The sequence below is a fragment of the Neorhizobium sp. JUb45 genome, assembly GCF_004343585.1.
Classification (GTDB): domain Bacteria; phylum Pseudomonadota; class Alphaproteobacteria; order Rhizobiales; family Rhizobiaceae; genus Neorhizobium.
Genome location: NZ_SLYW01000010.1, coordinates 115,344 through 170,507, shown reverse-complemented (window position 1 = coordinate 170,507; position 55,164 = coordinate 115,344). Strand labels below are relative to the sequence as shown.

The following is a 55,164-nucleotide window of genomic DNA, read 5'->3' as shown; positions in this document are numbered from 1 at the left end:
TGATGTTCAGCATCCCAGGTGTAGATGCCGGTAAGGTTGATATGTTCCCAGCTGAGCGGCGAGATGTGCTTCGACAGAGTATCAGGAATATCTCGACCCGCTCGCTTCAGCTGTGTGATCGCACGGTCGAGATAGACTGTATTCCAGTGGACGATCGCACTGACGACAAGGTTAAGACCAGAGGCGCGGAACGCCTGGCTCTCGAACGACCGATCGCGGATTTCGCCCCGCTCATGGAAGAACACTGCACGTTTCAGCTTATGGGCGGCTTCGCCCTTGTTGAGACCGGCTTGGCATCTCCGCCGCAGTGCCGGACTTGAGTACCATTCGATCATGAAGAGCTACCTTTCGATACGGCCGAGTTCGCGAAGCGCCCTTGCGAGATGGCTTTGCTTCGTAGACGCGGACAGCTTCTTGAGGATCGTCGATGGCACCACGGACCTTGTCGTGATAGACGCCGCGAGATGGAGCAGGTCGTCCCAATGATCGAGGATCAGATTGGCGTTGATCGGGGCCCCGATGTGGTTTGACAGAGCCGGATATGCACCACTCTTCTCGAACGTGTGGAATTTCCGGTCTTTGAGATTGCGCAGTCGCGGTGAGAAACGCTTTCCGATTAAGGCGAATAGCCCAAAGATATGATCACTGGCTCCGCCTGTGTCGGTAAAGTGTTCATGGATGTCGAGGATCGTGTCCTGATCAAAGAGCCCATCGAGCACATAGGCCGCCTCGCTCTCGGTCGGACTGATGGGCAAAATACTGAAGTAGCCGTACTGATCTGACAGATGGCTATAGAATTTCGATCCTGGCACGCTGCCGTAATGCAAGTTGATGTCACCGCGCTTTGCAGCACGATCGCTCGCACGGAAGAATTGTCCATCGGACGATGACGTTGTGCCATTGCCCCAAAGGCGGGAATGCGGATGCTGGGTGTGGGCATCGGCGATGCACGCTTGCGCCGCGCGGTAAGTCTCCGATCGAGCATGGAATGTGCGCATCCAACCAATCTGATGAGCGCTGATCCCCTTGGATGCGCCCGCCATTCGCTTTGGGCCGAGGTTCGTGGCATCCGCCAGGACGCCCGCCAGCATGGCAGAGATATTTTTCGGGACGTCGCCGGTGCGAACATGCGTGAATGAATCTGCAAAGCCGGTCCATTCATGCACCTCCCTCAGCAAGTCGGGAACCTCCACCAACGGATACATGTCGCTGACCTCGGCATTCAGTGCCTCGGCGGCCGGGGGGACTTCGCTGGCGGTTGGCGTGAGAATCAAGGTTCCTGCCTCGAGACGAACTCCCTCGAGCTTTCCGGATCGTGCTCTGTGCGCCAAACGCGTCAGGTTGAAGTCGAGCATCTGACGCGCTTCGGCAAGCCACTGCGCGCCGTCGCTCTGGACCCCTAAACCGAGACGATCTTCGTCCTTCATCGTGATGAATGTCGACCGCGGCATCAGATGCTCATCGATGGGCCGGAAAGAACGGCTGCCATCGACCCAGATCTCCGCAGATCTAAGCCGGTCTCGTAAAGCAGCGAGCGTCGCGATTTCGTACAGACGGCGATCGGGTTTCCCTTGTTCGAAGATAAGCCGTCGATCAGTTTGGCTGAGGTGGGTGAGCGGCACGCGATCCGGGAGTGTCCGCCGCATCTCGGCATAAAGCCGTTTCAGCAGCGCAATTGCCGCCAGAAGCGGATCGTGGCGACGCGCTGAGCGGAACGTGAATGCCTGAAGGAATGCACCAATGTATTTGTGGACGGTCGCATATTGCTCGGCCGCTACGATCAGCGATGGCGCCTCGCTGTCGTCGACCATCGCCTCGAGCTCAGGCTTCATCCGAAGCAACCGGTCCCAGCCGACCCTTTGGTCGAGAACATCTAATGCATTCCGACCATGGTCGTTGGCAGACTGCAGGGCGGTTATCGTATCCAGAAACATGCGCAGCGCTTTGGCGGTGTTCGCTCTGCAGTCCATCTGCCGCTGCTTCTTCCGATTGTTGGCTTGCGAGAACAACTTGCCCATCAGCTTGATGAACATCGTCACAGCATCGTCCGTGAGCTTCTGGCAAAGCTTGATGACTTGAGCCACGATCAGAGCGTGGCGACGGCTGGCGTTGAAGTCGTTGGCAAGCCAGGCCGGCGTTGCGTTGCCCTCCCGAATCATCTGGTCCCACCGTCCGGTTGATACGCGCGTCTGCAGTTCCGGATCGATCTCCAGCCGCCGCAGAAAAGCTATCCGCTCGGTCAGCCCGACGAGGTTCGACGCAGCCGGCGCTTCTGGCGCCGAGCGCAGCCAATGAAAGCGCGTCTGGCCGATCGACGGGTCAACGTCTAACAGCCTATCCAGTGATTGAAGCCTATCGAGCGGGATGTTCTCAATCAGAGTTTTTTCTGCCCGGCGCCGAGCTATGGCACGGCCGGCAAGGCCGATGCGTTCGATCGTGTCGATCGCCGGCAGAAGAGCTCCGCGTTCGCGAAACGCTGCGACAGTCGAACTGGCTATCGACGCACCGTCGTCGGACATGGTCGCCGCTTGAACTGCCGCCAATAGCGCGGCGCGACGATCTTGCAGAGTCGCGCTTCTCGTATTCAGGTAGGCCATTAGCCGCGCCATATGATCCCGACGGGTTTCTTCACGACGTGCATAGAGGGAAAATTCGCCCGGAGCGGCGCCGATCTGATCAGCAACATACTTCAGCATATCGCGAGGCGGAGTTTCTTCTGCTCCAAGCACTCGACCCGGGTATCGCATCAAACATAGCTGGATGGCAAAGCCGAGCCGGTTGTGATTGCGTCTCCGCAGTTCAATCTCCAGGCGATCCGCCAATGACAACGAATAGTGGCGGATGAAGCTGTCCTCGTCGATTGGGACATCCAAGAGCTTCCGTCGATCTTGATCTTTGAGAAGCTTGCGCTTTGCCATCGCCCGACTCCATTAACGACCAACCTGCGTGAAGCGTTGTCGAGTCGGGTCAGACAGAGAAATCAAAACAGGCGCATGTCGACGGCAATCCACAGAGATCGGATGCTGCACATCCGATCTACAGCATCGTTCCGGTTTCGTTCGGCCTTAGCGTACGATTTCGGACTGCTCTTGTTCCGACCCCTTTTTCCTTGTACGGCCACCAGAGGCGCGGCATCTGGCGGATTATCTCCGCAGGTTCGACCTATCTCGCCCATGCGGTCGGCGCCGGCAAGACCATGACATTTGCCGCGGCCATTATGGAGCAGAAGCGGCTCGGCCTGATCGCCAAGGCGATGCTGGTCGTTCCCGGCCATTGCCTGGCGCAGGCGGCACGCGAGTTTCTCGCCCTTTATCCCGCCGCCAACATTCTCGTTGCCGACGAAACGAACTTCACCAAAGACAAACGCGCCCGGTTCCTCAGCCGAGCAGCGACGGCGGTCTGGGATGCGATCATCATTACGCATTCGGCGTTCAGGTTCATAGGCGTGCCCTCGGCCTTCGAACAACAAATGATCCAGGACGAATTGCAGCTTTATGAGGATCTGCTGACCAAGGTCGAAAGTGACGATCGCGTCTCGCGCAAGCGGCTGGAGCGCCTGAAGGAGGGATTGCAGGAACGGCTGGAAGCGCTTTCTACCCGCAAGGACAACCTGCTGACAATCTCGGAAATCGGCGTCGACCAGATCGTCGTCGACGAGGCGCAGGAGTTTCGTAAGCTGTCCTTCGCCACCAACATGAGCACTTTGAAGGGCATCGATCCCAACGGTTCGCAGAAGGCATGGGATCTTTATGTGAAGTCCCGCTATGTCGAGACGAAGAACCCCGGCCGCGCGCTTGTTCTGGCCTCGGGCACGCCGATCACCAACACGCTGGGCGAGATGTTCTCGATCCAGCGGCTGCTGGGGCACGAGGCCTTGCGCGAGCGCGGGCTGCACGAGTTCGACGCCTGGGCGTCGAACTTCGGTGACGAGAAGACGGAACTGGAGCTTCAGCCGTCAGGCAAATACAAGCCGGTCAGCCGTTTCTCGTCCTTCGTCAATGTGCCGGAACTGATTGCCATGTTCCGTGCCTTTGCCGACGTGGTGATGCCGGAGGATTTGAGGCAATACGTCAGGGTGCCTGAGATCGCGACGGGCAAGCGACAGATCCTTACCGCCGCACCGACGCCGGCGTTCAGGACCTACCAGAGGATCCTCGAAACCCGCATCAAGGCGATAGAGGAGCGTGACCGGCCACCTGAACCGGGAGACGACATTCTGCTGTCGGTCATCACCGACGGCCGCCATGCGGCGATCGACTTGCGTCTGGTGATGCCCGGCATGGATGACGAGCCGGACAACAAGCTCAATCTTCTCGTACGCAACGCCTACCGGATCTGGAAAGACACGTCGCAAAACGAGTATATTCGTTCGGATGGCAAGACCTATGAGTTGCCGGGTGCCGCGCAGATGATCTTCTCCGATCTCGGCACGATCAATGTCGAGAAGAGCAGGGGCTTCTCCGCCTATCGCTGGATCCGCGACGAACTGATCCGCATAGGCGTGCCGGCGTCAGAAATCGCCTTCATGCAGGACTTCAAAAAGACCGAGGCCAAGCAGCGGCTGTTCGGCGACGTGCGGGCCGGAAAGGTCCGCTTTCTGATCGGATCGTCGGAAACGATGGGCACCGGCGTCAATGCGCAGGCGCGTCTGAAAGCGCTCCACCATCTCGACGTGCCGTGGCTGCCGTCGCAGATCGAGCAACGGGAGGGGCGCATCGTCCGTCAGGGCAACCAGCACGACGAGGTCGAGATCTACGCCTATGCCACGCAAGGCTCACTCGACGCCACAATGTGGCAAAACAACGAACGCAAGGCGCGGTTTATCGCAGCAGCCTTGTCCGGCGACACGTCGATCCGTCGGCTGGAGGATCTGAACGAGGGGCAGGCAAACCAGTTCGCCATGGCCAAGGCGATTGCGTCCGGTGACGAGCGGCTGATGCAGAAGGCGGGGCTGGAGGCTGACATTGCCCGGCTGGAACGGCTGAGGGCGGCCCATGACGATGATCTCTTCGCCGTGCGCCGACAGATCCGCGACGCCGAGCGCGAGATCGAAACCGCCACACGGCGCATCGGTGAGATTGGCCAGGATATCGAGCGGCTGGTGCCGACCGCAGGCGACGGCTTTGCGATCGACGTCACCGGCGAGACCTATACGGAGCGCAAGGAGGCGGGGAGGGCGCTGATGAAGGAAATTCTCACCCTCGTCCAGCTTCAGAGCCAGGGGGAAGCCGTCATCGCCTCGATCGGCGGCTTCGATCTCGTTTATGATGGCGAAACATTCGGGCGTGGTGACAATTACCACTACCAGACGCTGCTTCAGCGCACCGGCGCCGACTACGAGATCGAGTTGCCAGTTACTGTCACGCCGCTTGGCGCTATCTCGCGGCTCGAGCACGCGCTCGATGGGTTCGAGGAGGAGCGGGAGCGCTATCGCCAGCGGCTGGAGGAATATCGCCGCAGGTTGGCCTCATACCAGTCACGGCAGGGAGGCACTTTTGCATTCGCGGATGAACTGGCAGAAAAACGCCAAGCGTTGTGGGAGGTAGAGGACGCGCTTGCAAAATCGGCCGGCGATGATGGTGACGCGGACGAGTTGGCCGCATAGCGGATCTTCTCCGTGAGGAGATTGCAGCCCCCGCTGCGGACGTGCGGCACATGGTTCACGTCGAGATGACTCCAGAAGCTTCCCAAATGCCGCGTTTCCGCTAAAAAGCGTGTCATGATTAAATCCGAGCTTGTTGATTTCGTTGCCGCGCAAAACCCATACCTCCACCGTCGTGATGCGGAGAATGCCGTCGACGCCGTCCTCGATGAAATCACCGGCGCTCTCGAAAGGGGAGAGCGCGTCGAGATCCGGGGTTTCGGCACCTTTGTCGTGCGTCATCGTCCGTCACGCTCGGGTCGAAATCCCCTCAACGGCAAGGCCGTGTTCTCGAGGAAAAATGGGTGCCGTTCTTTCGCGCCGGCAAGGAGATCAAGGATCGTCTGAACATGGCTGAAAAGCCGGATGACAAGGAGTGACCTTTGATCGAATATTCGGAACACGTGTTCTGTGAAGCCCTTCCCGAGGACGTTCGTGAGACGGTCGAGATGATGGCGCTGGAATTTCTGCCCGAAACCTGGCCCGTCCGGTTTGTCGCGCTCCTGTCGATGCTGGAGGACATCACGAGCAAGGTCGAAGGGATCCACCGGCCTTATGTGGTCAACAATTGGGTGGCTATCGTCAGCGGCCTGCTCGAACATCTGCCGCGTGATCTGGCGTCGCCGGAATGCCTCGCCCTGATGCGTCACAGTGTGCTTGACCGTTTCCGGCAAATCGCCATTCAACAGTCGCCGGACGTGGAGCAGCAGAACGAGATGTTGCGGCGCGAATATCCGCAATGGTCGATCGCCGAAGATCTGCTCCGCGATTATGAAATGTGGGCAGCAAAGCAATCGCAGATAAAGCCCAACTAGCAGGGAGAAAGATATGCCGACAGGCAAGCTCAAGTGGTTCAATGCCACCAAACGGTTTGGCTTCATTACGCCCGATGATGGAGGTCCGGACATCTTTTTCCATCTCAGCAGCATCACCGACCCGGCGTGTCCCACGCTTCAGCCCGGTCTGCGGCTTCACTATGTTGTCGAGGACAAGGGCGGCAAGGTCACGGCGAAAGACGTGCGCCCCGCTCCGGTTGAAAAGATTTTGCACAACGCTCCTGTGACACCGCCTCAAGGCGAGGAAGCATTCAGCGATGCATTTGAGCGGGAATGGGGTCTGCGGCGGGGATAACCAGAGTTAGCAACGTACTCTACCAATCGCAGGTGATTCAAAGAAATTCTGCTTTGCAAGGGTGCGTGAGTGACTGGCATAGAACGGGTTCAGTTGGGAATTCTGCAGGGTATGGAGGTAGAGTGCGTGGGCGTCGAAATGGCAATCAGAGACGCGACGCCGGGTGACCGGGAGGCGATAACCTCGCTTCATGTCCGCGTTAGCCAACGGGCATATGCTGGCATGCTCCCGGCAGATTATCTGGCGGATATAATGCCTGATGAAAAAGCTCGCCTCTGGGAGGAGCGCCTTTCGGGGGGCGTAGACCCTGAGAGATTGCGTGTGACCCTGGCACATATTGACACGGAACTGGCGGGCTTTTCGTGCTTCCTGTTTGATCAGGAAACGCAGTTCGGAACGTATCTCCATAATCTGTATGTCGATCCCGATTATCAGGGAAAAGGTATCGCTCGCAGCCTGTTGTCGGCCAGTGTTCAACGGCTTTCAGCGCAACAGAGAAACCAGCCCGTTCATCTGCTGACTCTGGCCGACAATCATCCGGCGCGCCGGTTCTATGAGAAATTAAATGGCCAGATCATAGAGGAAAAACGCAACGTTATGGCCAGCAATCCGGAGTTGCTTTTCGTCCGATACCAGTGGCGGAGTGCAGACGATCTGCACGACAACAACTTCAATCTTGAACGTAAAAACCTGAACTTCTGGCGATGCAAAAGTCGATCATAAAATTTGCGTACGTTCGGGAATTTTACAGCAAAGGACTACCTCGTTCATACCCTTTCTGCTGCCGACCTCGCCACCATCGCTACGGCGGGCAGTTCCCGGGCACGCATCGCGTATTATGGGCGACGGTTGCCGGACTGGACTTCCGCCGCTCAAAGTGTGGTGACCTATTTCGACGGTCAGCCACGCCACGGCGGGGTAACATATTGAGCAAAACTCGCGAGTTTTGCGATGGGGGATCGGCGGCTTCCTTCCAAGATGGAGTCTCGTCCAACTTGAGATTGACAAGTAAAAGGCTTCTGCGCACAATTGGTGCTCGGTAGATACAGCCTGCTGCTTGCGCCCCGTCGGGGTATGGTGAATGTATCGAGCCACTTATGGCTCCCTTTGCCCGGACGAACGGGTCAGCAACGCAAGCCCCTGACGCTCTCCGTTCGTTTATGCAAAGGATCATCTCATGCGCGATTTCCGCGATGCCAAAGCTATGGCGAAAACACTACGTGAAACGCTTCACGCTAAATCTATCACCTTCACCAACAGTGAGAGCCAGGAGCTCGTTGCTCGAATTCTTGGCTATCGAGAATGGAACGTATTGGCCGCAAGGATCAAAGCGACCCAGTCGTCCGCGACCTCGGCCCAGGCTAGCACGCCTTTTCCAGGCGGGACCGATATTCCCATCGTTCCTATGCGGGACATGGTCCTGTTTCCGCACATGATCACGCGGATTTTCGTGGCGCGCGACAAAACTCGGCAAGCCGTGGAACACGCTCTTATCGGTGATAGGCGCGTTGTCATTGTCGCCCAGAGGAACGGTGCCGACGATCGTCCCATCACTCTTGATGCCCTTCATCCGGTGGGCGTCGTAGCGAACGTGGTAGATCGTCAGACACAGGCGGACGGGGCTCTCAAGGTCACCGTCTGTGGGCTTCAGCGAACAGGCATCGTCCGCCTTACCGACGGTGAGTTCCTGGCAGCGGAGGTTACGCCGATTAAAGAGCAGGGCGGCCAGTCGACTGAAGCAGCCGCTCTTTCGAATGCGGTTCTCAATGCCTATCAGACTTACGCCGATCTCGATTTTTCCGCGCTTCCGCCAGGATCAAAAGCCCGTTTCGGCCTGCCTTCGATCGGCGATCCGAGCCTGTTGGCCGACACGGTCGCCCCGTTGCTATCGGCCAGTATCGAGCAGAAGCAGCAACTCCTGGAAACCCGTGACGTGGTGATCCGACTCAAAAGGCTAATCGAGTTGATGAGCGCTGGTCGCCCTAAAGCTGTCGCATAATTACTGAGAGGGAGCATCCAGCCGTTGCGCTGGATGCTCCATCCCGCTGCCACAGCAACGGGCCAGGCTCCCTTCATCTATGCCTTAATGGGACCAGAGCCTTTGCAGCGAAATTCCTAAACCTTTGCCTCGCAGTTTTGCAGACTTTTGCATTCCACTGGAGCATGCCATTTAATGACAGTCGATATAAAAACGGGACTGCATCCATGCACGATGAAATTACCGCTTGGCGTCGTGATCTGCATGCCAACCCGGAGCTGGGTTACGAGCTTCCGCGCACCGCATCCTTCGTAGCCGAAAAGCTGCGCGTCTTTGGCTGCGACCAGATTACAGATGGGGTTGGGAGGAGCGGCGTTGTTGGCGTTCTCCACGGTCGGAATCATTCTTCCGGCAGGGTGGTCGGTCTACGCGCCGACATGGACGCGCTGCCTATTCACGAAACGACAGGACTTTCCTACGCGTCCACGACGGAAGGCCGGATGCATGCTTGCGGGCACGACGGGCACACGGCGATGCTGCTGGGTGCTGCAAAGGCGCTGGCAGAAACACGCAACTTCGATGGCACCGCCGTTCTGATCTTCCAGCCAGCGGAGGAAGGACAGGCCGGCGCGAAGGCAATGTGCGACGACGGCTTGATGACGCGCTGGGGGATCGAGAGGGTATTCGCCCTTCACAACGAACCGGGCCTGGACGTTGGTCGTTTTGCCACCCGCACCGGCCCGTTTGGGGCTGCCGTGGCGAGCTTCAAGATAGCGGTCGATGGCAAGAGCGCCCATTCTGCCAGTCCTCAGGCTGGCGTTGACGCGCTGCTTCCCGCCGCCAACATCCTTATCGCCCTGCAAACCGTCATTGCGCGCAACGTCCACCCGCTCAAAAGCGGCGTGATCTCCTTCGGATCGTTTCAAGGCGGAAAGCCCGGAGGAACGTTTGTTGGAGCGAGCGAGCTGCGTGGCTTGGCCCGCTGGTTTGAGCCGGAGGTGCGAGACACCATGCATCGACGTATCGTCGATATTTCGGAGGGAATTGCGGCGTCCTACGGGGCGACTGCGACAGTGACATTCAGAAACCTGTATCCCGCAGTCGTCAATCATCCAGCAGAAACAGCGTTGGCTGTGGAGGTTGCCCGTACCGTCATGGGAGAAGTTTCCGTCGATCCCGACCACTCGCAGCTCATGGGCTCTGAGGACTTCGCTTTCATGCTCGAACAGCGGCCCGGAAATATTGCGCTCCTTGGCAATGGCAGCACGGCGGGGCTGCACGACTCTGCGTACGACTTCAACGACGCGGCGATCCCCTATGGGGTCGCCTACTGGACGAGATTGATCGAAGCATCCATGCCGTTGCAGAACTCCTGATTTGGCAGCGATGTAGAAGTCGGTCTGTTATTTCGTTCAGAAAGCGGAATACTGGCGGCACGTTAACGAGGTGGACATGAAGCAAATTTTCTTGCTCTTATTGGCGACCGCCGCTGGCCTTTGTGTGTGTGTGGCGCTCAGAATCTTGGGGCACCGCAGTGGGGTGCTGCAATCTCTGGTGCCGTAGGGGCCTTTTTGGGCGTGTGGTTTGGACAAAAGCTGATCGGCTATTGATTGGCGAAAGTACCGCAGGTCCCCTAAAACCCGCAATATTGCAGGTTTCGGGATTCTTGCGACAAGGAGATGGTTTGAATTGCAACTTTGCGTTTTGGTGTCTCTGATCATGGCAATTATTTTGGGTGGCTCGGACATTGCCGCAGCATGGACACAGCGCGAATTAGTCTCGGGTCAGCTTCACGGCACGTTGACCTTACCGGAAGGCGAAGGGCAGGTTCCCGCAGCTCTCATCCTTCCCGGTTCTGGTCCCGTTGATCGAGACGGCAATCTCCCCAACGGGAAGAATGAGAGCCTAAAGCTCATCGCACACGCGTTAGCCGCGCGCCATATCGCAACATTACGCATCGATAAGCGCGGTATTGGAGAAAGCCGTGAGGCCGCTCCCCGAGAGGATGACCTGCGTTTTGGCACATACGTTGATGATGCGATCAACTGGATCAAACTGTTGCAGGATGAGAGCAGAGTTGAAGCGATCTATTTGATCGGCCACAGCGAAGGGGCTTTGGTTGCAACTCTCGTGGCCCAAGAGGTGGAGGTTGCGGGTGTGGTCCTGCTAGCCGGAGCCGGCGAACCGGCTGGAAAGCTCATAGGGCGTCAGCTTGCAGCAAGTGGGCTGGCCAGTACTTTGAAAAATAGGTCCGACGAAATTCTGGCGTCACTGGAAGATGGTCAGCATGTAGCGGACATTCCGCCCGAACTCGCAGCGCTCTATCGCCGAAGCGTTCAGAACTATCTAACCTCATGGCTTCCGCTCGATCCTGTCAGAGAACTGGCCAAGCTCTCGTGCCCCATTCTCATCGTGCAGGGGACATCCGATCTTCAGATTTCCATGGATGATGCAAAGCTGCTTGCGGCTGCGTCACCGACGGCAAGGCTTGTCGCCGTGGAAGGTATGAATCACGTACTAAAGTCCTCTCCGCCGGGCCGGAGAGAAAACCTTCTCTCGTATAATAACCCCGATCTGCCGCTTGCAGACCATCTGGTGCCAGCGATCGCCGATTTTATCGGTGCACCTTAAGTGCCTTGTCGCGGAAATCCTACAGAGCGTGTCAAAAGTCCGCCGATAGGTGAGTATCGCGAACGGATAGCGTCGGTGGCGGCGATTTCGGCGTTTCTGCGCTCATCTTCTGTACATAGGCCAGCCCTGACGTTCTTTTGCGCTTCTTGGGAGACACAATGTTGCATGTCGGCCTATCGAAGGTCCTCTCACAGCCTGACGGCTGCGATCAGGCCCGGAACGCCCACGAGGGTGATGGCTCTTCGAATGTTGTAGGCGAGCGCCGTCAGACTGAACTCGCCACGGACATTTTCCAACCTGCGCATCAGGAAAGCGCCCTGGTACATCCATTGTTTGATCGTGCCGAACGGATGCTCAACGCTTTCGCGGCGCTGGTCGAGCACTTCAGGCCTGGCTGCAAGGCGCGCGGCCATCCGATCAAGAACCGCCTCGTTCTCGACACGGCCGACCCGTCGATACCCATGGGTGCAATGCGCCTTCAGATCGCACGACCGGCAAGCATCCCGGTTGCAGTATTCGACAAGCTTCAGGTCTCGCGTCTTCTTCTCATACCGCGGCGAGAGATGCTTTCCGGCCGGGCAGATGTAGACATCCTTCTCGGCGTCATAGCGGAACTCGTCCTTGGAAAAGAAGCCCTCGCGGACGGTGGCTCCTCGTAACGGCTTGGGGACATAGGCGGTGATGCCTGCCTTCTCGCACGCCTCGATGTCCTCGACCTTGAAGTAGCCGCGATCGGCGACCACCTCGATCTGCTCGATGCCGAGATTATCCATCGCCGCCTGCGTCGTCTGTGTCAGCAGTCCCATGTCGACGACCTGGCTGCTGACCTCCTGTTCGGCGATCAGCTTGTGCTTCACGTCGACGGCAAGCTGGATGTTGTAGCCGACGCCGACTTTGGTCATGCGCGCCATTGCGCGGCTGTCGGGATCGGTCAGCGATATCTGGTCTTCACCTGTGCGATCCAGTTCATCGAGCAGCGCCTTGTGCCGGTCACGCTTTCCCTTGATCGCGGCGATCTTCTCGGCAAGATTTTTGGCTCGCGGTCCGCCGCCGCCGGTATTCTCTTCCTGTTTATCACCGTGGTCGAGCCGCTTCATATATTCGGTCAGCCTATCGTCAGCTTCGCGGATGAACTTTGTCAGCGCCGGCCGCGTGAAGTTACGATCCTTGTTGTTGAAGGCCTTGATGCGCGTGCCGTCCACCGCCAGCAGCTCCCGGCCGAACAGATCGAGTTGTCGGCACAGGACGACAAACTCCCGGAACACTTGCCGGAAAGAGGCATGGTTGATCCGGCGGAAGTTGGCGATGGTTTTGTGGTCCGGCTTCAGGTGCCGCAGCAGCCAGATCACTTCGATGTTGCGATGAGTCTCGACTTCAAGCCGACGGCTCGATCTCACACGGTTCAAATACCCATACAGGTAGAGCTTCAGCAGATCGGCCGGATTATAACCCGGACGACCCGTTCCTTTTGGCTCCACGCGAATAAATCCAGACGCCTGCAAATCCAGCCCATCGATGAAGGCCTCGATGAACCGAGCCGGGTTGTCCGGGCCAACATAATCGTCCACCACTTCAGGCAGAAGCAGCATTTGAGAGCGGTCGGTTCCTGATAAATGTGCCATGGCAAATCATATCATCGCATTTTACAATCGTGAATCAGTGCCTGATGGAAGAAACAACATTCGGCAAGCAATTAAAGGGCCTCGCGTTGATCGAGACAGCACGACTTATTCTAAGGAAACCGAAGCTATCAGATGTGCCCCGTCTGTTTGAATTTTTGGGCGACCCAGTGGCAATGCAATTTACGCATGTTGATGCGTCGTTAAAGGAGTGCCGCCAAAGAATCGCAATGCACGAGTGGCAACGCAGGATAGACGGATATGCTCCGTGGACAATTATTTCAAAAGACAACAATCAGATAATCGGCTGGGGTGGTTTGTACGACGACCCTTTCGACCCTGGCTGGGGCGTGGAACTGGGTTACTATTTCCATCCCGATGCCTGGGGCCAGGGATATGGAAGCGAGCTGGCATCCGCTGTACTGGAGGAAGCTGATCAAAAACTGAAGCTTCCTAAAGTCGGTGCTTTTGCACGCCCTGAAAATAAGGCATCACGGCGTGTTTTAGAGAAGGCGGGATTTAAAGTTACTCGATTCGTGCCCGAGATGGAGCGCTTCTTCTTTGAGCGTTCGATCTCCATCTCTTAGCAAATAGAAAACTGTCCCCATGCCGAAGATCGAATTGTTGGGTCGGAGCTTTTGACACGGTCTGCCCTATTCTGCGACGGCACAGATATCAGGCGCAAAATCGCGGAAAAACTCGGGATTTTCGCGAAAGGGACGGCGGAAAGCCAAGTCCAAGGGACAATGTTTTGAATATCGCTTCACCTGTTCGCACTCTGCGCCCACTGCCCGATCTCGATTACTATGATACTCGATCGATCCTGCTCCCCGCTGCTATCACCCCGTTGGAAGCGTGGAGCCTTATGACGGGGGAGCCGGGATTGCCCATGCGGCTGGCTTTCCGAACGAGGGACGCGATTTCCTCGTTATTTGGCGTCAAGCGGATCGGAGGGTTCTCCGGCGAAAAACGGGAGACAGTAAGGCCGGGCGAGCGGCTAGATTTTTTTCTAGTGGAACATAGCGCCCCTGACGCGCTGGTGTTAACGGAACGGGACCGGCACCTAGACGTGATGCTCTGCCTTTCGATCGTAGATCGGGTGCTCACGATCACATCATCTGTCGTCACGCACAATACCTTTGGCCGCATTTACATGTTGCCGGTCGGACCTGTTCATAAGCTGATTGTCGGCCGTGATCTCAAGCGCCTGAAACAAAATGTCACTTTTCAAAGTTGCTGTCACCGATACTCTGGCAACGGCTTGTCTGACTGCCCCGAATTTGTCAGAGTGAATGTCGCTGACGATCAAAGTGAATGTCATTTTCTCGCAAACCTCTCGAAGAGCAGGTCAGCAGATGGCAGTACGCAAGACGAGCACGTCCGACCTCAGTCTTATCCCGGAACCTGATTGGCAGGTCGCCGAACGGCGCGCTGCTGTGATTCGACCCTTGGCTGCCCGCACCTTCTGTTCAAAGGAGGATGCGATGGCCGCTGCATTGGAACTGGGAATTTCAGCGCGTCATGTCTACCGGCTGATCCGGCAATGCCGTGAAGGCGGCGGCGATCTGACCTCGTTGATTGTCGCTGTTTCAAGCGGTGGGCGTGGCCAGTCGCGGCTGCCGCATCGGCAGGATGAGGTGGTCCAAAGCGTGGTCGAAGAACTGTATCTAACGCCGCAACGCCTGTCGGCTGAATGGATCGTTCAGGAGGTACGCCGGCGCGCTTACAAACTCGGGCTGCCGCCACCTTCTGCCAGCACGATACGCAGGCGCCTCGCGGCCTTGCCGCTTGCCGAGCGCAGCCGGCGGGGCGATGTCGTCGTTCCTGATGCGGTTGGGGGATCGACGCCACCGGCGCGATTTCCGCTCGATCGAGTCCAGATGGATCACACGCCCGTCGATGTCATTCTGGTGGACCCATTCGAGCGCCGGCCGATCGGTCGGCCATGGATCACAGTCGCCGTGGATATCTATAGTCGCTGCATCGCTGGGTTTCATGTGAGCCTGGAGGCTCCGTCCTCGACGAGCGTCGGGCTTTGCCTGACCCATATGGCTGCCGACAAACATGCCTGGCTACAGGGGATTGGCGTTGAGGCGGACTGGCCGATCGCCGGCAAACCGCTGTTGATCAGTGTCGACAACGCAAAGGAGTTCCATTCCGATGCTTTCGAGCGCGGTTGCGCCCAGCATGATATCGCCATCGACTGGCGTCCGGTAGGGCAGCCGAAGTTCGGCGGTGTCGTGGAACGATTGATCGGCACGCTGATGGAACTGGTCCACAGCCTTCCAGGCACGACGTTTTCCAATGTCATGCAGCGCGGTAAGTACGATAGCGATAAGGCCGCCTGTCTGACACTTGGCGAACTGGAACGGTGGCTGACGGTCGCGATCGCCAAATTCTACCATGTCCGGCCGCATGGCGGCCTCGATGACGATATTCCACTGCGCCGCTATAGCGCCGGTGTCACGGCATTGGCCACATCAGGAAAGACGATCCCGACGCCACGCAACCCCCGTACCTATCTGATTGACTTCCTGCCGGTGGTCTGGCGGACCCTGAGGCGCGAAGGCGTCGTCATCGACCACATCCATTATTTCTGCGACGCGTTGAAGCCGTGGATCGAACGCAGCGCGATGCCTGAGCGCTTGCTGATCCGCCGCGATCCTCGCGACCTCAGCCGCATTTACATCCTCGACGATCGGGATGGCGGTTATCTCGAAGTGCCTTACCGCGAGCTGTCGCGCCCACCGGTCTCGTTGTGGGAACACCGCCTCGCCCGCGCCCGATTGCGCCAGCGCCGGCAGACCGAATGGGACGAACGCGTTTTGTTTGCCGCCATCGAGGAGATGCGGGAAATCGAAAGTCAGGCTGCCCGGACCACCCGCAGCATGCGGAGAAACCAGGCGAGGCGGTTATCGTTGCGTGTCGTCGAAGGAACGGGAAGGCCATCCCAGTCCGCATCGCCACCATGGCAAGCTAAGATAGTTGAGGATGGCGATCCGCTCGAACCTTTCGATATCGAGGAATGGTAGATGAGCGGGGATGCAGCTCACCTGTCTCCTGCGGCCCGCGCAATCGCCGAATTGCCGCCCTTGGAAAGACTACCTCATCTGCGCGAGCAATGGTGGATCAACCACCCACGAGCCCAAGCCGCTCTCGATAAGCTGGAAGCAGCCCTGACTTTTGGACCCGGCCGTATTCGACCGCCCAATCTCCTGATCGTCGGTCCCACGAACAATGGAAAGACGATGGTGGCGGAGAAATTTCGGCGGCTGCATCCGCCTGAAGCAAGCCACCTCGGCGATCACGAGATTATTCCAGTCCTCGTCATGCAGATGCCTACCGAGCCAAGTGTGCGGCGCTTCTATGCTTCGGCTCTCGATGCCCTGAACGCACCGATTTCCCGCAACAATTCCACGGACCGTCTCGAACGGCAGACATTGGAATTGTTGCGCATCGTTGAGACGCGGATGGTGATCATCGACGAGCTGCACAATTTGCTGTCCGGACCTCATAGTCGCCGTGCCGAATTTCTCAACATGCTTCGGTTTCTCGGAAACGAACTGCGCATTCCGATTGTCGGTCTCGGGACCAAGCATGCCCAGATTGCCGTCCGAAGCGACGATCAGCTTGAGAACCGCTTCGAGCCAGTACCTTTGCCGATGTGGGAGGACAATCTCGAATTCGCCCGGCTCCTGTCGAGCTTCGAACGAGCTCTGCCGCTCAGGGAGCAATCGGCCCTTGCCGCCTCTGGCGAGCTGCGCAGTCTGATCTTGCGGCGTTCCGGCGGACTGATCGGGGAAGTTTGCGCCATGCTGACATCGGCAGCAGCCCTGGCGCTCATGCAAGGCCATGAACATATCGATAGGATGATCCTTGATCGTTGTGACTATCGCGGTCCCGAGGAACGTCGAGCCATCTTTGAGGCGTCGTTTCCCCATGTTCGCTGAGATCGAGGTTATGGCCCCGCTTTCACCTCGGCGATGGCCGCTCCACCCAACGCCCTATCCGTTTGAACGGGTCGATAGCTACATTCGCCGGTTGGCGGAATGTTATCAAACTTCGGTTCAGACCTTTTGCCGGAGCGCGCTTGGCGGCGACATCGATCTCGACGCCTTTGTTATCAATCCGGATCGAGCCGTGCTCAAGCGGTTGTCGGCGGGAACCGGGGTACCTCTCTTTCAACTTAGAAACATGAGCCGATCCCGGTCCGAGCGCCGCTTCGCAATCGCACTGCGTAATTTTTGCCACGACTACCCAGAAACAGTCCAGAAATGGTCTTCCTGAGTTTCGGGACGCATGCTATTTATGGACATATTTTAGAGACGGATGGGTACAGCAGTTGATGCCGTCTTCTGATCAGTCCATAAACCGAGCGTTTTAGAGACGAAAGAATCAACGACCATGCCTGACGTTCTCGGCTATGCCCGTGTCTCTACCAAGGATCAGGATCTCGAAGTGCAGCGACGCCGTCTGAGAGAAGAGGCCGGCGCGATCCAGGTGTTTGAAGACGTGATCTCTGGCAAAACCTTCGAGCGACCAGGATTGTCGGAGCTTCTCAAGTTTTCCCGCAAGGGCGACATCATCTGTGTCGTCCGTCTCGATCGCCTTGGGCGGTCGCTGAAGGAACTGCTTGAAACGGTCGACGATCTCAAGGCACGTGGGCTGGCGTTCCGCTCTCTGGAAGAGCGGCTCGATACGTCGTCGGCCGCCGGCGAGCTGGTGTTCCATGTCTTCGGCGCCATCGCCCATTTCGAGCGCCGGCTGATCGTCGAGCGAACCCGCGACGGCATTGCGGCGGCTAGAGCACGCGGCAAGAAACTCGGTCGGCCAACGCTTGATGAGGACAAACTGGCCTCTGCCCTGAAGCTGATTGACGCTGGCGTTCGCCCCGCCCAGGCCGCCGAGCAGCTCGGGCTCGGCCGGTCCACCATGTACCGTGAGCTCGCGTTGCTTCGAATTGCAGCACAGAATACGCCAGCCCTGGAATTCGAATGAACTTCGACAGCCTCAAACACCTTTACGAGACGGAACGTCTCACGCTACGGCCATTCATTGCCGACGATGAGATGCCGTTCGGAGCATATCATTCTCGGCCGGAGGTCTATCGGTATTTATACGCCGCTCCCTCCGATGGCTCTGCGTTAAAGCAGAAGTTTGCGAGAGCTCTGGCGACCACGTTCCAGAATGATGGTGATGTCTATCGACTGGCTGTTGTCCGAAAAACTGACGCAGCGCTCATCGGCGAGGTTCTTCTCAAGCTGGAGAGCAAGCAGGCTCGCCAAGGCGAAGTTGGATACATTTTCAACCCGGATTTTGGTGGCAACGGCTATGCGACCGAAGCTGTGAAAGCCATTATTGGTGTCGGCTTCAATGACATTGGTTTTCATCGGATATTCGCTCGCCTCGACTCGGAGAATTTGAGGTCTGTCCGCATTGTTGAGCGCATAGGCTTTCGGCGTGAAGCTCACCTCGTTGAGAACGACTGCTTCGATGGCAGATGGGGCAGCGAATATATCTATGCGATGCTGAAATCGGAGTGGGCACACTCATGATCGGCAAAGGTCTGAGCCGACTAGTCCGCGAAAGCGCCATTTACGGCCATTGGCGCATATGTTCTTTTCACAAAAACAAGAAATTCAAATGGTGGGGCGAGCGCGGATGGAAAATTTTCGTCGGACACTCATCTTTGGCAACGGTGGGACCGGCACGACTTGGATGGCCCGCGAGCTAGGTGCTATCCTAAACCGCCAAGTAATCCACCTTGATGACGTTCGTTGGATGCCCGGTCATTATGGTGTCGCCCGGGATAATCAGCTTGTTTTCAATGAAGTCGCTGAAGCTGGACAGGCTGACACATGGGTTATGGAAGGCGTGTATGGGTGGCTTGCCAAAGCCGTCCTTCCTCGAATCACGAGCCTGATATGGATCGATTTGCCTGTGGATGAGTGCATTGCAAACGTCAGAGCTAGGGGCATCCAAGGAGGAGGTAGTGAGGCAAGTTTCCAAGAGTTGATCAACTGGATACGGGAATATCGCGGACGTGAGAACTCGTCCACGAGTTACGAAAGCCATTATAAGCTATTTGATGCGCATGCCGGAACGAAGGTCTTGTTGAAAAGCCGTTCTGAGGTGATTTCCTATGTCGAGGCTGTCCGAGCCGCAGCGGCTTAGCGCCAGCAAGCGGTTTCGAAGGCTGCAAGTCTAAGGCTCCTCCGATGTCCTGATGACGGGTCTGCGCTGAAGGCCCTCATCAGCATCGCTCCGAAAGCGATCGTGGTTCGCAAGCAAGCCAGGGAATGACGCGGCTTTGAAAGATCGGTGACGCCGACTTTGAAAACTGACAGGAATCTTACCGCGTGCAATCCGTCGCGGAAATCCCTATTCTGCGACGGCACAAATATCAGGCGCGAAACCGAAACAAAACTTGGGATTTTCGCGACAATCTCAACCCCTGCACGATCGCGACACCTACCAGCGTGATCGCGAAGCCTGCGAGTTGAATGGGCAAAAGCTGTTCCCCGAACAGGAGCCACGCTTGCAAGGCCGTTGCTGGGGGAACCAGAAGAGCCAATGCGGTCACACGGGTGACTTCGCCGCGCCTCACCATCCAAATGTAGAGGGACGTCCCGGCAAGCGAGAGCGCGACGACAGACCAGGCCAAAGCGAGCCACAAAGACGGGTCGCCATCCCACCGCCCCGTTCCAACCGTGATCGAAGCCACGCCGGCGACAACCGCCGCGCCGAGATGCTGAACGGCTCCCATGGCTCTAAGATCGGCCGCCGCCAGGGATGATTTCTGGACCATGGTTCCAAGCGCCAGGGCGACGATGCTCAACAGGCCAAGGACAACGGACAGCGCCGGCAATCCCGCCACATCGACACTCGTCAATCGCGGCGACAGGACCAGGGTCACGCCGGTAAATCCGAGCACCAGGCCCATCCAGGCGCGAGGACTGATCGGAGTGCGCAGAACGGTGACGGTCACGAGGGCCAGGAACAGCGGCTGTAGCGCTCCCAAGAGCGTCATGACGCCGGCAGCGAGGCCATTTGCTACCGCCCAGAAGCTCGCGACAAGATAGACGCCATTGATCACCATGCCTGCCAGAAGGTGGCCAACGAACTGCCAGCCCTTCGGCCATTCCACCTTGCGCGCCAAAACCGCGAAGGCCACGACGACGATCAGGAAGCGGATGAACAGAAAGAGAATAGGATCGGCATGCGGCGCAATTGCCCGCGCCGCGATGAAGCTGGTGGATGACAGGAAGACAAACAGAGCGGGAGCGCCAATGGCGGCGATTGCCGCTCCTCTGGCGTTCACGCGACCGATGCGGAGACGCAGGCGCGTTCCGGCACACCGATGGCGGAGAACAATTCAGCGTCTTCTCCAATGCCGGCATTGGGCGTGGTGAGCAACGTATCGCCGTAGAAGACCGAATTCGCTCCGGCCACGAGACACAGGATTTGCGCTTCACGATTGAGGCTGGATCGCCCGGCCGAGAGCCGAACGGTCGAGCCCGGCATGACGAGGCGGGTCGTCGCCACCATCCGCACCAGTTCCAGCGGGTCGATGCGCGGACGGTTTGCCAGCGGCGTGCCTTCGACCGGAACGAGCGCGTTGATTGGCACGCTTTCAGGATGCGGGTCCATTCCCGCAAGAACATGCAGCATAGAGGCACGATCACGAACCGTCTCGCCCATGCCGATAATGCCACCACAGCACAGGTCGATCCCGAAGGACCGCACCGTCGCCAGGGTGTCCAGCCTGTCGGCATAGGTGCGGGTGGTGATGATCCGGCCATAGAACTCGGGACTGGTATCAAGATTGTGGTTGTAGGCAGTGAGACCGGCGACTGCGAGCCGCTCGGCCTGATGCGGCTTCAACATGCCGAGCGTGACGCAAGCTTCCATGCCGAGAGCGCGTACGCCTTCGACCATTTCGATGACGGCATCGAACTCCTTGCCATCGCGAACCTGCCGCCAGGCTGCACCCATGCAGAAACGTTCGGCCCCCGCTGTCTTGGCGGTCGCCGCCATGGCGATAACCTTCGCCGGGTCCATCAGCTTGTCGCGGGTCAGATCGACTTCGCTGTGATGCGCGGATTGCGGGCAATAGGCGCAGTTCTCCGGGCATCCACCCGTCTTGATCGAAAGCAGGCTCGCTTTCTGGACCTTGTTGGGATCGTGGTGCCGGCGATGCACTTCATTCGCGCGACCGACCAGTTCGAGCAGCGGCAGTTCATGCAGGCTGACGATGTCCTGAACCGACCAGTCGTGCCGGATTGTTCCATCCGCGACCGTCATCATGCCTTGCCTTTGAAGCGGGCGATCGTTGTAGGCAGCACCATGCCGATAGCTGCGATCGCGACAATCTTGACCAGATCACCGAGGAGGAAGGGCATAACGCCTGCAGCGAAAACCCGATCGAGCGGAACATAGACCGCGAGCCATGCAGCGCCGAACCCATAGATCGGCAGCATGCCGGCCAGCATAGCCCCGAGGCGGCCCAAACTGCCCTTGCCTGAAGCGAACTTTCCCACGAGCCAGGAGGCGACAAGATAGCCAAGCAGATAGCCGCCGGTCGGGCCGACCATATAGGCAAGACCAATGCCGCGTTCCGGCGAGCCGGAGAACACAGGCAGGCCTGCCGCGCCGGCGGCGAGATAGGTCAGGAAGATCGAGATGGCAATGCGCGGTCCAAAGACGACGGCGAATGCCATCACGGCCATGGTATGCAGCGTCATCGGCACGGGCCAGAACGGAATCTGCACCTTGGCAGCAAGTGTCATCAGCGCCGCGCCGGTAATGACGGTCACAACCATTCGCGCGGAAATCCCCGAGCGGGCTTCGATTGGTCTTGCAGCAGTATCGGTCATGTCTTCTCCTTCAGCGCAGAATTATCTATAATTTAAAGATTCTATCGCTAAAGGAATCCACAAAACTTCCGACGTGGCAATAGCCGAGACGAAAAAGCTGAAATCAAGCGCGCTTCGCCAGCACCGGCACGGATGGTTTTCCGGGCTTTTTCCCAACCCACTGAACATGACGGGCCAGCACGGTCGCCGCTGCATCCACCTGTCCCGCCCGCAGGGCGTCCAGAATGGCGCGGTGATCCCGATCGGTTGGCGCTTCCCATTCCGACCGCCAGCCCGCCAGCAGGAAACGGGCGCTGGCGGTGTGCAGGTCGTCGATCGCTTTGAGGAGCCGGGGCATGGCGCAAGGTTTCAAAATGAGACGATGAAACAAAAGGTTAGCCTCTTCCCATGCTTGCACATCACCGGCCTTGTCGCCGGCCCTGTTGACAGCCTCGGCCTGGTCCAGAATGGCTTTGGTCAGATGCGGCGCGGCATGACGCAAGGCGAGGACCTCCAATGCAGCGCGCATTTCAGCAACTTCCCTGACCTCATCAAGGCTGAAGCTGGCGACCCGCACCCCCCGGCGCGGCTCACTGACCACGAGGCCTTGCGCTTCCAGGCGCCGGAACGCCTCGCGGACGGGTACATGGCTCGTGCCGAATTCCTCGGCAATGTGATCCTGGCCCAGCCGGGACCCTGGCTCGAGCGCACCGGCGATAATGCGCTCGGCCAGCACTTTGCTGATCCGCACCGCGATCGTGTCATCTTTGGCTGTCGTCATGTTTTATAGATAATTCCAAAGCTGGGCGCCGTCGAGTTGCTAAAATTTCTCCGGCCGCGGAAGTTACAATATGCGACTATCCTGATTGGCCGCCTCTTTGAGCCATTTCACGAAATGCTCCGTCTTCGGCTTTCTTGGCCGGACCACCTGGCGTCACGACACGAAAGTGGTGAATCTGTCCGGCTTTTGAGAACATTGGGTGATCACGCTGCGAGGATGGAAGTTTCCTGCCGCAATGGCCTGAGATCAACGCCGTCTGTCGGAGTCCAGATATAATCGCCGGTGAGGCTGATATGCTGCCAACCGAGCGGGGTAATGTGCTTGATAATGTCGGGCGGCGTGGGGATGCCCTCCCGGTTGAGTTCGGCGAAGGCAGGTTGGAGATAGAGCGTGTTCCAGTAGACGATGGCGTTGATCAACAGGTTCAATCCGGATGCTCTAAAGAACTGGCTCTCGAAGGTCCTGTCGCGCAATTCTCCGAGACGGTTGAAGAACAGCGCGCGGGCAAGAGTGTTCTGGGCCTCGCTCTTGTTGAGGCCGGCGGTCGCGTTTCTGCGCATTTCCGGGTTTTGCCACCACTGCGGCAGGAATATGGACCGATTGATGCGACCGAGATCGCGGAGCGCCAGCGCCAATCCGTTCTGACGCGGGAATGCCGATAACTTGGCGAGCAGGGTCGAAGGTCGGACCTGGCCGGAGCGGATCGTGGTGACCAGTCGAAGGATGTCATTCCAGTTCGCCTTGATCCGTTCGATGTTGACGGGTTCGCCAACGAGTGACGCCAGGTTCTCGGGAGGCGTGTCGCCAGGGAATAGATAAAGCTTGCGATCCTTGAGACCTCGCAGCCGGGGCACGAGCTGGAAACCAACGAGATGGCAAAGGGCGAAGCTAATATCGCTAACGCCGCCGGTATCAACATAGTGGGTTTCAATGGCGAGGTCGCTGCCATGATAGAGCAGTCCGTCGAGGACATAAATGGCCTCGCTCGCATTGGCGTTCATGGCAACGATATAGAAAGCGCCATATTGGTCGGACGTGAACCGGTAGAATTTGGCGCCGGGATTGGGGCCGTAGCGTGCGTTGAGATCGCCGATCGCCTCGGCATGACCGCCAGCCGGAAAAAATTGGCCGTCCGAGGATGAGGTGGTTCCGTCTCCCCATAGGCTCGCGAGGGGCAATTGCCTTTGGGCGTTGACGAGAATGGCGTGCGCGGCGGTGTAACCTTCCTCCCGAATGTGCCAGTCATGCGCCCAGGAAAGCTGACGCATCGTGATTCCGGGCGAAACGTCCGCCATTCTGGTGAGGCCAAGATTGATGCCGTCGGCCAGGATCGCGGTGAGAAGCGTAAGCTTGTTGTCGGCCGCCCGGCCGCTGCGCAGGTGGGTGAAGGCGTTGGAAAATCCCGTGCGGACGTCCACCTCCAGCAACAGATCGGTGATGCGGATCGCAGGCAGGCGGCTTTCCACCTTGGCTTTTAGCGATTTGGCGACGTCCGGAAACAAGGCTTTGTGCGGCGTGACGCTGAAACCCGCTCCTGTCAATTCGACCTCGCCGAGTTCACCGGCAGCAGCCAAACGGGAGAGATCAGCCAGTCCGCCATTCAGGATTTGGCGCTGCTGGCGGAGATATGTCTCAACATCGGTACTGACGGCGATCGGAAGCGGCCCTTCCTCACGCATCAACTCGAATGTCGGTGTGGGAATGAGGAAGCTTTCGAAAGACTGGAAACGCTTGGCGCCCTCTACCCAGACATCGCCTGCGTCAAGTCTGCGCTTTAATTCGCCGAACAGGCAAAGTTCATAGGCCTTACGATCGATCTTCCCGTCCTGCAGGATGAGCGGCATCCAACCTTTTGGGGTGAACGAGATCGGAGCTCTGTCCGGTATCGCCCTTTTGCCCGTACGATAGAGATCGGCGACCAGGGATAGTGCCCGCAAAAGATTCGCTGCCACGGCATGACCGCGGAAGACGAGGGTGGAAAGAAACTGCGGCGCAAGTTTCCGGATCGTTGGATAGCGCTGGAGCATGTCGATTTTGCCGTCGATGACATCCGGGGCGATCAGCGTATCGACCGCCTCGACACTGGTCGTGAAGGCCGGCCAATGAATGGCGCTCTCGATTGCTTTGGCGATGTCCTCGCCTTTCTCTCTTGCCTCGATGATTGCGTGGCAGACTTTTGAAACATCCTTCAGCGGTTTCTGCACCTCCCGGACCGACCGTGTCACGCGAGCGGCCGCCCGATTGTCGGCGCGCCGGGTCAGTACGCCCATGATTTTCTTGAACATATCGATGGCGCAATCGGTGAGATGGCGAGAAAGGTGCAACGCCGTCGCGGTCAGAACGGCGCGCCGGCGCTCCGAATTAAGGTCGCACAAATGCTGCGCGCTCATCCGCATGCCCTCGGCCGCGAATTCGTCAAAGACATTGATCGGAATGCGCTCCATTAAAGTTGCTGACAGGTTCAGCGAACGCAGAAAGCGAATGCGCTCGGCGAGCCGGTCGAGGTTGACGGCCGCTGGCGACAATGCCGGTGTTCTCGCCCACGCTAGGACGGTCAGGTTCGTACCCTCAAGTGGATCGAGAAGTTTGTCGAGATTGAGCTTCTGATCGTCTGACAGCCCGCCAGCCAAAGCCCGGTGAGCAATGCGAACACCACGCCGAATCGCGACATGAATGATGGCTTCAAGCGCCGGTCGCGTCGGCAGGAGAATTCTTCGACGCCGCAATTCCTCCACCACCATGTCCGCCAGTTTGTCGGCCTGGCGCAGTGTTTGGGCAGCCGGCGTCAGCCAGCCGGTCAGCGCCCGCACATCCGAGGGAGCAAATGGCCGAATCCGCATTCGGTCAAAAAGCAGGACGAGATGTTCGCGCCGCGTCTGCGGCCGCTCAAAGTAACGATTGATCTCGCGATGATCGACACCGATCTGCTGTGCCAGAAACCGGAGGACGCCCAGTGGCAGGAGCTCGCCGTCCACAAGCGGCCGACCCGGATAACGCAGTGTGGCCAGAACACAGGCAAGACCCAACCGGTTCGAGGCCTTGTTTTGTCGCATAATGAGGTCGAGGTCGGATCGATCCAGCGTGTAGTACTTGGCGATTTCCCTGTCGTCATCCGGGATGGTTGTTGCTTGTTGCCACCATGCCTCGCTCAATAATGCTCTTCGTGCCATTCTCGGATCTTCCCATTTCGTTGCTGAAGGATCAGCGAACTGGAAAATGCCTGTCCGAGAAACGGAGGTTTGGCGGCATCCACAGGTTTTGTCCGCGCACATTGCTATTTAACGGCAAATCGGACATTGTCCGTATTGAACAAGAAAACGGACAAGACGCTCCTTATGACCGCGATCGGCTATGCAAGGGTCTCGACCGGAGATCAGGATACAGCGTTGCAGCTCGATGTCTTGAAGAAGGCGGGCTGCGAGAAGCTGTTCGAGGACAAGGCGTCGGGTGTGAAGACCGATCGGCCCGGCCTGACCGAGGCGATCCGCTACGCCCGTGACGGCGATACGCTGACGGTCTGGAAGCTCGACCGTCTCGGCAGATCGATGAAACACTTGATCGAGATCGTCACCGAGTTGGAAGCCAAGGGCGTCGGCTTCCGCTCCCTCACCGAGAATATCGACACCACGACATCCGGCGGTCGCCTTGTGTTCCACTTGTTCGGGGCACTGGCGCAGTTCGAGCGCGACTTGATCCGGGAGAGGACACGAGCCGGACTGCAAGCCGCTGAAGAGCGTGGCCGGCGCGGCGGCCGTCAGTCGGTTGTGACACCCGACAAGCTCGCAAAGGCACGCCAGCATCTGGCGGCAGGCCTCAACGTGCGGGAGGCTGCCGCGCGTGTCAAAATCGGCAAGACCGCACTTTACGAAGCTCTCAAACAAGTAGGAAAAAATGAATAGTCAGCATTGCATTATCGATCTGGATGACCCGACACGGCCAGAAATCGCCGCACTCCTGCAAGCGGGCGAGGAGTACGGTGCTTCCCTTTACCCCTCCGAGAGCAACCATTTCTTGTCAATCGACGCTCTTAAGGCAGATAACGTTATCTTCGTTTCCGCTCGAGATCCGGATCAAAAGGCGATTGGAACTGCCGCGCTCGCGCTCTTCGACGGCTGGGCGGAGCTCAAGCGAATGTGGGTGATTCCTGAAGCGCGCGGAAAAGGTATTTCCAGGTTGCTGCTTAACGATCTTGAAAATAGAGCACGAACTGCGGGGGCGACCTGCATTCGGCTCGAAACAGGTGTCGCGAACATTGAGGCAATCGGTCTCTATAATAAGGCCGGCTTCTCGTTGTGTGGTCCTTTCGCCAACTATCTCCCTGACCCACTAAGTGTGTTCATGCAAAAGAGCCTTTGTTGATCAGAGCCAAATATGGCGTAAGCGACCCAGCGGGGCTCCAACTCGCATGTACTCGACAAATCACAGAGTTCTTGATGCGTTCTCAAATGCCGGACAAATCCAGCACTTTCGTGTCGTGACGCCGTAATGGGCTCGATCGAGAACATATGGGCAATGCGAGCGACTTGATCGTCGATAAGATTCAAATCGGCGGCGCGCAATGATAGCAATTCGGGAAGGCAATGCTGAAGCATGGCTAAGGGAGAGATCGCATAGAATGCGGCATGTCGGGCAATCCACGACGACAAAAGCTCGTCGGCGCATGGAGCCAGCCTTACCGGCAGTCGCCGTTCGCATAGGCTTGCCTTCACGCGAATGCTGCGTCGGAGTCGAATTCGGGCTCCCATTTCTCAATGGCTTCGTCGGTAATTCTCTCTCTTCCGCTTTCGATTGCCTCGATGGCCAGTGAGTTGACGATGTGGAAGATGTTGGCTGTGATGCCCTCAGTGACTTGTAGTATTCGGCGCAATGATTTCGCGGTTAGCACCGATGGGTGCCGCAATGGAGTATTACGCAGTATCAAGGCGACCAACATTTCGAATTGCTCATTTGCAGCCCATCGGCTCAGTGTGAACTGGTCGAAGCGACGCGCCAATTGAACATCGCCACCAATGGCCTCGCGGGCGTCGTTGACGCCGAAGCAGACGAGTGAGATCTGGAGGCGGTTGCTGAGAAAACGTAAGGTATTTAATACGATGCGTTGCTCACGATAGGTCCCAGCTAGAATGTTGTGCACCTCGTCGATCACCAAAACCTGCACGCCAATCGCTTCCATGATCCGCAGTGCCGCTTGCTCCATCTGGGCAATATCGGCACGTGGTCGCTGTGGTGCGCCAAGCAGGGTCAAAAGTTCGGCGTAGAACCGCCGTTCGCCAGGCCGGCTGGTCATCTCCATTGCCAGAACCGGTGTTTTTAGCCTGCCGGTAAGCGAGTTGAAGCTTGGTGGGTGCTGGTCACGGAAGCGCTTCATGATCATCGTCTTGCCCATGCCGCTGTCACCATAAATGGCGAGCGACGGCATTCGCGTCCCACGTGGATGATCGACCAAGAGGTTCAGCCGATCGAGTACCTGCTTTGCACGCGGGTAAATGAGCCAGCGACGTGATCTTATGGCGCGGATACGCTGGTTGTCAGCTTCACTGAGCAGTTCGGCTGCGGTCACGGTCAGGTGGGAGATTTCTGTGGTCATGCCAGCTCACTCCATGTCCTCGTCGAAAGCCACAGGTTTGCTGGAGTCGATTCCCCGAAGCGAGCCCCAACCGCTGTCATCCACTTTCGTTTTTAAGCTGGAAGTGCTGCCTCGTCGTACTGTGGCTGTCGCCTTCATAGCGGCATTCACCAATTTGCGTTGCTCAATTGCCGTACCGACGATCGCGCGGGTGTTGACCTCTCGTCGCCCTTTCGCCAGCAGAGTGCGCCTCGCAGCCAAGGCTTCGTGTAGCGTTACCGAAGCCAAGGTGAGATCGGCGTAACGAGCTTCCACAAAGCTGCTTGATGGTCGTCGCACGAAGACACGAGACATATCCCTTGGGTCGTATTTGACGAGCAGCCGGCGATCTGCAGTCCCGACGTCGGCACTCAGGGCTGCCGACCAATAGCGCATTCCAAAGAGATGGATCCCGGTAGGCTGCAATGTACGCTCCTGCTCGGGGAGGAATGTCAGCCAAAATCGCATCCGGTCCTGCGGCAAGCGGAGCGGAATATCACCCTCGTGCTCGCGCCATACCGCGATGGGCGGACGGCCCAGAGTGCGGTGGATTGACTGATGGTAGTTACCGACAATGTCGAGGGCGATGTATCGCTCGAGTTCGCGCAGAGTCAGCGCCGAATGCCGCTTCGAATCGTATTCGCCAAGCTCCCGTGCATTGCTGAAAGTAGTTCCGGGTAACAAGTGGAGTCTTCCCATTTGGGTGCCGATCAGCCGCTCGATATGCCCGCCGAAGCGCGGTTCGCCCGGTGGTCGCCAGTCGATCGCTACGCCAGCATCGTCGCAGCCCCTTTTAAAAGCTCGGCTTCTGAAGTCGCTGCCGTTGTCGACATGTAGTGTCTCAGGGAGGCCGGCCACCGGCCACGGCTCAATGAGCTCGCGCTCTCGTAACCAAGGTGATTTGTCAAAGACGGAGTGTAGCAAACACAAACTTGTCGAAAGTCGGGAGGGAGCGTCCATCGCGAGGTAGAACCCTGTCACCATCCGACTGCAGACATCCATTGCCAGAGTTAGCCAGGGCCTCCCGATGGGAAGACGCGTCTCCTCGTCGACGACAAAGATATCTGCTTTCGTATGGTCGACTTGGACGATCTGGAGTGGACGCGAGGCGGTGAGCCCTCCCGGCACGGCGGTTGTCCGCTTCACGATTTCGGATTCGCCCCGTTGTTTGGCGCGTTTGTGAAGGTTGATGTCCTTGAGACGAGTTTCGATCGTCCGGCGATGTGGCGGCTTCAGCCCCGCCGAGAGGCAACTCGTTCGGATATCCCGAACCAATTGGGAGATGCCTGGGCGGTTCTTTGTCAGGTAATACCGATTTATCGTGGTGAGGATGATTTCTTCTCGGCCTTTGTCGAGCACGCGTCGGCCGTCAGGACGGCCAGGTTTTCGCTCCACCAGCGACATCACCGTTCCCCCACCCCGAAATAGCTTGATAAGACGGAAGGCAGTTGCTCGGCTGACGCCGAGTTCGACAGCAAGGAGCGCCATATCCCCGGAGGTTGCATCGCCAGACCGACGCTTCAGAAACTCTCGGATTGCGCCGGCGCGTCGACAAGCCTCTTCCCAAAGCTTTTCGTCAATCTCATCTGGAAACTGATCATCCATAATAAACTACCGCGGATTTCATCAATGAATGAATCTCACATTAAGTGCTAAAATCCAAGAGGCGGTCTCAAATTAAGTGCTAAGTCTCAAACTACGTGCCGAGCTAACGTGTTGAAAGTGTTGGGACGGAATCTCACGATTAAATGCAAACCCACAGTTAACGCCGATCTACGACAGACAGTGGAAGCTGAAACACTGGAATTGGTTGAAATCCTGGCGGCCTCGCAATCGCCCTTTCTCGAACAGTTCGAATTGCGTAGACAGCCGTGCGGCCCAAAGAAAATCCGTTTAAGCATCCGAAACGGGGAGGAAGGCTCCGGCCGCGCGCCTGCCGACTATGGAAACCCTGACCTTAGGGATCGGTCCCCGCTTTACGAAACTCTTCCGGCGACGCGAGAACTTATCGAAAGCTTCCCCTTAGAGGACGTGGCGCGGATCCTCGTTCTGGTTGATCCCGCCGGGTGGGGGACGCCGCTTCATCGGGATCATCAGTTGCCCGATGTAAAACAGGAATTCGTCTGGTTCCGCACGTCACCCGAAAAACAGCTCTATGTCATCGACGACGCTGATGTTAGGGCAGATACACTCGGATTTGCTGCGTGGTTCGACAGCCGTCAGCGCCATGGCGTTGAACAGTCGCCGCACCCGACTGTTTCGATTAGGGTCGACGGACGGTTTAAGGCCGATGTTCGAGAGAACCTCCTTGCATCGATAACACCGTCACTTGAACTGGGCACCAAGCCAACCTAAAACCTGTTAACTTTATGTGCCTAGAAAGTGGACCCGTGATGCCGAGAAGGCCAATATACCTATTCAATACGATGTCGCGTTCTACAGAACCATTTGTGTCCATGAGCGAGGACCGTGTGGGTGTCTATACATGTGGCCCTACGGTTTATAATAACGCCCATCTAGGGAACATGCGAACCTATATATTCTCTGACACACTTGTCCGGTTGTTGAGAGCAAACGAGTTCATCGTAAATCATGTCATGAATATTACCGACGTCGGCCATCTTACAAGTGATGCTGACGAAGGTGAAGACAAGATGGAGCTAGGCGCTGCTCGGGAAGGGCGCACGGCATGGCAGATTGCAGAAACTTACGAGAATTCCTTTATCGAGCAGTGTGAACTCCTAAATATTGTGAGCCCCAATACACTCTGCAGAGCGACAGAACATATTCCTCAGCAAATTAGGATGGTCGAACAACTCGAAGCCAATGGTTTCACGTATCGAACTGAGGACGGCATATACTTTGATACCACCCTTGTTGCTGATTACGGTCGTCTTGCTCGGTTAGACAAAGACGGATTGCGATCAGTAATGCGTGTAGCGGCCGCGGAAAAGCGCAACAAAACGGACTTTGCGCTCTGGAAATTTTCACGTGCGGACGAGAACCGGCAAATGGAATGGCCATCCCCTTGGGGCGTTGGCTTTCCAGGTTGGCACATTGAATGCAGCGCGATGTCGACCTTTTATCTAGGCGACCAGTTCGATATCCATACGGGAGGGATAGACCATATTCCTGTCCATCATAGCAACGAAATCGCTCAGAGTGAGAACGCCACCGGCTGCGCCCCTTTTGTGCGCTATTGGATGCACGGCAATTTCCTTCAAATGGAAAACGACGAGCGTATGGCAAAATCGAAAGGCACGTTCGCCACTGCATTTAGCGTTGTAGAGCGGGGCATGGACCCGCTGGCTTATCGCTTTCTGTGCATGAAATCGCATTATCGAAACACCATGAAGTTCTCGTGGGAGATCTTGGAAAGCGCGAATGTTGCTTTCCGACGCCTTAAACAAACGATCGCCGATATCCAAATTCAAGCAAACTCTCAAACGGGAGCCGTTTCTAAATCAGATAAAGGGCATTCCTATGAAGAGAAGATCTCTGATGCCTTCAACAATGATCTTGGAACTCCGGCGGCCCTGACACTCCTACAATCCGCGCTAAACGACGAACAACTGCATCCGAATGCCAAGCTTCAGATCGTCGAGACGTTCGACCATATCGCAGGACTGAAACTCATGGAAGCGGCGAATATGCTCTCCTACGCCCCCTTTTCGGCACCGTCCGAGATACAGGAATTGGCCGAGCTCCGCCAGGATGCCCGTCTCCGGCGCGATTGGAAAACCGCAGATGAACTTCGCAGCCGACTGAGTGAAGAGGGATACATCGTCGAAGATACCCCTGAAGGATTCAAGCTCTCGGCCCGCGATAAGGTGCAATGACCGGGCTTGTCGCAAATTTTCGGGCTTAACCTTATGTTGACCATAGGCATGGAATTTGCCGCTCCGAAAGTTGCGGAGCGAGCCCATGATTCTGAATGCTATTGCCGAGAAGCTGAAGCGCCAATCAAAGGATGACTTCAAAGGCAGGCATTTCGAGGCTTGGCTGATTGTACAGGCGGTTGCCTGGTACTTGCGATACCCGCTCAGCTATCGTGACTTGGAAGAGATGTTTCGCGAGCGGGGCTTGGAGGTGGATCATAGCACGGCCAACCGCTGGGTATTGGCTTATGCGCCGATGATCGAAAAACGGCTGCGGCTGTTTCGCCGACCCCATTGCGGCTCGGTCCGGATCGATGAGACGTACGTCAAGATCCGCGGCAAATGGCGCTATCTGTACCGAGCCATAGATAAACACGGCAATCCGGTAGATTTCCTGCTGACCGCTAAGCGCGATCTCGACGCCGCCAAGCGGTTCTTCCGCAAGATGCTTAAAGATGAACCCTTGTTGTCGCCGAACAGGATCGGGACGGACGGGGCCAACACCTTCCCGTCAACGATCAAAACGTCGGTTGAGGACGGGCTTCTCCATCCGGGCCCCGTCCACTATGTCACCAAGCACCTCCAGCAAGGCATCGAAAGTGACCATTTCCGGGTAAAGAGGAACATGCCAAAGATCGGCGGCTTCCAATCCTTCAACACGGCGCGGCGAACCATCGCGGGTTTCGAGGCGATGCTTTGGCTGCGGAAGGGCTTTGGCTTTTCCGGAGACTGGACTGTCAACGACCAGAACGATTTGCTTGCGCGCCTCTTCGGACTGCAAAAGGTTAACAAAGCATGAAAATGAGGATGCACAGGGGATAATCGCGCGCTCCAAAAATGTTTGCGACAAGCCCGATTTAGCCTAGCCTATCCGTTCCACTCGACATTCGGTCGGATGTCGGCAGCCAATTGACAATCAAATCGGCGAAGTCTGCTATGGCGTGATCCCTGGTAATGTTTCCGCGGACCAGGCCGTCGGACAGTGCTTCTCCAGCGCCGATGATACCAAGGCAGCGGCGCCGCGTTATCTCCGGGGCAAGTGTTGAAAGCGGCGTAAGCACTTGTGCAAAGAACGCGACGTAGCTGTCGATCATTTCGCGATGATTGGCATCCATCAGCGCATCGCCCTTCAGGGCCGCTCCTATCGCGTGCCACTCCGGCCCCACAGATTTGTAGCAATCCATGTAAGTCGTAGCGAGAACGCCGGCGATGTAGTCAAGGCGCTGGGGTGCATGATTGATTGCCTCGCCTAATGCCAGCACCTGGCGATCCATGATCTCCCGATAGAGGGCGATCATCAAGCCGGCCCTCGTCTTGAAATGATTGTATGTAATCGGCTTGCTCAGCCCTGCGCGCTCGGCGAGAGATCCCAGCGTCAAGGCATCCGTACCGTGCTGCCGCACAATGGCGTGAGCGATTTCGAGCAGTTGGGCGCGGCGATCCGCCTTGGGCATCTTGTTAGACAATTGCGATTCCTGGCTTGACATCGATGAGCAGCTGATCAATGTTACTGATAGTAACTTACTCAATGTAACACGCATCTCCCTCTGCTTCCATCAGAGATTTGGAGGCAGCTGTTGAAGGGCTAGGCCAAGCAGCTTGCGAAGGGTCCTGGACCGCAATTCGGAGAATGAGATGTTAAAACTGACACGTAGAGCGCTCTTGGCCGGATTTGGAGCGGTCGCTTCCGCCACGGCATTTCCTGCCATGGCTAATCAGGGACTGCTCCTGTCCGCAATGCCGCCCGTGCGGATGGTTGCTGCCAATGGTATCAATCTTGCCGTTTACGAGTCTGGATCGGGGCCGGCAGTCGTATTGCTGCATGGCTTTCCGGGTTTGGCATATACGTGGCGCTATCAGATTCCGGCATTGGTGGCAGCAGGCTATCGCGTAATCGTTCCCGATCTGCGCGGCTACGGCCTCAGCGATAGGCCCGAGGCCGTCGAAGCTTATGATCTCGCCAATTTGACGGGTGATGTCGTCGGCCTTCTCGACGCCCTTGACGTCGAAAAAGCAGTGTTCATGGGCCATGACTTTGGCGGGCTCCTATCCTGGCAGATGGCACTTTTCCATCGAGAGCGCACGGCTGGCGTGATATCGCTCAACACGCCACATATCCCGCACTGGATGCTCTGGCTGCATACCGACCTCGTCGCTCCGGTTCTGCAGGAGGGGCAAAAGTTCGTCGCGGACCCTGGACGTGATCCCATCGCCCAGATGCGCGAGGTCTATAGCCCACACATGTATGTGCTGTTGTTCCAGGACGGAGATGCAGCTGACACCGTGATGAACAGCGATCCGCGCGGTACATTGCGGGGATCGTTGCGGAAGAACCTCGGCACTCCCACCGGCTGGGACCAACTGCCGGCGCAGTTCAAGAATATGGAATATTACGGGCAACCGACGCCCGATCAGTTTCCCGGCCAGGATGTCCTCAATTCCGATGAGTTGGAATTCTACGTCCGGCACTATAACCGTACCGGCTTTACCCCAGCAATCAATTGGTACCGCAACATCACCCGCAATTGGAAAGCAGGACTGGACGTCGACCAGACGATCCGCGTGCCATCGTTGATGGTGTCGGCTGCCAACGACGTGGTTCTAAGGTCAAGCATGACGGACGGGATGGATGCCTGTGTACCAGATCTTGAGAAACATGTGGTCGCTGATGCCTGGCATTGGACGGCGGAAGAGCAGCCCGACGCGGTGAACCGGATTGCCGTTTCCTGGCTGCATAAGCGTTTCCCGCCGGGCGGGCGGTGATCTCGTAGTCGTGATCGCCGGTGAACTCTCATTCTCTGGTTGCAGCTGCCAACATCTTGTTTATGTAGAAGGAGACTTTCGGTGATGGGAAAAATCCTGTTCGTGGGCGGCTCGGGTGTCGTCGGACAGCAAATGGTGCGCGCGTTTCGCGACAGGCATCCTGAGCCACCGATCCTGATCGGCGGGCGGGATGTCGGGAAAGCCGACGTCATTGCTCGAGACGTCGGTTATGCCGATGCTGTAGAGGTCGATACTCAACGAAAGCGCCTTGGTCTCCATCCTGATACCCCCATTTCCGCCGTAGTGATGCTCGCCCCAGATTCTGGCCTTCACGGCATGCGTTTGGCGCAGGACCTTCAAATTCCGTATATGAGCATCGGCAACTGGCTGATCGAAGTCGGCGCAGAGATGGCGCACTTCATCAGCCGCCCTGATGCTTCGCCGGTTGTGCTTTCCAGTCACTGGCACGGCGGGCCGACGGTCTTCCTTGCCATGGCGTCAGTTGAGGGATTGGACGTCGTACATTCGATTAAGGTCGGGGCGATCATAGACGATCTCGACCCGACCGGACCTGCCGCCCAAGAAGACATGGAGGTTGGAGCGGAAGGTGTTTCCAACGTTCTTGGTTTCCAGAACGGGCGCCGCGTCTGGCTTCGTGGCAAAACTGCCAGGAGAGAAATTGCGGCCGTAGATGGAAGAATTTTCTCTGCATCTGCTTTCGCACCTTACGACATAGTCAGTCTTCACGCTGCCACGGGTGCGCGGGAGGTCCGCTTCGACCTGGCCAGTGGCGTCTCTTCAAGCCGTGTGCGCGGCGGGGATGTCGGAACTGAAGTGATTCTTGAGATAGAAGGGGAGATAAATGGCCAATTGACACGGCGGCGCTCGACCATTGAATTTACGAAAGGCCAAGCCAAGTTGACGGGCCTTAGTGCCGCTCTGTCTCTTTCAATCGTTCTTGGACTTGAGGGGCGTCCCGCATTCCCGCCGGGTCTCTACTTCCCTGAACAACTGATGGACCATAACTGGTTTCTACCAGAGCTGGTAAAAGCCGGAGCAACGGTAAATGTCGACTTAAATCCAAGGCGGCACTGAAGCCACAAGTCTAACTTCCGGCGAGATGGTCACACGGCGCCCTGTTCCACACGCAGGTGCGCGACGCCTTCCGAAACCTTGTCGCTCAAGGCTGGACAGATGCGCTTTGCTAGATGCATGGGCATCTAGATTTCTAAGTTACGCCAGTAGACCGTTGTCACGGACCGTGTCGTGAAACTCGGACGTTAAGTCCGCCTTCGCGACAGACTGAATGGAACGTTTCTCCCGGGGATAGTCGGTTCCGCCTTCCGCTTAGCGGCGCTATGCTAAGGCTCCTGCGGCTCCCCTTTTCCGGGCGAAACATGTCGAGAATTCCCGCTTTCCCGCCCTGTTCGGCCGGCGCGATGCTGAAAGCTCCGATGCTCTTCAGTATTTTATTACAGGCCTTGCGCACGCCTACGGCGCGATATCGCATGCAGTGGCCTAGACAAACATATCCTCAATCTCCCCACGCTGCATGGCGTGTTTATCGGGGTTCTGCTGCTTCAGCTTTGCTAGATTGAGCAACTTCCAGCGTACTGCCGGCAGCGCGGCCGCCTGAGGCAACCCGATGGCGTCGAAATCCGGCTCCGTATCATGGAGAGAGAGCAGGAATCGCATCGCTTTATCATCGAGTCGGGCTCGAAGATCACCTGTCAGCCGGACTCGCGCGTCTTTCAGTTCGATCAGGCTGACAGGCTCGATGGTCATGCCTTCGAATTCTTTCACGAAGGCGTCATCGATTTCGGACAATGACGGCCTGATCAGCTCATGCGGGGGGCGGCCGGAGCTTGCGACGTAGATGAGAAAGGTCCGAAACAACGCGTCAGTGAGCCCTTCATTGTCGTAGAGCAGCTTCACGTCGAAGAGATCGCGCGGGTGCTGGCGGTCCACGGCGGCATGAAGCTTGCCACCAAACAGATCTTCGAAGGACACCACCTGCATTTCAGCAAAGCCGAACGCCTCGGCGACGCCATCCGTTACCGCCCGCAGTTCTGGAGGATGCACAGTTCCACGCGCGACCGGCGAGGTCTCGATCTTGATTTCGGTGGTGCCCTGCCGGACGAGCACCCGCGTATCATTGTTGCCGCCGCCGGCGATGCGCTGGACGTCGACCCCGCGCAGATTTTTCAGCAAGTCGTCGCGAATGCGGTCGAGCGCGGCATCGATACCGCTGAGCGTCGTGTCGCGATCCTCGATGGGAAGGTAGGTGAGGTCAATGTCGACCGATAAGCGAGGCATATCCCTGTAGAACAGGTTGATGGCCGTTCCTCCCTTGAGGGCGAAGACATCCTGCCGTGCGATATAGGGCAACGTCCGGACGAGCAGTTCGACCTGCGGCATATAGCGATCACGCGCCATCGATATTCTCCTATGGCAGCAGGTCGGCGGGGACCGTTACGCGATAAATGGGGTGAAGCCGGCTGCCTGGGACAAGTGCCCGATCGCCGCGTCCCATGTCGATCTGCGATCTGTCGATATGCTTGAGCCACGCATGCGCGTGCTTGTCGGCATAGACGAAGAACAGGCGCTTCACCTTTACGCTGCTGCACTGGGTCAACAGCGTCGTCAACATTTTTGGGCGCAGATTGACCATTCCCTCAAATACCATGTCGATGTTGTGAAAGCTTTCGTTCTTCGGAAGTTCATCGAGAATCTCCAGTATCGCCCGCTCTGCAGACGACATTTTGATGGGCCAGTGCCACGGGCTCATGGCCAGTTCCTCATCTGGATTATCGGAGAGGCTGAATTCGCTGTCCTCGACGCCGTTGTTCTCGTCGGAGAACAGTCCATGACCTCGTCGGATGAACCTGGCATCGGTTGTCAATGTTATAAGCCAGTCAGGAATATCGGAGCCATAGAGGTAGACGCGCGTATCGCCGCCGAGCTGCAGGTAGTGGGAATGGCCGCGCAATCCAAGCGCGGTCAGACCTCCCACGTGGAATGCATGTCCCATGATCCATTGCGCGGATAACAAGGGAATTTTCCAACCCGTGACGGCTTGCGCCATTTCTCTTACCGAAAATGGTCGTCGGTAGACGCCTGTCGCAATCCGCTCAAGCCAACCCTGCTTGATATACGCCGATACGGATTGCCGTGAGATCGCATGGCGTGCCGTCCAGGCCGAGTCGACGAGGAAGCCCGGCGGAACCGATTGGATTAGATACTTTAACTTTGGCGTCTGTTGTCTAATCATAATGTACACTATGGCACGAGTTCAAAGTAAATATCAAGCTGACTTTAAAATAGTTCGCTTTTGTCAATCCGTAATTGACGCAGGTAGTAAATCTCGAAGTCCTGTGCCGGGCAAGTTGGCAGCGCCTTGGCCGCGACGGCTTAAATCTCCACCCCAAAGTTTCACCCCGCGCACCGTCGCATCTGATGAGATCGGTCATCACCTGGCCGACAAATCAAACGCTTTACCTGTGCCGATGTCTCGCACTGGAAGACGAAGCAGTTCCCCATTTTCACGTCATTCCGGTTGATGGCAGTCCGGATGATCCGGACGAAGGTCAGTGCGGCGAGATCGAATACCAATCTGCTCCAACCATAAGCGTTGTCAAACCCAGCTCTCTTGTCTGGCATCCCTAATCCAGTCCCGTCCTTGGACGGTCAACCCGCAGGGGGGTTCGCAGTGACTGCGACCTCTCTGGCTGCGCCGCCGAGGTGACCGCGGCCGGGTCCGGATCAAACGGGTGCCATCGAGCGGGGATCGGCCCCGCCAACGGATGGAGCCTCACATGTCGGATCTCAGCCTCGCACAAAACCACGCACTCGATCTTGCCCGGACCCTGATGGTCCCGGTCACCCTCTTCGAAATCGATGGTGAAATCGGCGTCATGCCTTCCGCCGAGTATGACGGCGACGAGGACGCCATCCTCAATGAATACGATCCATTTGCCTACGGATCGGCTCATTGAGCCGATCACCCCCTTCGGGGGAAGGCGTGCCGCTTGCGCTGATGCGCGCGCAAGGGAGGCTTCGCCGCGATCTTTCCCGGCAGATCTGCACATTGCGAACCGCGCCCTTGCGCGCTTCCATCTTCGCGGCCTGGGCGCTGACAGCCCGAAGAGTCAGGGAAACTAGAGGAAGCGAAATGGAAAAGAATGACATCGAAGAGCTGCGTGCCCGGGTGGGCTGCGCAGCCGTGCTTGAGCATGAGGGCTTCGCGATAGACAGGAAAGAGAGCACGAGCCGGGCAGTCAAATTCCGGCGCGACGACGACATCATAATCGTAATTCACGACGACAGGGGCTGGTTCGACGCCCGTTCCAATGCCAAGGGCGATGTGTTCGCGCTTGCAAGCTATCTGAACGGGATCGGTTTTGCAGAAGCCCTGGCGGCTGTCGGCGATCTGGTCGCGTTTCAGCCGACCGCAGCGACCTGGGAGAAGCCTCTTCGTCACACGCAAACAATGGCTTCGGTCGCTGACCGCTGGAGCCACCGAAAACGGCCGTGGCGAGCATCGGCGACATGGAGCTATCTTCGACAGAACCGGGCGCTGCCATGGCAGGTCATCTCTGCGGCGATCGATGCAGACGTTCTTCGGGAAGGTCCATATGGCTCGATGTGGGCAAAACATGTCGATGAGGCTGGCGCCGTCATCGGATGGGAGGAGCGCGGACCAGACTGGCGCGGGTTTTCAACCGGCGGCGCCAAGGCCCTCTTCCGATTTGGAATGAACGACGCTTGCCGGATCTGTGTGACGGAGGCGGCGATCGACGCGCTCAGTCTGGCGGCGATCGAACAGACGAGACCCGACACGCTTTATGGCAGCACCGGTGGCGGCTGGTCGCCGTTGACCGCTCAGGCTTTGGAGACCCTGGCTTCCGGGGAGGGCGCGTGGCTCGTGGCCGCGACCGACAACAATGTTCAGGGTGAGGTCTTTGCCGATCGCCTGCGCCAGATGGCAGATCGCGCCGGTTGCGATTTCTCGCGACTAAGACCGCGATGTGAAGACTGGAATGATGAATTGAAACAGAGGAGGGAAAGAGGAGAGCTGCCGCATACGCGGCCAGCGCATCAAGGGTGAAGCTGCCGCCCGCCTGACGGCGGCCCTTGACCCGCTGCCCGCGAGGCGCCGGCTGAGGAGGGGTAATCAAAGGACTGAACAGAGAGGTCGATCAGGCTTCCGCTTCGGTCCCCAACCCCAAAAGGAGCAGCCGATGTTCAATCCTCCAACCATCCGTAAAGTGTTCGAAGGTGTGGCCAGCCGCCACGAAATGTATGCCCTGTTCAATCGCCACAGCCAGTCGCCGTTCGACAATGACAGGATGAATGGCACGCGATATGTCGGCGAGTGGTTTGAGATATCCGAAGCCGACCACGACCACATGTTCGAGATCCTCCCTCCGCTGTTTTACCGCGGCGACATGTTCGCCATGCGCGAGTTTCTGGCCGCCAGCGTCACCAGCGTATTCTTCGCGCTGGCGATCGATGATCGGTCTCGCTGGTTCCACGGATATTGCGACCTGGGCGATCGTCAGTCGCCCGACCGGATGCGCGCCGAGATCATCGGATGTGAATCCCGCCCGGTGCGCGTCATGAGCGACCAAGAAAAGCGCGATCATATCTGGAGCACGACCGGTCCCGATTTTCGTGGTTATGCCGACGGTCGCTTTCCGCCGGACCTGCGAAATCGCCAGATCGTGCTCGTCTATCCCTCCGCTCAGGGGAAGATCTGGAAGCTGCTCGACGATCTGACCGACGAGGAGATCGCCGCCAAGCTGCCGGTGCAGTTCCGGCTTCTGCCGGAAACCATTGCTGCCTGACGGCGGCCTTCATTTTCAAACCTCCACCATCCGCAGCCTGGCAACACCGCTTCTTCGCGCGAGTGTGCCTCGGCGCGCCCACTCACAGGAGTTTTTCTAATGGCGCATGACGATCCTTTCACCATCGACCTGTTCGGCAATACAGCTCTCGCATCCGGTTTCGATCTTGGTGTGGCGAGTTTCGCAGCAGAATTCACCGATATAGATACCGACCACCCGCCATCGACGCCGGCACCTGGTGTCCCAGTTCGCAAAGAACCAAAGCGAACAACGCAGGTGCGGGCAAAGGTGGATTTCAGACTGCAGGGTTCTCGCGGTCTCGACAAAACCTGGCGCGACCGTGCGCGTGACAACATCGCCGCCATCCTGCTGGCCAACGAGATCGAGCGACAGGGATTACCGGCACGATCTGACCAGCAGGCCAGGCTGATCAAGTTCACCGGCTTCGGCGCGTCGGATCTGGCAAACGGCATATTCCGACGTCCGGGCGACGATGCATTTCGCAGAGGCTGGGAGGAACTCGGCGGCAATCTTGAGAGCGCCGTCGCGCCAGGGGACTACGCATCTCTGGCGCGCTGCACCCAATATGCCCACTTCACGCCGGAATTTATCGTTCGTGCCATCTGGGCAGGGCTGATCCGCATGGGCTTTAAGGGCGGACGGATCCTGGAGCCGGGGATCGGCACGGGCATGTTTCCGGCGCTGATGCCGGAGGCTCTGTCGAGGGTAAGCCATGTCACCGGCATCGAGCTTGATCCCGTCACCGCCCGTATCGTCCGGTTGCTGCAGCCACGGGCCAGAATCGTCTGCGGCGATTTTGCCCGCACCGACCTGCCGGACCATTTCGATCTGGCGGTCGGCAACCCACCGTTTTCTGACAGGACAGTGAAGAGTGATCCGGCCTTCCGGTCTCTCGGCTTGCGGCTGCATGACTATTTCATCGCCAAGTCCATCCACCGGCTAAAGCCTGGCGGGCTTGCCGCCTTTGTGACCTCGTCCGGCACCATGGACAAGGCCGATGCCCGCGCCCGTGAACACATCGCCGGCATGGCCGATCTCGTTGGCGCGATCCGCCTTCCCGAAGGCAGTTTCCGCGCGGACGCCGGCACGGATGTGGTCGTCGATATCCTCTTCTTCCGGAAGCGCCGCGCCGACGAGCCGGCTGGAGACAGCAGTTGGCTCGATCTCGCGGATGCAAAGGTTGAAGGTGAGGGCGACAGCGTCCGTATCAACAGGTGGTTCGCCGATCATTCCGACATGGTGTTGGGACGGCATGCGATTACGTCAGGTCCCTTCGGCGAAACCTACACATGCCTCCCGATCGGTGATGATCTTGAAACGAACCTGAACGCCGCAATCAGTCAGCTCCCGGCCGGGGTCTACGACGGCAAGGCCAGTACGATCGATTTTGCGATCGAGGACGAGGTCGCCGACGCCATAGAAGAGCACCCGGACGACCCAAAAGTTCGCGAGGGCAGCTATTCATCGGCAAGGCCACGGCACTGATGCAGGTGGTCGACGGGGTTGCTGTCCCGGTTGAAGTCAGGAAGGGCCGCAGCACCGACGGCATCTTCGCCAAGCACGCCCTGATTATCCGCAAACTGATCCCGATCCGCGACGCGGTCCGGCTCATTCTCAAGCTTCAGGAACGCGACCAGCCGTGGCAGAAGGCGCAGGTGTCGCTGCGTATAGCCTGGTCGAGTTTCGTTCGAGAATTCGGCCCGATCAATTTCACCTCCGTCTCGACATCGGAGGATCCGGAAACCGGTGAGTTCAGGGAGGTCCATCGCCGGCCGAATCTCGTGCCGTTCCTCGACGATCCCGATTGCTGGCTGGTCGCCTCGATCGAGGACTACGATCTGGAAACCAATACCGCCAAGCCCGGGCCGATCTTTACCGAACGGGTGATTGCGCCGCCGCCGGCACCAGTGATCACATCGGCATCAGATGCGCTCGCCGTGGTTCTCAACGAACGCGGTCATGTCGATCCCGACCACATCGCCGAGCTACTGCATCGAGATGTTGAGGACGTTCTCGGCGAGTTGGGCGAGGCCATCTTCCGCGATCCATCCGATGGCTCCTGGCAGATGGCTGATGCCTATCTGTCCGGCGCCGTCCGATCGAAGCTGGTAATCGCGCGGGCGGCGGCGGACCTGGATCCTGCCTTTCAGCGGAACGTCTCGGCGCTCGAACATGTCCAACCCGCCGACCTCCGTCCGTCGGATATCACCGCGCGCCTCGGTGCGCCCTGGATCCCCGCCGATGACGTCGTGGCCTTCATCAAGCAGACCATGGAGGCCGAGATTTCCATCCATCATCTGCCGGAATTGGCGACCTGGACGGTCAATGCCCGTCAGCTGGAATGGTCGGCCGCCGGCACCACCGACTGGGGCACGCACCGCCGCCATGCCGGCCAGCTTCTGTCCGACGCCCTGAACTCGTCCGTCCCGCAGATCTTCGACACGGTCCGCGACGGCGAGACCGAGCGCCGCGTGCTGAACACGGCGGAGACGGAAGCCGCCAAGGAGAAGCTCGCCAAGATCAAGACGGCTTTCCAATCCTGGATCTGGTCGGATCCAGATCGCACCGACCGGCTGGCGCGCATCTATAACGACACGTTCAACAACATCGCGCCGCGATCCTTCGACGGCGATCACTTGCAACTCCCCGGCGCCTCTGGCGCCTTTTCTCTTTATGGGCATCAGAAACGCGGGATCTGGCGGGTTATTTCGGCAGGTAGCACTTATCTCGCTCATGCCGTTGGTGCCGGCAAGACGCTGACTATGGCTGCCGCAATCATGGAGCAGCGACGGCTCGGCCTGATCAACAAGGCGATGCTGGTCGTGCCCGGCCATTGCCTGGCGCAGGCCGCCCGCGAGTTTCTGGCGCTCTATCCCAATGCCCGCATCCTGGTCGCCGACGAGACCAACTTCGTCAGGGAGAAGCGCCACCGCTTTCTGTCGCGGGCTGCCACCGCCAACTGGGATGCCATCATCATCACCCATTCGGCGTTTCGGTTTATATCCGTTCCCTCATCGTTCGAGGCGCAGATGATCCAGGATGAACTGGAGCTCTACGAAGAGCTGCTGACCAAGGTCGAACGCGACGACCGGCTGTCGCGCAAGCGCATCGAACGCATGAAGGAGGGCCACAAGGAACGGCTCGAATCCCTCGCCACCCGTAAGGACGATCTGCTCACCATCTCCGAGCTTGGTATCGACCAGATCATCGTCGACGAGGCGCAGGAATTCCGCAAGCTGTCGTTCGCCACCAACATGTCGACGCTGCGCGGCGTCGATCCGAACGGCTCGCAGCGCGCATGGGACCTGTTCGTCAAATCCCGCTTCATCGAGACAAAGAACCGGGGCAGGGCGCTGGTGCTTGCGTCGGGAACGCCGATTACCAATACGCTCGGCGAGATGTTCTCCGTACAGCGGATGATGGATCCGGCAGCATTGTCGCAACGTGGTCTGCACGAGTTCGACGCCTGGGCCTCGACCTTCGGCGACACCTCGACCGAACTCGAATTGCAGCCTTCGGGTAAATACAAGCCGGTCACCCGGTTCAGCCAGTTCGTCAATGTGCCGGAACTGATCGCCATGTTCCGGTCGTTCGCCGACGTCGTGCTGCCGGCGGATCTCAGGACCTATGTGAAAGTGCCCGAGATATCTGGTGGCAAGCGCCAGATCGTCACCGCCGAGCCGACGGCCGCTTTCAAGTCCTACCAGAAACAGCTGGACGCGCGGATTAAGGCGATCGAGATGCGCGATGGCCCGGCCAAGCCGGGCGATGACATCCTGCTCTCGGTCATCACCGACGGACGTCACGCCGCCATCGATCTGCGCCTCGTCGATCAGGCGATGGGCAACGAGGCTGCCAACAAGCTGAACGCGCTTGTCACCAATGCTCACCGGATCTGGCAGGAAACGGGAGAGGCGGAGTATCGTCGCAAGGACGGCAAGCCGTTCGACCGGCCGGGCGCCGGCCAGTTGATCTTCTCCGATCTCGGTACGATCAATGTCGAAGCGACGCGCGGCTTCTCGGCCTATCGCTGGATCCGTGACGAGCTCGTCCGCCTTGGCGTGCCGACTTCGGAAATTGCCTTCATGCAGGATTATAAGAAGTCGGACGCCAAGCAGCGCCTGTTCAACGACTTCAATGCCGGAAAAGTTCGCGTACTGATCGGGTCCTCGGAAACCATGGGCACCGGCGTTAATGTCCAGGCTCGGCTCAAAGCCCTGCATCATCTTGATGTTCCTTGGTTGCCATCGCAGATCGAACAGCGCGAGGGCCGCATTATTCGTCAGGGTAACCAGCATGACGAAGTCGATGTGTTCGCCTATGCGACCCTCGGCAGCCTCGATGCCACCATGTGGCAGAACAATGAGCGCAAGGCCCGGTTCATTGCCGCGGCCCTGTCGGGCGACACTAGCGTCCGCCGGTTGGAGGACATGGGCGAGGGGCAGGCAAACCAGTTCGCCATGGCCAAGGCCATCGCGTCAGGCGACGAGCGGCTGATGCAGAAGGCCGGGCTCGAGGCCGAGATCGCCCGTCTCGATCGGCTGCGGGCCGCTCATGTCGACGACCAGCACGCGATCCGGCGGCAGATCCGTGATGCCGAACGGGATATCGAGTTTTCCAGCCGCCGGATCGAGGACGTCGGCAAGGACATTGAACGTCTTGTCCCGACCGCGGGCGACGCTTTTACTATGCAGGTCGGAAGTGCCGAATTTGACGAGCGAAAGCTCGCGGGCCGCGCACTGATGAAGGAAATCCTGACGCTGGTGCAGCTGCAGGAGGAAAAAGAGGTCATCATCGCCACCATCGGCGGCTTCGATCTCGCCTATCATGGCGAGAGGTTTGGCAAGGATGGCTACCGCTACGACACGCTGCTTCAACGAACAGGTGGCGACTACGAGATCGACCTGTCCGTCACAACGACGCCCATCGGTGCCATCTCCCGGCTCGAGCACGCGCTTGGCGGGTTTGAACAGGAACGCGAGAATCATCGCATTCGCCTCGCCGATGCGAAACGGCGTCTCGCCTCCTATACGCCGCGTTTGGGAGAGAGCTTCTCATTCGAAGCCGAGCTCGAACTCAAGCTGAGCCAACTGGACGAGATCGAAAGGGATCTGGCAGCAACCGCCGACGAACCAGAGGAGGATCGCCAGCAAGCCGCGTAAACAGCGGCATATCCATCGTCACTTGAAACGGGGCAGGGCGGTACACATTTATCGGTCATCACCCGTTTCGATAGTTTCTTGCAGTGGCGATTGCCGCGCGTGCGTAACTGTCCGGGTTGGAAAGGGCGCTCCCCGAAAGGGTCGAGCGCCCTTTCGTTTTTGGGCCCTTGAGCGCGCTATTCTCCGAGCTTGTAGATCGCGGCATTGTCCTGCACATCTCGCAGGCCCTTATACGAGGCATGCCGCAATTTGCCATCGTCGGTCCAGGCGCGATATTCGATCTCGGCAATCAATGTCGGTTGAACGAAGACGACCCCCTTTTTATCGACGGCAACCAGAGCACGCTTGGTCTTCAGCGTGTCCAGCATCCGACGCAGTTCCATCGCTTCTTTCTCTTTGAAGCCAGTCCCGACCGAACCGACATAGACGAACGCTCCGCCCCGATAGGCCGCCAGCAGCAGGCTGCCGATCCCACCGCGCGCCGCGGTGGACGGCTCGTATCCGACAATCACAAAGCTTTCGCTCTGGATGCATTTGATCTTCAGCCAGTCGCCGAGCCGGCCCGATCGATAAGTGCTGTCGCGGTGCTTGGCGATGATGCCTTCCAGGCCGTGTTCGCGTGCAGCCGCCAGAAGTGTCGCTCCATCGGCTTCGACCTCCTGCGAGACGCGGATCGTCCCCTCGCTCTCCCCGATCAGGTCTTTCAGCAGGTGACGGCGTCCAGACAACTCCATCTTCGTCAGGTCATGCCCGTCGAAATACAACAGGTCGAAAGCGTAGAGGATGGCATCCTCAGATGACTTCTTGCCCCCGCGCCCGCCAAGTGAACGCTGCAGCGCCCCGAAGTGCGAGCGGCCCTCGGCATCAAGGACGACGGCTTCCCCATCAAGAATCGCGGTCCCGACGCCGAGCTTGCGCGCAGCGGCGGCGATTGCCGGAAACCTCTCGGTCCAGTCGTGACCGCCACGTGTGATGATCCGCACCGCGTTTGGTTCGATGTGAACCGCAATACGATAGCCGTCCCATTTGATCTCCTAGATCCAGTCCGGTCCGGACGGCGGCGTTGCCTTCAACAGCGCCAGGCACGGTTCGATGCGATCTGGCATCGGGTCGAACGGAAGCTGTGGTTGCGCCGGGTCGCGTGGTTTGCGCGGTCGCGAGCGGATCGGGAGATCCGTCTCCCGCAAAAGCGGCTGGGATTTCTGGCGCGGCGGCTTTGTCATGGTCAGAGTTCAGCAGCAATTGCTTAAAATCGTGTGACATCACCGAGGAATGGAAGGAAGACGAAAACGGAGGGGAAGGAAACCGGTTCGCAAGAACGGTCCAACGGCTGACGGTTCCCTCAATCGCGCCGGTCGCCGAGACCGGGCCAGCTTGTCTCGCAAGGCAGGTGTGCCTCGCTCACCCGCAAGCCAGGTCTGCTCCGGCGCAATTGCAGCCGCCGGCCCGTCCTGCGGTTCGGGAGATGTCTTCGAGAAGAAGACGAGGAGGCAAGGACAGTCCGTCCGCCCCAAACCTGGAGGTTATTCCCATGCAGTTGATTACAGCCGATCCTCGCAGCCTGAAGGACAATCCCGACCGGTCCCGCCAGTCGAAATCCTCACCACAGTCTGACGCCCTGTTGTGCGCATCGATCAGGGCCATCGGTGTCGTTCAGCCACCTATCGTCAAACTCGATCCGGAAGGCGGCAACAGCTACATCATCGTCTTCGGTCACCGCCGCGCCGCCCAGGCGATTGCCGCGGATCTCTTGGAAATCCCGCTGCTGCTGGCCGATCCATCCGACGATCTCGGCGCCATGCAGTCGTTTGCCGAAAACATCGCCCGCGAACCGCTGAACCCGGTCGATCAGTGGCGCGCCATCGAGCGGCTGGTGGCTCTAGGATGGACCGAGGAGTCGATCGCCATGGCGCTGGCACTTCCGAGCCGGCAGATCAGAAAGCTGCGGCTGCTCGCCAACATCCTGCCCGCTATGCTCGACCAGATGGCGCGCGGTGACATGCCGAACGAGCAGCAACTGCGCACAATCGCCGCCGCCGGACAGGATGAGCAGGCTGAGGTCTGGAAGAAGTACAAGCCGAAGAAGCAGGAGCCGCAGGTGTCCTGGTGGGAGGTTGCCCGCGCCCTGACCACGACCCGAATGCTCGCCAAGCACGCAAGTTTCGGCGACGATCTGGCGCAGGCCTACGGTATCACCTGGGTCGAGGATCTGTTTGCTCCGGCTGACGAGGACAGCCGCTATACCACGGATGTCGAGGCGTTTCTTGGTGCGCAGCAGGAGTGGCTAGCTAACAATCTGCCGAAGCGCGGTTTGATCATCGAAGCCAATGAATACGGCCAGGCCAAGCTACCGGCCAAGGCACAACAGGTCTACGGCAAGCCAGGTAAGGGCGACCTGACCGGCTGGTACATCAATGCCCGCGACGGTTCGGTGCAGTCCGTTGCCTATCGCATGCCCGAAGTGAAGAAGCCGAAGCTGGTCAAGGACGCCGATGGTGTCGAAACCCTCGTCGAGGAGGTTGAGACGCCGAAAGTGCGGCCCGATGTGACCCAGAAGGGTCTCGACACCATCGGCGACTTGCGCACCGACGCTCTCCACGAGGCGCTTGCCCGCGCGCCGATCGAAGACGACACGCTGATGGCTTTGCTCATTCTGGCCTTCACCGGCACGAATGTCACGATCGCCAGCGGTGCATCGGACAATCCCTATGGTCATGCGAAATGCGCGCCGCATGCTGCCCGGCTGATCGGCGAGGACGGCAAGCTGTCCTTCGATCGCGAGACACTGGTGCAGGCTGCACGCTCGGTGCTGATCGAAGTTCTGTCTCTGCGGCGCAATCGCTCCGATAGCGGCCTGATCGCCCGCATTGCCGGGGACGCCGTCGGCGCTGATGAGTTCCTGCCCAATATGGCGACCGAAGAATTCCTCTCATGCCTGTCACGCACTGCGCTGGAGGCGACCGCAGAAACGGCGGGCGTGCCCGGTCGGATCAAGGTGAAGGATACCCGTGCGGCTCTGGTCGAGCATTTTGCCGACGGACGGCTGGTGCATCCGGCAGCGCTGCTCGCGCCATCCGCTGGTGATGTGCGGTCGTGGGTCGGGCGCTACACCAGCGTCGACAGCGGCTTGGACGATGCCGCTCACGATCCCGATACGCTCGAAGATCAGCTTTCCGGTGGTGACTTCGTGGACCATTCCTCCGCCGGGGAAGCGGACGACGAGGGTTTCCGGGAGGCCGCCGAATAGCACAAGGCACAAGGATCTGAACCGACGCCGCTGGCTCATGCCGGCGGCGTTTTCGTTTCGAGCAAACTGAAGGAGTTTGTCATGGCAGAGATCCATGATGACATGGCCACAGAAAAAGCAGCGCATGAGACTGAACAACGGACATTGGACCGGCCGACTATACGAGCAGGAGCGTCGACGCCATGGGGCATCGCGCAGGTCTCGCGGCGATATGCCGACGGTATAATTCTGCATTCGACCGCCGGCCACGGCGGCTTCCATCTGGATGAAATTGCAAACGCCGTCGTCCATCACCTCTATCGCTATGACGACGGATTCTACGAGGAGGATTGTGAATGGGCGAAGGTCGCCCATGTCTTCCCGCAGCTGTTCACGGCCTATGAGCGGCGCCTGGCGGATCGCACACTTCGCGACACTTATCCTGATGCCTACGAGCGCGTCATGGGCGTCACACTGAAGGATGGTCAGTCGCATATTCGGGACCGACAGGAATTCGAGAGTCGCCATCGCAATGACTGGGTCGTCATCGCGGCCCTCAATTCCGATCACCAACCGGGTCTCGTCGAGTGCATCGCGACGCTGGGCGGGATCCGGGGCGAGACCGGCGAACGGCGGTTTCTGGTTCCGCGCTCCGACTACACGATCGGCCGACATGGTTTCGTCATCGATTCGGTCAAGCACCAGCCATATGACGGTCCGTCCAGCTTCGTGACCTGGGCGGCAAGGCAATGACTGCTGCGCTCACAGACAACGACCCACCTCGAAATCAGGTGATCGATTTCACCGAGCTCTATCGCAGGATCTGGGCACGGCAGCGAGATTATCGCTCCCGGCGGGCTGAGCTGACACGACAAACGAAGGCGCGGTGGAAATGCAAGGCACGGCATGGTCCACCATCGACCACTGCATGCAGATCAACGGAGCCGGGTGAGAGCGGAAAGCCCGGCCAAGGTGAGGGTGCGATAAAGCGTTGATCGACGCGCGGAAGACATGGCACGTGGCAATCGGCTTGCAATGGCGTGTGCTTGGCCCCGAAATTTGTCAGTGCCCCCAGTGGGTGACGCGGCGTTCCCATGGTCGGATCGCTGTGGCGTTGCATCATGCTGTCGTGGAACAGATCGTCGGCCGGCACAGCACCTCGGTTTTGTTGCGGTCTGACATGGGCGCGTCCCGGTCAAAGGCCGCTGGCGCGCCGCGTTGCGGCAGGATCATCGCCTCGTTGCTAGGCAGGCCCGCGTCTGTCGCAGCCCGCAAGTGCGGGCAGCACCATCCGCAAACCATCCTCGCTCCTCCTGGCGATGCCCTGACCTTGGGCCGGGCCGCTGACGCCCATCTCCTTTTGCCCGCACCCGAGGGGCTGAGCCGGACGACAACCGGCACCCCGGGCTTCGCTGAAACATCGCTCATAAAGGATCCGATCATGGCACCGCTCAACCGCTCCACTCAGAAGAACCGTCCGGCAAAATCCCAGCGCGCCACCACACTCGAAATGGTCAGGCACGCCTGCCCCGACACAGCCCAGGCACTGCGCATCTCCGAAAGCTTCGGCCTTGCCCTCATCGACAGCGACGGGATCCGCGACCTCCACCGCGGTCAGTTGATCGAAAGCGCCGATGCCCTCAAGGATGGCCTCGCCGAAAAGGCGATGCAGATCCACATGCAGCGCATCGTCGGATCCTTCGTCGGCTCAGCCTACGGCGCTGGGCAATTCTACAGCCGCGCGGTCACAGAAGCCCGCGATCTCACCACAAAGCTTTCCAACGATACCAGAGACGAGGACCTCGACGGCCGGGTTGGCTTCGACAGCCGCGCCCAGCGCAAGCGCGAGTTCGCAGCCGACATGGGCTTGCAGGCCCACGTGCTTCGCATGGCAGCCGAAGGCGCCGTCTCCGCTTACGAGGATATCACCGGTGAAACCTGGAAACCTTACGAGCGCACGGTCGCGCAGCCTGCCAAGTCGGTCGACAGACAAGCCGCCACTGCCCAGATGTCAGCATTCGAATAGGACGATCGCGGGGCTTAGGCCCCGCCTTCCTCCAGCGTCCGTAACGTCGTTGCGACCTGGTTCGGAAAAAAGAAAAAAGGGCCGACGGAAAACCGCGGCCCATAAAGTGTGAAGGTCATGGACCTCCAGAGGGGAACAGCTGCTGCGGCGGAACTGGGAGGAAGCCGCCATGTGCATCAGCTGAAGTCTGTATGCACGAATTTTCATCGCGTTGCACTTAATTTTTGTGCAGTGCAGCTATGCGTTTGGCAATCAGGTGATTGTTCAGGCGCTTTTCAAAGTGCTGGCGCTCCTCAGGTGACGTGGGTAATTAAACACTGTCAAAATGCAGGGTTCACTTGAAAGCAAGGGCGCCCATGTCATCAACTTTTCGCAATTCCGGTCTTGGCAGCGAATGAAGCCAGCCATATTCTCGGGCATGGCCAAATTCTTCCCGACTCTCGAACCGCAACACCATCGCTTCATCGTGGCACAGCACATGTTCTTCACCGCATCGGCAGCGCCGACCGGTCATGTCAACATGTCTCCGCGCAGCACGGACATGTTTCGTATCCTTGGCGACAACGCCGCGATGTATCTCGACCGCACCGGCAGCGGCAACGAGACCGCTGCCCATCTGGGGATAAACGACCGCCTCACCATCATGTTCTGTGCGGTTTCCGGGCCGCCGCTAATCATGCGGCTTTTCGGCAAGGGGCGCGTCATCCATCGCGACAGTGACGAGTTTGCCAGCCTGCTGGACGAGCGGTTCGACGGCAACGCGCCGCTCGGCGCGCGGCAGATGATAAGGCTCGACTTCGATCTGGTTCAGACATCCTGCGGCTACGGCGTGCCGTTGTTCGAATACCAGGAAGAGCGCCCGCAGATGGACGCCTGGGCCAAGGCCAAGGGCGTCGACGGGATCGACGACTACTGGCGGGAAAAAAACCAGGTCAGCCTAGACGGCTTTCCGACCGGCCTTTTCGAAACGCCCGGCTAGCGGAAGCACTGGCCTCGCGCCAAAACCCAGCTTATGGACAGTAAATCAACTTTGGAGGCGGTAACCGCCGCGTCCGTGGTCGGCGTAGGTTGCCCGCTGGGTGTCAGCGCCGACACGACACGTGGCCGCTTGAACGACGCTGAGAACCCGCATGGATCTGCCGACGACAAGGTAGAGCGGTTCCCAATAATGTCGATCATCAAGGCCTGGCGCCGCGACCCGCTAAGCGAGGGGCTACAATGCTCCATTCCCGGCAGCCTCCCACATGCAGTCGTTGGCTCCGACCATTCGATCCGGGCTGTTGGCGCTATGCACCCGTTCCCATTGGTCACCACCAGAATGATGCCATTTGCCGTAATCCTTGATCCGTCCACTGGCACGTCCACTGCGGTCTCGATGGGGCATGTCTGACCAAAGACCGCCTCATTGCATTCGGCTCGATCGGCATCCGCAACGGCCGAATCGTTTTCTTCCCCTGTGCGCTGAAGCGCCCATTCCTCGCGAGGCAAGAAAGCCTCTCCTTTGGCCGTCCTCCACTCCGTTTCGGCCCTTCAGGTGCAGGCCGATCGTCTCCGGTCCTATCGACTGCCATCGAGGCCACGATGGACGCGGCCCGAACAACCGAAAAGGATTACGACAATGGCAACCATCGGCTCTTTCACCGCTTCCGGTAACGGCTTCTCCGGCACCATCAAGACCCTCAACCTCAACGTCAAGGCAACCATCCGCACAGTTGAGCGCACTTCCGAAAAAGGCCCTGACTACCGCATCCTCGCGGGAGCCACAGAATTCGGCGCCGCCTGGAAGAAGACCTCGAACGAAGGCCGCGATTACCTCTCGGTAAAGCTCGACGATCCGAGCTTTCCGGCCCCGATCTACGCAACGCTGATCGAGGTCGAAGGCGAGGAAGGACTCTCCCTCATCTGGTCCCGGTCGAACCGGGACTGATATCGGATGCCCCGCCGCAAGGCGGGGCTCTCCACGTCAAGGATCACTTGTTCAGTGCATCCTTGAGCGCCTTGGCAGGCGCAAAGGTCAGCTTTTTCGAGGCGGCAACAGTCATCTTCTCTCCGGTCGCGGGGTTGCGGCCCTCGCGCTCAGGCGACGACTTCACCTTAAATTTGCCGAAACCGGGGATTGAGGTTTCAGCGTCGGAGCCTGCGGCATCGGCGATGGCCTGGAACACGGCCTCGACAATGCCCTTGGCCTGAACCTTCGTCAGGCCGTTGTCGGCTGCAATCTTGTCGGCGATTTCATTGGTGGTGGTCATGGAATTCCTCGCATCTTGTTGTCAAAGATAAAATCCGTGTCAGCTTATGAGCGGATTGTCATCGGCGAGGATTGGGACAAGGTTCAGATCCGCTGGATGTCCACAGGTGGTTTTGGCCGATAGCCTCGTTTTCGCTTTTCACGAAGCACGTCGAGAAACAGGTTGATCGCTTGGCTCTCGTTGTCAAACAGGTGTTCCATGTGCTGTCCGCGCGTTCCAATCCGACCCCAGGCGCGCACAAGCGACACCTCGCCAAACAATGTCGGCTGGACAGCAAGGGCGTAGAACCGCGCCATGTTTTTTTCCGGCGCGATACGCTCGACATAGAGGTGGTAGGGCTGCGTGATCATGCCCGCAGAATCGCGCGTTCGGAATCTGCCGTCCAATGACAGTTTTGAATCGGACGGGCATTATCGATTCACAGCGTTGATCCTTGGTCCGTTTCATTCGCACCAGTTCCGGCGCGATCCTTCCCACTTCCGAGCCAAGCCTTCGGCGACGAGAATATCGCCGACCGATCGCCGATCGCGGTAGACGATTCTGAGCTTGCGACCGAAGCGATCTTCATCTCTGGCGGTCGTCTTGAATGAGATTGGACCCGAATTGAGGATGTCGAGCAGACGCTGTTTTGCCGCAAGTCCGCGCTCGCGTTGGCCCTCGCATCTTGGCGGGCTGAGCTCCGGCGTGTCGATGTCGGCGATCCTGATCTTCTCACCGCGAAACCAGAACGTATCACCATCCACCACGCAGGTGATACGTTGCCCGTTTCCGCAGATAGAGAAGGCTTCGCTCGCGCTGCTTGCACTGGTTGAAGGCTGGGCTGAGGCAACAGATGCGAGGACGCCAATGGCTAATGGGGATAGGCTGGCAATTGCCGTAAAAAGTCTCACTTTCATGTCTCCTCAGTCTCTGTCGTCAGAGCGGCCTTATAGCTCTTCGCCCCTTCTATGATTGGCTTGTGAAACCGGTTTTCCCCGACGGACGCACTCATATCCTTGCGTCGGAACCAGATGGCGCGTCCACATCTGAGCGGCGGATTACCTGATGTGAATACGATCTGCTCGTCAGCACGCATGCGAAGCACCTCATGCGGCAGTATCAGAGGCCGCCGGCTGAGCTGCCGGGAACGTGAGCGCGACGATCCCTTCACCCCTGACGAGCGGTTTGTCTGGTCGACCTCGACCGTCGTGTCGCCGCAGCGTTTCGAGATATAGTCGGCCGTGTCGGGATCGTTGATCGCGGCGAACGAGATCCACGACGCGGATTCGAACCACTTACTCGTCGCGTCCCGCCCGCCATAGGCCTCGCGCATCTGGCCGATGGACTGGAAGATCATCGTCAGCGTGATGCCGTATTTGCGCCCGGCGTCGCGGGCGGTCTCTAAGATGCGCAGATAGCCGAGCCTGGCGACCTCGTCGAGCAGGAAGAGCGCGCGACCTTTCACATCGCCGTTCCGATTGTAGATGGCATTGAGCTGCGATCCGATAACCACACGCGCCAGTCCCGGATGGGCTTCGAGTACCTTCAGATCGAGCGCAATAAAGATGTCTGTCTCGCCATCGGCAAGATCGTCGGTCGAGAAACTGGCGCCCGAGACGAGGGCGGCGTAGTTCGGATAGGACAGCCAGTGGGTTTCTTTCACCGCGTTGGCGTACACGCCGGAAAAGGTCTCAGGCGTCATGTTGACGAAGACCGAGACATTCTCCTTCACGAAATCCGACTCCGACTGCTCGTATATTTTTGTCAGGCGCG

General features: G+C 58.5%; 45 protein-coding genes and 5 pseudogenes (1 of these 50 cut by a window edge). 32 read left to right on the top strand and 18 right to left on the bottom strand.

The window, feature by feature from the left end:
• Window positions 1-2,918: pseudogene (locus EDF70_RS25860) on the bottom strand (Tn3 family transposase); the annotation flags it as partial.
• A 191-nt stretch (window positions 2,919-3,109) separates the two neighbouring features.
• On the opposite strand from EDF70_RS25860, the pseudogene EDF70_RS25855 reads away from it, so the two are divergent.
• From EDF70_RS25855 to EDF70_RS25815, 8 genes and pseudogenes are all read left to right on the top strand, one after another.
• Window positions 3,110-5,605 (top strand): annotated as a pseudogene (locus tag EDF70_RS25855) (lactate dehydrogenase); the annotation flags it as partial.
• 114 nt (window positions 5,606-5,719) lie between these two features.
• A pseudogene (locus tag EDF70_RS25850) lies at window positions 5,720-6,021 on the top strand (integration host factor subunit beta).
• Between the two features lie 3 nt (window positions 6,022-6,024).
• Window positions 6,025-6,456, top strand: coding sequence for a hypothetical protein (locus EDF70_RS25845; RefSeq protein WP_132279751.1), 432 nt, complete (start codon window positions 6,025-6,027; stop codon window positions 6,454-6,456).
• 13 nt (window positions 6,457-6,469) lie between these two features.
• The gene (locus EDF70_RS25840; RefSeq protein ID WP_132279748.1) at window positions 6,470-6,772 is read left to right on the top strand and encodes a cold shock domain-containing protein; all 303 of its coding nucleotides are present in this window, start codon (window positions 6,470-6,472) and stop codon (window positions 6,770-6,772) included.
• A gap of 126 nt (window positions 6,773-6,898) precedes the next feature.
• On the top strand, window positions 6,899-7,495 hold the full coding sequence (locus EDF70_RS25835) for a GNAT family N-acetyltransferase (RefSeq protein ID WP_245519361.1): 597 nt from the start codon (window positions 6,899-6,901) through the stop codon (window positions 7,493-7,495).
• A 454-nt stretch (window positions 7,496-7,949) separates the two neighbouring features.
• Window positions 7,950-8,771 (top strand): LON peptidase substrate-binding domain-containing protein, encoded by an 822-nt coding sequence (locus tag EDF70_RS25825; protein ID WP_132279742.1) that lies wholly within the window; start codon window positions 7,950-7,952, stop codon window positions 8,769-8,771.
• 206 nt (window positions 8,772-8,977) lie between these two features.
• Window positions 8,978-10,126, top strand: a complete 1,149-nt coding sequence (locus EDF70_RS25820; protein ID WP_132279739.1) for an amidohydrolase — start codon at window positions 8,978-8,980, stop codon at window positions 10,124-10,126.
• Window positions 10,127-10,469: 343 nt separating this feature from the next.
• Window positions 10,470-11,381: an alpha/beta fold hydrolase gene (locus EDF70_RS25815; RefSeq protein ID WP_132279736.1), complete on the top strand. Its 912-nt coding sequence runs from the start codon at window positions 10,470-10,472 to the stop codon at window positions 11,379-11,381.
• 188 nt (window positions 11,382-11,569) lie between these two features.
• On the opposite strand, the gene EDF70_RS25810 is transcribed toward EDF70_RS25815, so the two are convergent.
• Window positions 11,570-13,003 carry an IS1182 family transposase gene (locus EDF70_RS25810; RefSeq protein ID WP_132279733.1) on the bottom strand — a complete coding sequence of 478 codons (1,434 nt, stop codon included), beginning with the start codon at window positions 13,001-13,003 and terminating at the stop codon, window positions 11,570-11,572.
• A gap of 44 nt (window positions 13,004-13,047) precedes the next feature.
• Here EDF70_RS25810 and EDF70_RS25805 point away from each other — a divergent pair, with 44 nt between their 5' ends.
• The 8 genes from EDF70_RS25805 (at window position 13,048) to EDF70_RS25770 (ending at window position 19,174) form a co-directional block, all read left to right on the top strand.
• Window positions 13,048-13,587 (top strand): GNAT family N-acetyltransferase, encoded by a 540-nt coding sequence (locus tag EDF70_RS25805; RefSeq protein ID WP_245519359.1) that lies wholly within the window; start codon window positions 13,048-13,050, stop codon window positions 13,585-13,587.
• A 164-nt stretch (window positions 13,588-13,751) separates the two neighbouring features.
• A complete protein-coding gene (locus EDF70_RS25800; RefSeq protein ID WP_132279730.1) occupies window positions 13,752-14,408 on the top strand; it encodes a DUF2867 domain-containing protein in 657 nt (218 codons plus the stop codon).
• 76 nt (window positions 14,409-14,484) lie between these two features.
• The gene (locus tag EDF70_RS30455; protein ID WP_245519358.1) at window positions 14,485-16,032 is read left to right on the top strand and encodes a Mu transposase C-terminal domain-containing protein; all 1,548 of its coding nucleotides are present in this window, start codon (window positions 14,485-14,487) and stop codon (window positions 16,030-16,032) included.
• Window positions 16,033-16,950 (top strand): TniB family NTP-binding protein, encoded by a 918-nt coding sequence (locus EDF70_RS25790; RefSeq protein ID WP_132279724.1) that lies wholly within the window; start codon window positions 16,033-16,035, stop codon window positions 16,948-16,950.
• Entirely contained in the window at window positions 16,940-17,287 is a 348-nt protein-coding gene (locus tag EDF70_RS25785; RefSeq protein WP_132279721.1) for a TniQ family protein, read from the top strand. Before EDF70_RS25790 ends, EDF70_RS25785 begins: the two co-directional genes overlap by 11 nt.
• Before the next feature lie 117 nt (window positions 17,288-17,404).
• Window positions 17,405-17,998 carry a recombinase family protein gene (locus tag EDF70_RS25780; RefSeq protein ID WP_132279718.1) on the top strand — a complete coding sequence of 198 codons (594 nt, stop codon included), beginning with the start codon at window positions 17,405-17,407 and terminating at the stop codon, window positions 17,996-17,998.
• Window positions 17,995-18,555: a GNAT family N-acetyltransferase gene (locus EDF70_RS25775; RefSeq protein WP_132279715.1), complete on the top strand. Its 561-nt coding sequence runs from the start codon at window positions 17,995-17,997 to the stop codon at window positions 18,553-18,555. The genes EDF70_RS25780 and EDF70_RS25775 overlap by 4 nt, the downstream gene beginning before the upstream one ends.
• A 58-nt stretch (window positions 18,556-18,613) precedes the next feature.
• Window positions 18,614-19,174 (top strand): AAA family ATPase, encoded by a 561-nt coding sequence (locus EDF70_RS25770; RefSeq protein ID WP_245519357.1) that lies wholly within the window; start codon window positions 18,614-18,616, stop codon window positions 19,172-19,174.
• A gap of 229 nt (window positions 19,175-19,403) precedes the next feature.
• On the opposite strand, the gene EDF70_RS25765 is transcribed toward EDF70_RS25770, so the two are convergent.
• From EDF70_RS25765 to EDF70_RS25745, 5 genes are all read right to left on the bottom strand, one after another.
• Window positions 19,404-20,321, bottom strand: a complete 918-nt coding sequence (locus tag EDF70_RS25765; RefSeq protein WP_207908329.1) for a DMT family transporter — start codon at window positions 20,319-20,321, stop codon at window positions 19,404-19,406.
• On the bottom strand, window positions 20,318-21,304 hold the full coding sequence (gene bioB / locus EDF70_RS25760) for a biotin synthase BioB (protein ID WP_132279712.1): 987 nt from the start codon (window positions 21,302-21,304) through the stop codon (window positions 20,318-20,320). Before bioB ends, EDF70_RS25765 begins: the two co-directional genes overlap by 4 nt.
• Window positions 21,304-21,876 carry a biotin transporter BioY gene (locus EDF70_RS25755; RefSeq protein WP_132279709.1) on the bottom strand — a complete coding sequence of 191 codons (573 nt, stop codon included), beginning with the start codon at window positions 21,874-21,876 and terminating at the stop codon, window positions 21,304-21,306. The genes bioB and EDF70_RS25755 overlap by 1 nt, the downstream gene beginning before the upstream one ends.
• Before the next feature lie 103 nt (window positions 21,877-21,979).
• The gene (locus EDF70_RS25750; protein WP_132279706.1) at window positions 21,980-22,636 is read right to left on the bottom strand and encodes a GntR family transcriptional regulator; all 657 of its coding nucleotides are present in this window, start codon (window positions 22,634-22,636) and stop codon (window positions 21,980-21,982) included.
• A gap of 203 nt (window positions 22,637-22,839) precedes the next feature.
• Window positions 22,840-25,806: a Tn3 family transposase gene (locus EDF70_RS25745; RefSeq protein ID WP_132279703.1), complete on the bottom strand. Its 2,967-nt coding sequence runs from the start codon at window positions 25,804-25,806 to the stop codon at window positions 22,840-22,842.
• A 165-nt stretch (window positions 25,807-25,971) separates the two neighbouring features.
• On the opposite strand from EDF70_RS25745, the gene EDF70_RS25740 reads away from it, so the two are divergent.
• Together EDF70_RS25740 and EDF70_RS25735 are read left to right on the top strand one after the other, a co-directional pair.
• A complete protein-coding gene (locus EDF70_RS25740) occupies window positions 25,972-26,535 on the top strand; it encodes a recombinase family protein (RefSeq protein WP_132279800.1) in 564 nt (187 codons plus the stop codon).
• Window positions 26,528-26,995: a GNAT family N-acetyltransferase gene (locus tag EDF70_RS25735; protein WP_132279700.1), complete on the top strand. Its 468-nt coding sequence runs from the start codon at window positions 26,528-26,530 to the stop codon at window positions 26,993-26,995. The genes EDF70_RS25740 and EDF70_RS25735 overlap by 8 nt, the downstream gene beginning before the upstream one ends.
• Here EDF70_RS25735 and EDF70_RS30450 read toward each other — a convergent pair.
• The 3 genes from EDF70_RS30450 to EDF70_RS25720 are packed head-to-tail and all read right to left on the bottom strand — an operon-like array spanning window position 26,947 to window position 29,846.
• Window positions 26,947-27,381 carry a TniQ family protein gene (locus tag EDF70_RS30450; RefSeq protein ID WP_245519356.1) on the bottom strand — a complete coding sequence of 145 codons (435 nt, stop codon included), beginning with the start codon at window positions 27,379-27,381 and terminating at the stop codon, window positions 26,947-26,949. The genes EDF70_RS25735 and EDF70_RS30450 overlap by 49 nt on opposite strands.
• Entirely contained in the window at window positions 27,342-28,223 is an 882-nt protein-coding gene (locus tag EDF70_RS25725) for a TniB family NTP-binding protein (RefSeq protein WP_132279697.1), read from the bottom strand. The genes EDF70_RS30450 and EDF70_RS25725 overlap by 40 nt, the downstream gene beginning before the upstream one ends.
• A 6-nt stretch (window positions 28,224-28,229) precedes the next feature.
• Window positions 28,230-29,846, bottom strand: coding sequence for a Mu transposase C-terminal domain-containing protein (locus EDF70_RS25720; RefSeq protein ID WP_132279694.1), 1,617 nt, complete (start codon window positions 29,844-29,846; stop codon window positions 28,230-28,232).
• A 180-nt stretch (window positions 29,847-30,026) separates the two neighbouring features.
• On the opposite strand from EDF70_RS25720, the gene EDF70_RS25715 reads away from it, so the two are divergent.
• The 3 genes from EDF70_RS25715 (at window position 30,027) to EDF70_RS25705 (ending at window position 32,918) form a co-directional block, all read left to right on the top strand.
• Window positions 30,027-30,596, top strand: a complete 570-nt coding sequence (locus EDF70_RS25715) for a hypothetical protein (RefSeq protein ID WP_132279691.1) — start codon at window positions 30,027-30,029, stop codon at window positions 30,594-30,596.
• 14 nt (window positions 30,597-30,610) lie between these two features.
• Entirely contained in the window at window positions 30,611-32,080 is a 1,470-nt protein-coding gene (cysS, locus tag EDF70_RS25710; RefSeq protein WP_348639736.1) for a cysteine--tRNA ligase, read from the top strand.
• 85 nt (window positions 32,081-32,165) lie between these two features.
• A complete protein-coding gene (locus EDF70_RS25705; RefSeq protein WP_132279688.1) occupies window positions 32,166-32,918 on the top strand; it encodes an IS6 family transposase in 753 nt (250 codons plus the stop codon).
• 58 nt (window positions 32,919-32,976) lie between these two features.
• Here the strand turns inward: EDF70_RS25705 and EDF70_RS25700 are convergent, their stop codons facing one another.
• On the bottom strand, window positions 32,977-33,585 hold the full coding sequence (locus EDF70_RS25700) for a TetR/AcrR family transcriptional regulator (RefSeq protein WP_132279685.1): 609 nt from the start codon (window positions 33,583-33,585) through the stop codon (window positions 32,977-32,979).
• 169 nt (window positions 33,586-33,754) lie between these two features.
• Between EDF70_RS25700 and EDF70_RS25695 the strand changes: the two genes are divergently transcribed.
• The gene (locus EDF70_RS25695) at window positions 33,755-34,882 is read left to right on the top strand and encodes an alpha/beta hydrolase (protein WP_245519354.1); all 1,128 of its coding nucleotides are present in this window, start codon (window positions 33,755-33,757) and stop codon (window positions 34,880-34,882) included.
• A gap of 84 nt (window positions 34,883-34,966) precedes the next feature.
• Entirely contained in the window at window positions 34,967-35,977 is a 1,011-nt protein-coding gene (locus tag EDF70_RS25690; protein ID WP_132279682.1) for a hypothetical protein, read from the top strand.
• A gap of 423 nt (window positions 35,978-36,400) precedes the next feature.
• On the opposite strand, the gene EDF70_RS25685 is transcribed toward EDF70_RS25690, so the two are convergent.
• Both EDF70_RS25685 and EDF70_RS25680 read right to left on the bottom strand, forming a co-directional pair.
• On the bottom strand, window positions 36,401-37,318 hold the full coding sequence (locus tag EDF70_RS25685) for a nucleotidyl transferase AbiEii/AbiGii toxin family protein (RefSeq protein WP_132279679.1): 918 nt from the start codon (window positions 37,316-37,318) through the stop codon (window positions 36,401-36,403).
• A 10-nt stretch (window positions 37,319-37,328) separates the two neighbouring features.
• Window positions 37,329-38,153 (bottom strand): type IV toxin-antitoxin system AbiEi family antitoxin domain-containing protein, encoded by an 825-nt coding sequence (locus EDF70_RS25680; protein ID WP_132279676.1) that lies wholly within the window; start codon window positions 38,151-38,153, stop codon window positions 37,329-37,331.
• Window positions 38,154-38,697: 544 nt separating this feature from the next.
• On the opposite strand from EDF70_RS25680, the gene EDF70_RS25675 reads away from it, so the two are divergent.
• From EDF70_RS25675 to EDF70_RS25660, 4 genes and pseudogenes are all read left to right on the top strand, one after another.
• Complete coding sequence (locus tag EDF70_RS25675) at window positions 38,698-38,877, top strand: hypothetical protein (protein WP_033184364.1); 180 nt, start codon at window positions 38,698-38,700, stop codon at window positions 38,875-38,877.
• A 176-nt stretch (window positions 38,878-39,053) separates the two neighbouring features.
• Complete coding sequence (locus tag EDF70_RS25670) at window positions 39,054-39,989, top strand: DUF3991 and toprim domain-containing protein (protein WP_132279673.1); 936 nt, start codon at window positions 39,054-39,056, stop codon at window positions 39,987-39,989.
• A 133-nt stretch (window positions 39,990-40,122) separates the two neighbouring features.
• Entirely contained in the window at window positions 40,123-40,728 is a 606-nt protein-coding gene (locus EDF70_RS25665; protein ID WP_132279670.1) for a DUF1419 domain-containing protein, read from the top strand.
• Window positions 40,729-40,827: 99 nt separating this feature from the next.
• A pseudogene (locus tag EDF70_RS25660) lies at window positions 40,828-45,911 on the top strand (helicase-related protein).
• Between the two features lie 176 nt (window positions 45,912-46,087).
• On the opposite strand, the pseudogene ligD reads toward EDF70_RS25660, so the two are convergent.
• A pseudogene (gene ligD / locus EDF70_RS25655) lies at window positions 46,088-47,134 on the bottom strand (non-homologous end-joining DNA ligase).
• A gap of 308 nt (window positions 47,135-47,442) precedes the next feature.
• Here ligD and EDF70_RS25650 point away from each other — a divergent pair.
• From EDF70_RS25650 to EDF70_RS25630, 5 genes are all read left to right on the top strand, one after another.
• Window positions 47,443-49,158 carry a ParB/RepB/Spo0J family partition protein gene (locus EDF70_RS25650; RefSeq protein ID WP_132279667.1) on the top strand — a complete coding sequence of 572 codons (1,716 nt, stop codon included), beginning with the start codon at window positions 47,443-47,445 and terminating at the stop codon, window positions 49,156-49,158.
• An 81-nt stretch (window positions 49,159-49,239) separates the two neighbouring features.
• Complete coding sequence (locus tag EDF70_RS25645) at window positions 49,240-49,890, top strand: hypothetical protein (RefSeq protein WP_132279664.1); 651 nt, start codon at window positions 49,240-49,242, stop codon at window positions 49,888-49,890.
• A 688-nt stretch (window positions 49,891-50,578) separates the two neighbouring features.
• Complete coding sequence (locus EDF70_RS25640) at window positions 50,579-51,163, top strand: hypothetical protein (protein WP_132279661.1); 585 nt, start codon at window positions 50,579-50,581, stop codon at window positions 51,161-51,163.
• Between the two features lie 394 nt (window positions 51,164-51,557).
• The gene (locus tag EDF70_RS25635; protein WP_337737633.1) at window positions 51,558-52,142 is read left to right on the top strand and encodes a pyridoxamine 5'-phosphate oxidase family protein; all 585 of its coding nucleotides are present in this window, start codon (window positions 51,558-51,560) and stop codon (window positions 52,140-52,142) included.
• Window positions 52,143-52,781: 639 nt separating this feature from the next.
• Window positions 52,782-53,090 carry a DUF736 domain-containing protein gene (locus tag EDF70_RS25630; RefSeq protein ID WP_132279658.1) on the top strand — a complete coding sequence of 103 codons (309 nt, stop codon included), beginning with the start codon at window positions 52,782-52,784 and terminating at the stop codon, window positions 53,088-53,090.
• Window positions 53,091-53,133: 43 nt separating this feature from the next.
• Here EDF70_RS25630 and EDF70_RS25625 read toward each other — a convergent pair whose 3' ends face one another.
• From EDF70_RS25625 to traG, 4 genes are all read right to left on the bottom strand, one after another.
• Window positions 53,134-53,412, bottom strand: a complete 279-nt coding sequence (locus tag EDF70_RS25625; protein WP_132279655.1) for an HU family DNA-binding protein — start codon at window positions 53,410-53,412, stop codon at window positions 53,134-53,136.
• Between the two features lie 83 nt (window positions 53,413-53,495).
• Window positions 53,496-53,762, bottom strand: coding sequence for a WGR domain-containing protein (locus tag EDF70_RS25620; RefSeq protein ID WP_132279652.1), 267 nt, complete (start codon window positions 53,760-53,762; stop codon window positions 53,496-53,498).
• A 93-nt stretch (window positions 53,763-53,855) separates the two neighbouring features.
• Window positions 53,856-54,308: a thermonuclease family protein gene (locus tag EDF70_RS25615; protein ID WP_132279649.1), complete on the bottom strand. Its 453-nt coding sequence runs from the start codon at window positions 54,306-54,308 to the stop codon at window positions 53,856-53,858.
• Window positions 54,305-55,164, bottom strand: partial view of a Ti-type conjugative transfer system protein TraG gene (traG, locus tag EDF70_RS25610; protein WP_132279646.1) — the 3' portion only. Its footprint extends 1,111 nt past the window's final position; only the last 860 of its 1,971 coding nucleotides appear in the window; the start codon falls outside the window, past its right edge; its stop codon occupies window positions 54,305-54,307. Before traG ends, EDF70_RS25615 begins: the two co-directional genes overlap by 4 nt.

Coding starts and splice junctions, on each gene's coding strand:
- EDF70_RS25650 (WP_132279667.1), top strand. CDS start 47,443: ATGCAGTTGATTACAGCCGATCCTCGCAGCCTGAAGGACAATCCCGAC.
- EDF70_RS25645 (WP_132279664.1), top strand. CDS start 49,240: ATGGCAGAGATCCATGATGACATGGCCACAGAAAAAGCAGCGCATGAG.
- EDF70_RS25815 (WP_132279736.1), top strand. CDS start 10,470: ATGGCAATTATTTTGGGTGGCTCGGACATTGCCGCAGCATGGACACAG.
- EDF70_RS25840 (WP_132279748.1), top strand. CDS start 6,470: ATGCCGACAGGCAAGCTCAAGTGGTTCAATGCCACCAAACGGTTTGGC.
- EDF70_RS25675 (WP_033184364.1), top strand. CDS start 38,698: ATGTCGGATCTCAGCCTCGCACAAAACCACGCACTCGATCTTGCCCGG.
- EDF70_RS25690 (WP_132279682.1), top strand. CDS start 34,967: ATGGGAAAAATCCTGTTCGTGGGCGGCTCGGGTGTCGTCGGACAGCAA.
- EDF70_RS25770 (WP_245519357.1), top strand. CDS start 18,614: ATGTTCTTTTCACAAAAACAAGAAATTCAAATGGTGGGGCGAGCGCGG.
- EDF70_RS30455 (WP_245519358.1), top strand. CDS start 14,485: ATGGCCGCTGCATTGGAACTGGGAATTTCAGCGCGTCATGTCTACCGG.
- EDF70_RS25635 (WP_337737633.1), top strand. CDS start 51,558: ATGAAGCCAGCCATATTCTCGGGCATGGCCAAATTCTTCCCGACTCTC.
- EDF70_RS25615 (WP_132279649.1), bottom strand. CDS start 54,308: ATGAAAGTGAGACTTTTTACGGCAATTGCCAGCCTATCCCCATTAGCC.
- EDF70_RS25680 (WP_132279676.1), bottom strand. CDS start 38,153: ATGATTAGACAACAGACGCCAAAGTTAAAGTATCTAATCCAATCGGTT.
- EDF70_RS25745 (WP_132279703.1), bottom strand. CDS start 25,806: ATGGCACGAAGAGCATTATTGAGCGAGGCATGGTGGCAACAAGCAACA.
- EDF70_RS25780 (WP_132279718.1), top strand. CDS start 17,405: ATGCCTGACGTTCTCGGCTATGCCCGTGTCTCTACCAAGGATCAGGAT.
- EDF70_RS25775 (WP_132279715.1), top strand. CDS start 17,995: ATGAACTTCGACAGCCTCAAACACCTTTACGAGACGGAACGTCTCACG.
- EDF70_RS25625 (WP_132279655.1), bottom strand. CDS start 53,412: ATGACCACCACCAATGAAATCGCCGACAAGATTGCAGCCGACAACGGC.
- EDF70_RS25750 (WP_132279706.1), bottom strand. CDS start 22,636: ATGACGACAGCCAAAGATGACACGATCGCGGTGCGGATCAGCAAAGTG.
- EDF70_RS25810 (WP_132279733.1), bottom strand. CDS start 13,003: ATGGCACATTTATCAGGAACCGACCGCTCTCAAATGCTGCTTCTGCCT.
- EDF70_RS25755 (WP_132279709.1), bottom strand. CDS start 21,876: ATGACCGATACTGCTGCAAGACCAATCGAAGCCCGCTCGGGGATTTCC.
- EDF70_RS25725 (WP_132279697.1), bottom strand. CDS start 28,223: ATGACCACAGAAATCTCCCACCTGACCGTGACCGCAGCCGAACTGCTC.
- EDF70_RS25685 (WP_132279679.1), bottom strand. CDS start 37,318: ATGGCGCGTGATCGCTATATGCCGCAGGTCGAACTGCTCGTCCGGACG.
- bioB (WP_132279712.1), bottom strand. CDS start 21,304: ATGACGGTCGCGGATGGAACAATCCGGCACGACTGGTCGGTTCAGGAC.
- EDF70_RS25735 (WP_132279700.1), top strand. CDS start 26,528: ATGAATAGTCAGCATTGCATTATCGATCTGGATGACCCGACACGGCCA.
- cysS (WP_348639736.1), top strand. CDS start 30,611: ATGTGCCTAGAAAGTGGACCCGTGATGCCGAGAAGGCCAATATACCTA.
- EDF70_RS25695 (WP_245519354.1), top strand. CDS start 33,755: ATGTTAAAACTGACACGTAGAGCGCTCTTGGCCGGATTTGGAGCGGTC.
- EDF70_RS25620 (WP_132279652.1), bottom strand. CDS start 53,762: ATGATCACGCAGCCCTACCACCTCTATGTCGAGCGTATCGCGCCGGAA.
- EDF70_RS25630 (WP_132279658.1), top strand. CDS start 52,782: ATGGCAACCATCGGCTCTTTCACCGCTTCCGGTAACGGCTTCTCCGGC.
- EDF70_RS25740 (WP_132279800.1), top strand. CDS start 25,972: ATGACCGCGATCGGCTATGCAAGGGTCTCGACCGGAGATCAGGATACA.
- EDF70_RS25670 (WP_132279673.1), top strand. CDS start 39,054: ATGGAAAAGAATGACATCGAAGAGCTGCGTGCCCGGGTGGGCTGCGCA.
- EDF70_RS25705 (WP_132279688.1), top strand. CDS start 32,166: ATGATTCTGAATGCTATTGCCGAGAAGCTGAAGCGCCAATCAAAGGAT.
- EDF70_RS25805 (WP_245519359.1), top strand. CDS start 13,048: ATGGAAGAAACAACATTCGGCAAGCAATTAAAGGGCCTCGCGTTGATC.
- EDF70_RS30450 (WP_245519356.1), bottom strand. CDS start 27,381: ATGGGAGCCCGAATTCGACTCCGACGCAGCATTCGCGTGAAGGCAAGC.
- EDF70_RS25720 (WP_132279694.1), bottom strand. CDS start 29,846: ATGGATGATCAGTTTCCAGATGAGATTGACGAAAAGCTTTGGGAAGAG.
- EDF70_RS25825 (WP_132279742.1), top strand. CDS start 7,950: ATGCGCGATTTCCGCGATGCCAAAGCTATGGCGAAAACACTACGTGAA.
- EDF70_RS25790 (WP_132279724.1), top strand. CDS start 16,033: ATGAGCGGGGATGCAGCTCACCTGTCTCCTGCGGCCCGCGCAATCGCC.
- EDF70_RS25665 (WP_132279670.1), top strand. CDS start 40,123: ATGTTCAATCCTCCAACCATCCGTAAAGTGTTCGAAGGTGTGGCCAGC.
- EDF70_RS25785 (WP_132279721.1), top strand. CDS start 16,940: ATGTTCGCTGAGATCGAGGTTATGGCCCCGCTTTCACCTCGGCGATGG.
- EDF70_RS25640 (WP_132279661.1), top strand. CDS start 50,579: ATGGCACCGCTCAACCGCTCCACTCAGAAGAACCGTCCGGCAAAATCC.
- EDF70_RS25820 (WP_132279739.1), top strand. CDS start 8,978: ATGCACGATGAAATTACCGCTTGGCGTCGTGATCTGCATGCCAACCCG.